The following is a 57,671-nucleotide window of genomic DNA, read 5'->3' as shown; positions in this document are numbered from 1 at the left end:
GATGATCACGGGCTACGACGCTTACAAGGATTCCGCGCCGGGCGCTGGCGGCCTTGCGGCCGACCGCCAGACCAAGAACTGGGTGATCCCGGTGCATCCGGGCGCCGTGAAGGCGCTCAAGGAAGCCGGGCATTGGTCCGCCGAGCAGGAGACCCATAATAATGCCCTGTTCAAGCGCCAGCAGGTATTGGCGACGGCATGGGCGGACTACGGCAAGTCCAGTCCGCCATCGGACGACAAGGCGTTTCTCGACGGCTGGATGAAGGCGCGCGCGGCGGCGCTGACCAAAGCCAGCATGCCGAACGGCTTTGAATAGACCGTTTTTGGAATCGCCAGGTTTCGGAATCGTCCAGGCTCAATTACTGCAGCTATTGGAATAGATGAATGTCGCGTACGCCGTCCGATAGCTCGCAGCCGTCAGATGCACCGCCGTTGCTCGGCGGTGATCCGAGAGAGCCCGTCAAGATCGAGATCGCCGATCCGCATCTCGCAGCCGCCGCCGACATGCAGGAAGCGGAGGTGTCGCGCGTCCGCACCCTGCAAGGCGGCTGGCGCTGGACGTTGATCGTCGCGGCCGCGGCGACGATCCTGTTGTGCGTCAACCAGCAGTTCTCGCTGCAGTTCTTTCTCGGCTTTACCCAGCTCAATACCGAATATTTCTATCTGCTGATCGCATTGATGCTGCCGTTCACCTTCCTGATCTTTCCCGGATCCGGCAGGGCGAGCATCGATCGCATTCCCTGGTACGACATTGCCTTGTTCCTGCTGACGCTCGGCTCGGCGATCTGGCTGATGATGAACGTCCGCAAAGCGGCGCAGTTGGGTTGGGAATTCGAGGGTGCCCCGAAGAACGTGATCGCGGCCGGCCTCGTCATGTGGGCCGTACTGATGGAAGCGCTGCGGCGCACCGGCGGCTGGAGCCTGTTGCTGAGCGTGCTCCCGTTCACGCTCTATCCGATGTTCGCCGACTCCAAATGGCTCGGGCCGTTCCGCGGCACGCAATCGACCCTCGAGCAGACCACCGCCTATCACATGCTGTCGGGCGAGAGCCTGCTCGGCATTCCGGTTCAGGCCTTCGCCGACACTGTGATCGGCTTTCTGGTGTTCGGCACCGCGCTGATGATGACGGGCGCCGGAAAATTCTTCATCAACATTGCTTTCGCGATGTGCGGGACATTCCGCGGCGGCGCCGCGAAGGTTTGCGTCTTCGCCAGCGGATTGCTCGGCACCGTCGGCGGCAGCATCGTCTCCAACGTGCTGACCGCGGGCACCATGACCATCCCCGCGATGAAGAAGACCGGCTTCACGCCGTCCTATTCCGCCGCGATCGAAGCCTGCGCATCCACCGGCGCCGTGTTGGCACCGCCGGTGCTGGGCGCCACCGCCTTCGTGATGGCGCAGTTCATGAACACCGGCTACGCCGATGTCGCGCTGGCCGCGACCATCCCGTCGATTCTGTATTATGTCGGTCTGTTCGCCCAGGTCGACAGCTACGCCGCCCGCCACAAGCTGCAGGGGCTGCCGCGCGAGGAGCTTCCGCGCTTCATGGATGCCTTCAAGGAGGGCTGGTACTACCTGTTCGTGATCGTGGTCCTCGTGGTCATGCTGCTCTACTTCAAGCGCGAGAGCCACGCGCCGTTTTATGCCTCGGCGCTGCTGGTAATCCTGCACCAATGGTCTGGACCGGCGCCGTGGAAACGCGGCAACACCGCGGTTCTGGTGCTTTCGATCGTCGCCACCGGCCTGATGCTCTGGTTCGGCGTGCTCAACGCGTTTCTGTGGGGCATGTGCCTGCTTGCTGCGCTCAACGAATTCTTTCCGGGCAAGAACTGGGGCGGCGCGCGCTGGCTGCAGTTCCTCGAACTGAACGGCAAGACCTTCGTCGAACTGATCGCCATTCTCGCCGGCTGCGGCCTCCTGATCGGCGCGTTCTCGCTGACCGGCGTGATTTCCAGCCTCGCCAACGATCTTCTCAGCATCGCCGGCGGCAACGCCTTCCTGCTGCTCATCATGTGCGCCATCACCAGCATGGTCCTGGGATTGGGGCTGACCACCACGTCCTGCTACATCTTCCTCGCCATCCTGGTCGCACCGGCGCTGGAAAAACTCGGCCTCAACAAGATGGCCGTGCACATGTTCATCTTCTATTGGGGAATGCTGTCGGCGATCACACCGCCGGTCGCCATCGCCTCCTTCGCGGCAGCAGGCATCGCAGGCGCGCCCGCCATGAAGACCGGATGGGAGAGCATGTGGGTCGGCAGCATCATCTATTTCATCCCATTCTTCTTCGTATTGAATCCCGCCCTGCTGCTGCAGGGGGATAATCCGTATCTCGAAGCGCTCGGGCTTACCGGGCTGGCCTGTTTCGGCATCATATTCATCTGCGGCGGCGTCCAGGGCTATCAGGCCTATGTCGGCGACCTCAGAGGCGCCGGCTTCATGGAATGGCCGCTAAGGGTGCTGCTGGTGATCGGCGGCTTCGTGATCGCCACGCCCGGCGGCGGCATCATGCCGCTCTCGCAATGGCAGATCACCTCGCTCGGATTGGCGATCCTGATCCCGACCGTCCTTATCGCGCTTGTGCTGATACGCCGCCAGACCCTGGTGCCGAACCAGTTGCGCGCACCCTGATTGCGTTGCACAAGAGGAGGCGATGAAACAATCGCCTCCTCCGCTTAACGCCGGCCCCGCTGCCTGGACCAGCTCGAAACCGCCCTTGCTGCGGTTCCTGAACGCGTGCCACGCCGAGTTCGCTGGCGAGACCAGCGGCGCGGTCGCCGATTACATCCCCGAACTCGGCAAGGCCGATCCTGCCCATTTCGGCATCAGCCTCGCCACCCTCGACGGCCACGTCTACGAGGTCGGCGACACGCAGATTCCCTTCACCATCCAGTCGATGTCGAAGCCGTTCGTGTTCGCGCTGGCGCTGGATACGCTGGGTGCGGCGCGGGTCGAAAGCGTCATCGGCGTCGAGCCGTCAGGCGATCCCTTCAACTCGATACGCCTCAACGCCGAAAACCATCCCTTCAACCCGATGGTCAATGCCGGCGCGATCGCCTGCTCCGGCCTGATCTATGAGGCCCAGGGCGACGCCGCGTTCGACTATATCCGTCAGGCGCTCGGGCGGTTTGCCGGGCGCGATCTCGACGTCGACGACGCCGTCTATGCCTCCGAAAGCACCACCGGAGACCGCAACCGCGCGATCGGCTATTTGCTGCGCACCAATGCCGTAATCCGCGACAACGTGGCTGCCGTGCTGGAGGTGTATTTCCGGCAATGCGCCATCCTGGTGACGGCGCGCGATATCGCTGTGATGGCGGCCACCCTCGCCAATCGCGGCATCAATCCGGTGACCGGCGAGCAGGTGCTGAGCGCTTACGCCATCTCGCGGACGCTCTCCGTCATGACGAGCTCCGGCATGTACGATTATGCCGGGGAATGGATCTACCGGATCGGCATCCCCGCCAAGAGCGGCGTCGGCGGCGGCATCCTTGCGGCGCTACCGGCTCGGCTCGGGCTCGGCAGCTATTCGCCGAAACTCGACAAGCACGGTAACAGCGTGCGCGGCATCAAGGTCTGCGAGGCGCTGTCATCGCATTACGATCTGCATATGCTCAACCGCAGCGACGATGCGCGCAACAGCATCATCGCCGACTACGACATCGGCAACAGCCCGTCGCGGCGCGTGCGGCGCGCGCAGGAGCAGAACATCCTGGCCGCGCACCACCAGGATGTCCGCGTCATCGAGCTGGTCGGGACGCTGTCGTTCTCCAATGTCGACTACGTCTCGCGCCAGCTTGCGGCGAGGCCGCGGCCGCAGCTCGTCATCTTCGATCTGCGCCGCGTCACGGCCATGACCCGCGCCGGTACCCGCCTGCTCGCCGAGGAGTTCCGCGAACTCGCAGGCTATAACGTCACCGTGGTCCTGTCCGGCATCAGGCGGTCGTCTCCGGAATGGAAGATGATCGGGGAATGGACGGAAGGCCTCACCAACATCCGCAACTACTATTTGCTCGACGCCGCCATCGAATGGGCGGAAGATCAGGTGGTCTATCGTTACGGCGGTGAGATCGACTTCTTCGAGGCGACGGAAATTTCCGAACAGTCGCTTCTGGCGGGGCTGACGGACGAGGAACTGACCGATCTCGCCTCGCTCGCGTCGATCCGGACCTATCAGGCGAGCGAAAAGATCATCGCCGCCGGCGATCCCGCGACCTCGGTGTTCTTTCTCAGGAGCGGCGTGGTGCATGTCACCCTGCCCGACGGCATCCGCCTGGCGACGCTGACGGCGGGAATGCCGTTCGGCGAGATGGCGCTATTGGAGCCGCGCCGCTCGGCAGACGTGTTCGCCGATATGGCCGCGACGGCTTACGAAATCCCGCTGCGCGATTTCGAACGTTTCCGAAAGCAGCATCCGCGCGCCGGCGAGCGGATCATGCGCAACCTCGCGCAATTGCTGGCCGATCGCCTGATCCTCGCCAACGCCAAGCTGAACGTGTTGACGTCGGGTTAGTCTCTCGTGTCCCGGACGCGGTGCAGTTCGATTCGTAGGGTGGGCAGAGCGCAGCGTGCCCACCATTTCACACCGCGCTCGGTGAGGGATGGTGGGCACGTCGCGTTGCTCCTTTGCCCACCCTACGAAAAGCCGCGCAGCGGCGTCTCGAAGGATGAGGTCCAGCGGCAAGGCGCTCTCCTATCCCGCCTTGCCCCGCCCGTTCTTCTCAGCGGCACGCCGCAGGGCATCGGCCAGTGCGCCGCCCTGCTCCTGCGCCTTGCGCGGTGCGGATGACGTCATCGACGCCTTGGAATATTCGCGCATCTTGCTGTCCGACAGCTTGGGGCCTTTCTCGCCGACTTCATCGTCAAGCCGCAGCGTCAGCGCGATGCGCTTGCGGGCAACCTCGACCTCCAGCACCTTGACCTTGACGATGTCGCCCGGCTTCACCACCTCGCGCGGGTCCTTGATGAAGGTTTTCGACATCGCCGAGATGTGTACCAGACCGTCCTGGTGCACGCCGATATCGACGAAGGCGCCGAAGGCCGCGACGTTCGTCACGGTGCCTTCCAGGATCATGCCGCGCTTGAGGTCCTTGATCTCTTCGACGCCCTCCTTGAACACCGCAGCCTTGAATGCCGGACGCGGGTCGCGGCCGGGCTTTTCCAGCTCACGCAGGATGTCGGTGACCGTGGGCAGGCCAAACGTGTCGTCGACGAAGGCCTGCGGCTTCAACTGGCGCACGATCTCGGCATTGCCGATCAGCGCCTTGATGTCGCTCTTGGCTGCGGTGAGTATCCGCCGCACCACAGGATAGGCTTCCGGATGCACACCGGACGAATCGAGCGGGTCTTCACCGCCGTTGATGCGCAGGAAGCCTGCACATTGCTCGAACGCTTTCGGTCCCAGCCGCGGCACTTCCTTCAGCGCCTTGCGCGATTTGAACGGCCCGTTGGCGTCGCGATGTTGCACGATGCTTTGCGCGAGCCCTGCGCCGATGCCCGACACCCGCGCCAGCAGCGGCGCGGAAGCCGTGTTGGCATCGACGCCTACGGCGTTGACGCAGTCTTCGACGACGGCATCGAGCGAGCGCGCCAGTTTGGTTTCACCGAGGTCATGCTGATACTGCCCGACGCCGATCGCCTTCGGATCGATCTTGACGAGTTCGGCCAGCGGATCCTGCAGGCGTCGCGCGATCGACACCGCGCCGCGCAAGGTGACGTCGAGCTCCGGCAATTCCTCGGATGCAAAGGCCGAGGCGGAATAGACCGACGCGCCGGCCTCCGACACCACGATCTTCGACATATTCAGGTCCGGCAGCAGCTTGACCAGCTCGGTCGCGAGCTTATCGGTCTCGCGCGAGGCGGTGCCGTTGCCGATCGCAATCAGATCGACGCGGTGCGCGACCGCGAGCTTGCCCAGCGTCGCCAGCGCCGCATCCCATTGCCGTTGCGGTTCGTGCGGATAGACCGCGGTGGTCGCCACTACCTTCCCCGTCGCATCGACGATTGCGACCTTGACGCCGGAGCGATAGCCGGGGTCGAGCCCCATGGTCACGCGCGCGCCGGCCGGCGCCGCCAGCAGCAGGTCGCGCAAATTCGAGGCGAACACCCGCACGCCCTCGGTCTCTGCCGCCGTCCACAGCCGCATCCGCAGGTCGATATTGAGGTGCACCTGGATCTTGGTGCGCCACGCCCAGCGCGCGGTCTCGATCAGCCAGCGGTCGCCCGGGCGGCCCTGATCGGTAATCGCAAAGCGCTGCATGATTTTCAGTTCATAGGTGCTGGGGACGCCGGCCACCGGAACATTCGCCTCGGGCATCATCTGCAGCTCGAGGATTTCTTCCTTCTCGCCTCGAAACAGCGCGAGAATGCGGTGCGACGGTAGCTTGTGGAGGGCTCCGTTGTAGTCGAAATAGTCCTTGAACTTCTCGCCTTCGGTCTTCTTGCCCTTGCGGACGGTGGATGTCATCACCCCGTTCGACCACATTTCTTCGCGCAAGCGCCCGATCAGATCGGCATCCTCGGCAAAGCGCTCCACCAGGATTGCACGCGCGCCTTCAAGCGCCGCGGCGACGTCCGCCACCTGCTTCTCGGCGTCGACGAAGGTCGCGGCCACGGCCTGCGGATCGTTCTGCGGCTGCGTCAGCAACAGTTCCGACAATGGTTCGAGCCCGGCCTCCTTGGCGATCTCGGCCTTGGTGCGGCGCTTCGGCTTGAACGGCAGATAGATGTCTTCCAGACGCCCCTTGCTGTCGGCCGCCATAATGGCGGCTTCCAGCGTGGCGTCGAGCTTGCCCTGCTCGCGGACCGAGTTGAGGATAGCGACCCGGCGATCCTCGAGTTCGCGCAAGTAAGTCAGCCGCTCTTCCAGCGTGCGCAATTGCGCGTCATCAAGCCCACCGGTGATTTCCTTGCGATAGCGCGCCACGAACGGCACGGTGGCGCCGCCATCGAGCAATTCGACTGTCGCCGAGATCTGCTGTTCGCGAACGCCGAGTTCTTCCGCGATCTGTCGATTGATATTTGCCACGCGACCTCTTTCCAAAGCCGATTGCGGCGGGAGGACCGGCCGCGAGGACGGAGCTTATGGACCATCTCGGATTGATTTGCCAACCCGCCGCACGAAACAAATTGATCTGTGGATGGCCCTATCCGGCAACATAATTCGTACCACAGACCGGCCCGATCAGACGACGAGATAAGGGTGGATCGATGGCCTCGCAGTGTGTAAACGGACGCTCCCTCCAGGAGCATCCATGTCCATCTGTGGCCTTGATTTCGGAACGTCGAACACGACGCTTGGCACCATCGAAGGCCGGGCGCCGGTTCTGGTGGCGCTGGAGGCGGCCCAGACCACTATACCCAGCGCGATGTTCTATGAGGTGGACGGGGGCGTTTTGATCGGCCGCAGGGCCGTGGAAGCCTATATTGAGGGCGCGCCCGGCCGGCTGATGCGCAGTCTCAAGTCGGTGCTCGGAACCTCGCTGATCGACGAAACCACCCGGCTCGGACGCGCACGGGTCAGCTTTCGCGACGTGATCGCCTATTACCTCGGTGCGGTCAAACGCCGCGCGGAACAGGCCACCGGCCATGAACTGCGTAATGTTGTCCACGGCCGGCCGGTTCACTTCGTCGACAATGCGCCGGATGCCGATCGCAAGGCGGAGGAAACGCTGCGGATAATTGCGCAGGGAATCGGTTTCGACGAGGTCACGTTTCAGTTCGAACCGATCGCCGCGGCTCTGGACTATGAGCGACAGATCACATCCGAGGAAGTCGCATTGATCGCCGATATCGGCGGCGGCACGTCCGACTTTTCGATCGTGCGTCTGGGGCCCGAGCGCCACGGCAAGGCCGATCGCGCGGCCGATATTCTCGCCAATGACGGCGTGCGCATCGGAGGCACCGATTTCGACCGCCAGCTCAGCCTCGGCGTGGTCATGCCGCTGTTCGGCTTCCGCAGCGCCATGAAGCGTCCCGGGCTTGACGTGCCGTCGAGCTACTTCCACGACCTCGCGACCTGGTCGAGCATCAACCGCATGTATGAGCCGCGCGTGATGGCCGATATCCGCCAGGTGCGGCAGGAGGCCAGCGAGCCGGAACTCCTCGACCGGCTGATCCGCGTGGTGCACGAACAGCGCGGCCATACGCTGGCGATGGAAGTCGAAGACGCCAAGATCGCCCTGTCCGAGAAGCGCCAGGCTGGCATCCCGCTGGAGTGGGTTACCCCCGGTCTTGGCGCTGATATCAGCCGCCCCGATCTTGTCAGCCATACAAAGCAGCTCGCCGATCGCATCGCGGCGCGAATCAACAACTGCCTTATTCAGGCGGGATTAGCTGCCGGTGATATCGACGCCGTGTTCCTGACCGGCGGCTCGGTGAAACTCGCTCACGTCCACAAGGCGATCACCAAGGCCCTGCCCTCGGCCCGGGTCGTCGAAGGCGACATCTTCGGCGCGGTCGGCAAGGGATTGACGCTGGAGGCGCTGCGACGATACGGGCCTTCGAGCTGAGAACGGCCGCAGATCAGCCCACGGCTTCTCAGCCCACGACTTCCGTTACCGGCTGCAGGTCGATGGCAAACGTCTCCAGGAACTTGGACGTCATGATGTAGAAGCCGACCGAAAGCTGCAGTTCGACCAATGCGGCCGGGGTCAATTTGGCGGCGATGGCGTTGAAGGTCGAGTCAGTCGGCTTGTGGAGCTTGACGATTTCGTCGGTGAAGGCGAGCGCGGCGCGCTGCACTTCGTTGAAGCATGTCGCCACCTGCCAGTGCTCCAATGCCTCGTTCTGCTCGTCGGTGACGCCAACGTTCTTGCCGATCCGCTTGTGGGCGACGATTTCGTAGGGCGCCTCGCACAGAATGCCGGTGCGGGTGATGGCGAGCTCGCGCACGATCGGGTCGAGCTCGCCCTTGTGCCTGATGGCACCGCCGAGTCGGCAGTATTGTTCGAGATAGCTCGGCGAATGCGCCATCATCCGGAAGATGTTCGCATTGCGGTTTTTGCCCAGCAATTCGCGGGTACGATCGTTGTGTTTGGCGGGATCGCTGTATTCGACGCGGGCCATGCATCACCTTGGGGTTTGGGGATTTTCTGATTTGTTGACAGCGAGATCATGCACCGCAGCAGAAAGCTGATCAACTGTCGAAACGTCGCTACCTCAGGTTCGGGCCTGCACCCAAGTCGTTAGACTCGCGCCAAAAAACGTCCTCTCTCGTGCACAAACCGGCTGCGAGCGAGCCAAATTGCCGCCTCAATGCTGGTCGATTCTCAGGACTGTCGATATTCGCTGAGTGGGGACTCAAAAGAGCGAATACTCGTCGCGGGGTGTTCCGAGTAAAACCAAACTGAGCTCATCAGGCCTTCACGGGCAAGGATGACTCATGCCCAAGTCTAGGGAGTTAGGCATGAAGGAAGCCACCAGGAAGGCGGCCTCGGAAGCACTTGCGCAGATGCTGGCGGTAACAGCGATGCTCGTCATCGCCAGCGTTGTGTTCTACTGGCACTGAATGTTGACGCGTCGAAGCACTCAGATTTTTCACCGTTCCGCGTAATCTGGGTTGCTTCGCTGCGTGAGCATTTGATGCCAAAGCTCACTTTATCCTCTCAAAATATGGGACCAGTCTTCCCGCAAACGGCCGAGAGCTTGCGGTGACCTTGTCACCGATCGCAAGATCGTTGTCGCCATGGGCCATCATGCGAAAGCCCTCCGCTGCATCGACCAGCACGATATTGTAGGGAACGTGCGCACGCGTCTCCGGCGTCGCGGCGCGGCACACCAGCGACGTCGCGTAGACCGTCGCGGTTCCACTGGCCCGCTTCTGTGCCGGATCAGGCGCACCACAGGCGGCGCAGAAGCTGCGGTGGAAATACTGCACAGCTCCACATGCATCGCAGAACTGATAGACGATGGCCTCGGCGCCCTTGGTCCAGTCGGCGAGTTTGTCGGTCATCGCACCCGCTCCAGAAACATGCTGACATGCGACGACAGCACGCCACCGTCGCCGTGCAGCAGCGCGACCGAGGCGTCGCGAACCTGGCGGGGTCCGGCGCGCTCCGTCATCTGCAAATGCGTCTCCACCAGATGCGCCATCGCGCCGCCGACGCCGCAATGGCCGTAGCTCAGGAGGCCGCCATGGGTGTTGAGCGGCATGGCGCCCTCGCGGCCGAAATGCCCTGCCCGCACCCGCGCCGCCGCCTCGCCGCGCCCGGCAAGGCCGAGGTCTTCCAGCAGCATCGCGAGCGTAATGGTGAAGCTGTCGTAGACAGCGGCGTAACGCACATCCGATATCGCGACACCCGATGCAGCCTTTGCCTTGGCGATCGCGATCTCGGCGCCGAGTTCGCTCAAAGCCGGCGCGGCCGTGACGTGCTGATGGGTATGCGCCTGCGCAGCGCCGCGCACGCGAATGCCGGTCGCGGAAGTCGGCTCGCGGCTGACCACGAACGCCGCGCCACCGTCGGACACCGGGCAGCAATCCAGCAGCTTGAGCGGCATCGCCACCGGTTTTGAGGCCATCACGTCGGCGACGGTGATCGGTTCGTGAAACTGCGCGCCAGGATGGGTCAAGGCGTGGGCGCGCATCAGCACCGCGAATTCGGCGAGGTCTTCCTGAGTGACGCCATATTCATGCATGTAGCGCGACGCGACAAGGCCGTAATAGGCGGGGATCGTCGGTCCCAGCGTCACCTCGTAATCGGGGTGACCGACCTGCGCGAGCGCCTGGATCGAGGCGTCGCGGCTCTGCCCGGTGAGACGGTTTTCGCCGCCGACCACCAGCACGTGCTTCGCTACACCGGCATCGACCAGATGATGCGCCAGCATGGCCATCGCAAGCCCGGTGGCGCCGCCAACCTGGACGGCGTGCGCGTAGGATGGCTGAATGCCAAAATGTTCAGCGAACACGGTCGCCAGCATGATGTGTGGCGAGACCGTACTGTAGCCGCAGAGAATGCCGTCGATTTCGGATCGCTTCAGCCCGGCATCCGCAATGGCAAGCTCGGCCGCCTTGCTCATGAGATCGAGCGAGGAAGATCCTTCGTGCTTGCCATAGGACGTCAGCCCGACGCCGGTGATGAAACTCATAGTCGTCTCTCCCCGGAATGACGGCGCAAATTACCGAGACGCCTTCTCATCCTCAATACGACTTCGGCAGACCGAGCACCTTCTCGGCGATAAAGCTGAGAATAAGCTGCGGGCTGATCGGCGCGATACGCGGGATCAGGGATTCCCGCAAATAGCGCTCGACGTGATATTCCTTGGCGTAACCGAAGCCGCCATGAGTCATTACCGCCTGCTCGCAGGCGTGGAAGCCGGCTTCGGCCGCAAGATATTTCGCGGCATTGGCGGCCGGGCCGCATTGCATGCCCTGATCGTATTGCCAGCCGGCCGAGAGCACCATCAGCCACGCGGCTTCCAGCTCCATCCAGTTCTTCGCCAGCGGATGCTGGATGCCTTGATTCATGCCGATCGGGCGGTTGAAGACGATGCGGTTCTTGGCGTAGGCCGAGGCGCGCGACAGTGCGATCTGGCCGAGACCCACTGCTTCGGCCGCGATCAGGATGCGCTCGGGATTCATGCCGTGCAGGATGTATTCGAAGCCGCGGCCTTCCTCGCCTAAGCGATCCTCGACCGGGATCTCAAAATTCTCGAAGAACAATTCGTTGGAATCGACGGGCTTGCGCCCCATCTTCTCGATCTCGTGCACGGTGACGCGCTGCTTGTCGAAATCCGTGTAGAACAGGCTCAGACCGTGGGTCGGGTTCTTCACTTCCTCCAGCGGCGTGGTGCGTGCCAGTAGCAGAATCTTGTTGGCGACCTGGGCGGTGGAAATCCAGACCTTCTGGCCGTTGACGACATATTTGTCGCCCTTACGCACCGCGCGGGTTTTCAACTGGGTGGTGTTAAGGCCGGTATTGGGTTCGGTGACCGCGAAACATGACTTGTCGCGACCGTCGATGATCGGCGGCAACATGCGCGTGCATTGCTCCTTGGTGCCGAACACGACCACGGGATTGAGCCCGAACACGTTCATGTGCACGGCGGAGGCACCGGACATGCCGGCGCCCGATTCCGAAATCGTCCGCATCATGATCGCGGCGTCGGTGATGCCGAGCCCCGACCCGCCATATTCCTCGGGAATGCAGATGCCGAGCCAACCGGCATCCGCCAGCGCGCGGTGGAAGTCGGCGGGGTAGCCACCCTCCTTGTCCTTCTTCAGCCAATAGGCATCGTCGAAACGCGAACAGATTTTTCCGACCGCGTCACGGATCGATTCCTGGTTGGCTGAGAGTGCGAAATCCATCTATCCCGTCCTTACGTGTTTGACGCGGCCTTGGTGACGCCATCGCGCACCAGCGCTGCAATCTCATCCGGCGAAAAACCGGCTTCCTTCAGGATCTCCTCGCCGTGCTCGCTCAGGCGCGGCGCCAGCCGCTTGGTCTCAACCGGCGTTTCCGAAAATCGCGCCGATGGCCTCATGTTGCGGATGCGGCCCTCGGTCGGATGCTCGACTACGGGGAAGAAATCGGTGGCGACGATGTGGGGATCGCCGAGCAGGCTTTCGAGGTCGTGCATCGGCATGACCGGCACGTCCGCCTTCTCCAGGATAGCGGTCCACTCGGCGGTGGTCTTGGTTTCGAGGATGCGCGCCAGTTCGGCATAAACCACGTCGATATTGACGGCGCGGCCGGCGAAGGTCGCAAATTTCGAGTGGACGCGAAGGTCGTCGCGCCCGGTTGCATCGAAGAAATTCTGCCACTGCTTGTCGTTATAAACGATCACGCAGATATAGCCGTCCGAGGTCTTGTACGGCCGGCGGTCCGGCGACAGATGACGGGCATAGCCGCCTTTGTCGAGCGGCGGCTCGTAGGTGAGACCGCCCATGTGATCGCCCATCACGAAACCGGCCATGGTTTCGAACATCGGGATATCGACGCGCTGGCCGCGGCCGGTACGGTTGCGATCGACCAGGCTGGCGCAGATGGCGCCCACCGCCGTGAGGCCGACGATGCGATCAACGAGCGCGTTGGGGACATAGCGCGGCACGCCGTCGGCGGTCTGCGCCATCAGCGCCGGCAAGGCCGTCGCGCCCTGGATCAGATCGTCATAGGCGGGCTTTGCCGCATAGGGCCCGTCCTGGCCGAAGCCGAACACGCCGGCATAGATCAAACGCGGGTTGATTTTCGACACCACGTCGTAACCGAGATTCAGCCGCGCCATCGCCTGCGGGCGCACGTTGTATACCAGCACGTCGGCGGATTTGATCAGCCGCAGCACGGCCTCACGCCCGGCCGGCTTCTTCAGATCGAGGCAGATCGAGCGCTTGCTGCGGTTGGTGTTGAGGAACACCGGCCCCATGCCGGGATGACGGGTCGGCCCGATCTGCCGCGTCACATCGCCATCGAGCGATTCCACCTTGATGACATCGGCGCCGTAATCGCCGAGCATCTGGGTGGCATAGGGCCCCATCAGCACGGTCGTCATGTCGATGACCTTGATGCCTTCCAATGGTCCCATGGATCAGCCTGCTCCCGGATTGTCGTTCCGGCCAAGTAACGGCAGCGGATTGGGAAGATCAAGCGCGCGGTGCGTATGGCCGCATGCGTTGGAGACCAATAGTCGGTGTCGTCCCTGCGAAAGCAGGGACCCATAGCCACAGGGCGTGGATTGAGGCACGCTCCCAAGGCGACCAAAATTTCCCGCAATCACCACCTACCCGGCGTATGGGTCCCTGCTTTCGCAGGGACGACGATAGAGCGGTGTTGGCAGCTATTTCTTCGACGGATCTTTCGTGGCTCTGGCGTCGCGTTCCCGGGTCAGGCGCTCCAGCTCTTCATTCTGCTGGCTGAGGCGGTCGGCGATGCGCGCTTCATTCCGTTCGCCGGAGGCGGCGGCAGCCTGTTCGATCAACTGCCGGATATTGTCTTCCAGAATCCTGATCCGGCTGTTCAGTTCTGCCGATGACAACGAACTCTCGTTGCTCATGATGCACGCTCCGGAAAATTGAAGGGTGGGCAAAGCCACCGGGTCGCGCCAATGCGCGCCCGATGACAGGCTCCCGATGCCCACCACCTCATCGCGCGGCACTCATGGTGGGCACGGCTCAAGGGCGCCTTTGCCCTACCCTATGGTAGCACGTTTTGCGGCTACTTCGCAGGCTCCAGCACAGAGACGTAGTTCGCCACCGCCGCCCCGCCCATGTTGAAGATGCCGGCGAGCTTGGGGTTCTTGAGCTGCATGCCCTCGGGCGCCTGGCCGACGAGCTGCATCGCGCTCATCACGTGCATGGAGACGCCGGTGGCGCCGATCGGGTGCCCCTTGGCCTTCAACCCGCCGGACGGATTGACCGGCAGCTTGCCGTCCTTCTGGGTCCAGCCTTCCTTGATGGCGCGGGCGCCCTGCCCGCGTGGCGTCAGGCCCATCGCTTCATATTCGATCAGTTCGGCAACCGTGAAGCAGTCATGGGTCTCGACAAAGGACAGATCGGTGAGCTGCACGCCGGCCTGCGCCAGCGCGCGCTGCCAGGCGACGGTGCAGCCTTCGAACTGCAGGATGTCGCGCTTGGACATCGGCAGGAAATCCTGCGCGTGGGCGGTGGCGCGGAAGTTCACCGCCTTGCCCATGGTCTTCGCGGTTTCCATATCCGTCAGCACCAGCGCCGCCGCACCGTCCGACACCAGCGAACAGTCGGTGCGCTTCAGGGGGCCTGCGACAAACGGGTTCTTCTCGCTCTCGGCGCGGCAGAACTCGTAGCCAAAGTCCTTGCGCATCTGCGCATAGGGATTAGCGACGCCGTTCTTGTGGTTCTTGGCCGCGATCATCGCCAGCGCGTCCGACTGGTCGCCATATTTCTGGAAATAGCTTTGCGCAATCTTGCCGAACACGCCGGCAAAGCCGCCGACCGTCTCGCCGTCCTCGGGCAGATAGGACGCCTTCAGGAGGTAGCGTCCGATATCGGCCGAGGGCGTCCGCGTCATCTGCTCGACGCCGACCACCAGCACGATCTTGGCCGCGCCCGCAGCAATTGCCCGGATGCCCTGATGCACCGCCGCCGAACCGGTGGCGCAGGCATTTTCGACGCGCGTGGTCGGCTTGAAGCGCAACTTCGGGTCGGCCTGCAGCACCAGGGAGGCCGTGAAATCCTGCGGCGAGAAGCCGGCGTTGAAATGCCCGAGCACAATCTCGTCGACGTCTTCGGCTGATATGCCGGCGTCGGCCAGCGCATCGGTCGCCACCTTGACCACGAGGCTCTCGACGGTTTCCGCGTCGAACTTGCCGAACGGCGTGTGCGCCCATCCGACGATGCTGGCTGTCATGGTCGTTCTCCCTGTTCCGGTTCTGAGGGCGTTGTAACCTATCGGGAAAAAGACTTCACGCCGGTTTCAGCGATTTCATCGCCCGCGCGCACATGGCGGTTATGCCGGCCCAGTTACCGGACCGGATATCGGCCGCCGGGCAGAGCCAGGAACCACCCACCGCCACCACATTCGGCTCGGCCAGCCAGGACGCCGCATTGGCCTCGCCTATGCCACCGGTCGGGCATATCAGAATATTCGGAAAAGGCCCCGCCAGCGCCCGCAGTGCCTTGATACCGCCGGACTGCTCGGCCGGGAAGAATTTCACGAGATCGAAGCCGGCCGCCAGCGCCTGCATCAGCTCGGAAGCCGTCGCGATCCCCGGCGCAAAAGGCAGGTCGCTCGCGGCGGCGGCCTTCAACAGCTCGGGCGTTGCGCCGGGGCTGATGCCGAATTTGGCCCCGAGCGCCCTTGCTTTCGCCAGATCGTCGCCGTTCAGGATCGTGCCAATGCCGACAATGGCTTCCGGCACCTCCGCGATCATCGCCTTGGCGGCCTCGACGGCGACCGGCGTCCGCAAGGTAACCTCCAGCACGCGCACGCCGCCGGCCACCAGTGCGCGGGCCAGCGGCACCGCATCCTCCACCCGCTCGATGGTGAGCACGGGGATGACGGTGGCCGATTTGAAGATGGCGGCGAGTTGTTCCTGCCTTGTGGCTGCGGTCATGGCGATGCCTTGCGAGAATTAGCGTGGTTCGGGACGAGTCCGGACGGCATCGCCGCGCGCGGGATAATCGCCCCGGGATGACATACCACAACGCCAGCCAGACGATGCCCCGCCCGCGCAGCTTCCAGCGGATCCGCGCTCACAAGGCGCGCGGCCACGTAGGCGGCCGCGAAACTATCGCCGGCCGCCGTCGTATCAACGACGGGCTCCTCCACCGGCTTCGCCTTGATCGGATAAGGAACGCCTTCCAGGCGCACGATGCTCGCCGGCTCCGAAAGCTTCAACACTACCTCGGCCCCAGGAATCCGCGCCAGCAACGCTTCGTTGGTTACGCCGGGATAGAGCGGCAGCAAGTCCTCAGTGGAAGCCAGCACGATATCGGCTGCGGCAAAGGCCTCCTGAAAAACGGCGCGTGCGACGTCGAGATCGGGCCAGCCGCGCGCCCGGAAATTGGTATCGAAGGCAAACCGCGCCCCGGCTTCACGCGCGCCTTTGAGCGCCGCAAACAGCCGCGCCCGGCCCTCGCCGCCATAAAGCGACAGCGTGATCGCCGAGAGATAGATCACGTCATAGCCGGCCAGCGAGTTCAGGATCTCCGGGGTCTGCGGCAGATCCATCAGGCTGCGCGCGGCGGCGCTGTCGCGCCAGTGAAAAAACCGGCGCTCGCCTTTGTCGTCGGTCTGGATCATGTAGAGGCCCGGCAGCTTGCCCGGCAACCGCGCCACCAGCTTGGTCCCGATCCCCTCCGCCGCCCAGCCGGAGATCATTTCATCGCTGAGGCTGTCGTCGCCAAGCGCGGTGACATAGTCGGCGCCGACGCCAAGGCGGGCGAGATAAACCGCGGTGTTCAGCGTATCGCCGCCATAGCCACGCGAAAACAGGCCACCATCGGCCTGCTTCAGCTCGACCATGCATTCGCCGATGCAGGCTACCTTGCTCATGACCGCATCCGCATGAAGAAGCGTGACGTCACGTTAGGCGGCGAACTTGCCGCCGAGCTCATCCTCGATGTGGATCCGGATGATGTCGTCAAACGTCTTCTCGGCGGTAGTGAAGCCGAGCTTGAGCGCGCGGTCGGCGACGAAATCGCGCGGCCAGCCAGAGACGATGCCGATGATGGTCGGATCGGGCACGCGCTTGATGCGCGCGGTGACGTTCTTGCCGGCGACGCGATCGAGCGCTGCGATCTGTTCGCCGACGGTCACCGACATGCCGGGCATGCTTAAGTTGCGCCGCGCCCCCATCGCGTTGAGGTCCATGGTGCCGGCGTGGATCAGAAAGCCCACCGCCGATTTCGGCGAGGCGTGCCAGTGCCGCACGTCCTCGGAGACCGGCAGCACCACTTCTTCGCCGGCGAGCGGCTCGCGGATGATGTTGGAGAAGAAGCCGGAAGCGGCCTTGTTCGGCTTGCCCGGCCGCACGCAGATCGTCGGCAGGCGGATCGAGATGCCGTCGAGCAGGCCCTTGCGCGTATAATCGTTGATCAGCAGTTCGCAGATCGACTTCTGCGTGCCGTAGCTCGTCAGCGGCGTATGGAAGAATTCGTCACCGATCTTTTCCGGGAACGGCGCGCCGAATACCGCGATCGAGGAGGTAAACACCAGCCGCGGCTTGTAGCCGCCGCCGGCGTGGCGGATGGCGTCAATCAGATAGCGCGTGCCGTCGAGATTGATCCGGTAGCCCTTGTCGAACTCGGCCTCGGCCTCGCCGGAGACGATCGCAGCGAGATGAAAGATCACGTCCGGCCGATCGGCAATCAGCGGCGCCGCCGCGCCGGCATCGGCAAAATCAGAAGCCACGACGTTGATCGGGATCGACACATTGGCAGGCTTGGTGGGAGCCACCACGTCCTGCAGCGTCATGCGGGTGATCTCTTGCTTGCCGAGGCGGCCGTCGCGCAGCAGCCGCTCGGTCAGCTTGCGGCCCACCATACCAGCGGCACCGAGAATAAGAATGTGCAAGACCCGTCTCCTTTTTTGAACGCTGTTGTTAGATGCGGGCCCTAGGCGCTCACTCTTTCACAGCTCCCGTCATGGCCGACACATAATGCTCGACGAAGAAGGCGTAAAGGATGACCAGCGGCAGCGAGCCGGCGAGCGCACCCGCCATCAGCGAACCCCAGCGATAGATATCGCCATCGACGAATTCGTTGACGATCGCGACCGGCACCGTCTTGTTGGATGTCGATTGCAGGAACGTCAGCGCGTAGATGAACTCGTTCCAGCACAGCGTGAAGCAGAAGATGAACGCCGAAATCAGGCCCGGGATCGCCAGCGGCAGCACGATCTTGATCAGGATCTGCCAGCGGCTGGCGCCGTCGATCAGCGCGCATTCCTCCAGTTCGTAGGGGATGGTCTTGAAGTATCCCATCAGCAGCCAGGTCGAGAACGGGATCAGGATGGTCGGATAGGTCAGGATCAACGCCATCGGCGAGTCGAACAGGCCGTACTGGAATACGACGGTGGCAAGCGGAATGAACAGGATCGACGGCGGCACCAGATAGGCCAGAAAGATCAGGCCGCCGACCATATTGGCGCCCTTGTAGCGGAGGCGAACAATGGCATAGGCGGCGAGCACACTCGCGATGATCGACAGGATGGTGGCGCAGACCGCCACATACATCGTGTTCCAGAGCCACATCGGATAGTGGCTTTCGAACAGGAGCTTGTAAAAGTGCTTGAAGGTCGGATTCCAGGTCCAGAACGGGTTGAACCTGTCGAGGTCGAGCAGCTGCTCGTCCGGTTTGATCGCCGTCAGTCCCATCCAGTAGAACGGGAACAGCAGGACGACGACGATGATCGACAGCGGCAGATAGAGCGTCACCAGCCGGCGCGGCACCGACTGCAAATAGCTCATGCCCTCGCTGTGGTCGTCCTTCGCAACTGTCGGCGCCGAGCTATGCAGTACGGCCTTGAGATCGATCCGCGAGGTGGGAAGATCAGTCATTGTTTTCACCCTGCTGCCACTTGCGGCGTTGCAGCCCGAACCAGGACACCATGATCGCAGCGAGCAGGAACGGAATCATCGCGCTTGCGATCGCCGCGCCCTCGCCCAATTGCCCAGCGATAATCGCACGCTGGTACGACAAGGTCGCCATCAGATGGGTGGCGTTAACCGGACCACCTCGCGTCATCGCCCAGATCAACTGGAAGTCGGTGAAGGTGAACAACACCGAGAAGGTCATCACGACAGCGATGATCGGGGTCAGCAGCGGATAGGTGATGAACCGGAATCGTTGCCAGCTGGTCGCGCCATCGAGGATCGCCGCCTCGTAAAGCGATGGCGACACCGTCTGCAGGCCCGCCAGCAGCGTGATCGCGACAAAGGGAACGCCGCGCCAGATATTGGCGAAGATCACGCAGATACGGGCCCACGTGGTATCGCCGAGAAAATTGATGTTCTCGGTGATCAGGCCCATCTGCTTCAAGGACCACGAGATGATCGAGAACTGGGAATCGAATATCCACCAGAACGCCAGCGCCGACAGCACCGTGGGCACGATGAAGGGGATCAGCACCAGCGCGCGCAGCATCGCCTTGAACGGCATGTTCTCGTTCAGCAACAGCGCGAGATAGAGCCCGATGCCGAATTTGATCGCGCTCGCGACGAACGTGTACAAAAGCGTGTTGAACACCGAGAGCCAGAAGATCGCGTCGTCCCACAGCCACTCGTAGTTTTCGGTCCCGACAAATGCCCCGACCCGACCGATGCGGGTGTCGGTGAACGAAAGCCAGATACCGAGGCCAAGCGGATAGGCCAGGAAGAAAATCAGGAAAGCCAGCGCCGGCACCATGAACCAGAAGCCCACCCAGTTACGGTTGTGCTTGAGTTGGTCCCATGCGGTGGCCTCGCGAATCTCCGTCTTGGCGCGTCGTGGCGCGATTGCGATGTCAGCCATGGGCGATGTCCCGATTGAAAATGGATGGAGCGGACGGCGGTCACCCGCCATCCGCTCCGGCTCTCGTTAGCGATAGATGCGCTTCAACTGACGCTCGGTTTCCGCGATCGCGGTCTTGGCATCCTTGGCGCCGGTGCAGTAGTTGGCGAACATGTCGACCACCAGGAAGTCGGCGATCGCGGTTGCCGCCTTCTCGCCCGGCGTGCCGATGCCGGACGCGGGAAGTGCGCGCTTGCTCGCCTGGCTGAACACCTGGTTCTTCGGATCCGCGGTCCACACTGGTGCGGCGTCGTAGGCGTTGAGGGTGTGGGTCAGGTATCCCCGTGCACCCGACAACCACTTCTCGTAGTTTTCCTTCTCCAGCATAAAGGCGATGAAGGCCTTCGCGGCGTTCGGATATTTGGTGAACTTGAACGCCAGGATTGGCACGCAGAGCTGCAGTTCGGTCGGCTTCCCGATGGGACCGACCGGCCACAGCGCATGATACGTGTCTTCGGTGAGTTCCTTCTTGGTCGGATCGTCCTTGGCCGCGACATAGATCGAGATGCCGTTGGCGGTGCAATGCAGTTCGCCCGACAGATAGGCCTTGTTGTTCGACGAATCGTTCCATGACGCGACGCCGGGAATAAAGGTGTCGGACAGGGCCTTGCAGTACTCGAGCGCCTTCACGGTCTCGGCCGAGTTGATGATGACCTTGTTGTCCTTGTCGACGGTGTAGGCGCCGTGACCCCAGAGGATCCAGTGCAACCAGGCATTGGCGTCGCCTGAGGCGTGGCCCAGCGGGAAGCCGGCCGGCGTGTTGTTCTTCTTCAGCGCCTTGCACATTTCGAGGAAGCCCGGGAAGTCCTTCGGGAAATCCTTGAAACCGGCCTTTTCAACCGACGACTTGCGGTAGGTCATGTAGCCGCCGACCGTCGCGACCGGGATGCCGAGCCAGTTGTCGCCCTGCTTGCAGGTCACCGCAGCCGCTTCGGTCCAGCCACCGTATTTCTTGCCCAGATAGTCGGCAACGTCGTTCATCTGCAGCACCTGTGCCGGGAACAATTGCGGCAGCGTGTGCAGGCCCCACGCGAGGTCGAGGCCCGAACCGGTGTTGGCGGCAACGGATGCCTTCGGCTGCACGTCCTCGAAGGATTCGGAGAACACGTTCATTTCGGTGCCGGTCGCGGTCTTGAACGCGGCGACCATGGCGTTGAACGCGTCGTCTTCCGCTGGCACGAACCGCTTCCAGCGCATCACTGTCAGTTTGGCGCCGGACTCCGCCTTCCAGGGCGAGGCCTGCGCCCAGGCCTTGGCGAAATCGAGCAGTGCCGGTCCGGTCAGCGCGCCAGCCGCCGCCAGCGCAGTGCCACCCTGAAGCAGAGAGCGGCGGGTAAAGTCTTGCATGGTCCATCCTCCCGTTGATTTATAATTTTGACTTATTTTTTTAGGCGTTCAGTCGTTTCCCGGTCTGCTCGTCGAACAGATGCACGAGTGCCGGGTCTGGCTTCAGCCGGACCTTGTCGCCCGGGTTGAATTGATGACGTTCGCGGAATACGGCGACGACCTGCTCGCCGCCAAGCTTGGCGAACACTTGCGTTTCCGAGCCGGTCGGCTCGACCACGACGATCTCGGCTTCGGCGCCGTCATCGGCGATGGTGAAATGTTCGGGACGGACGCCATAAACCGCAGGCCGCCCTTCCGAATTGGCCGGTGCCGACGCCAGCGGCAGCTTGACGCCATTCGGCCCCTCAAAGCCCGCGCTGCCGTTCGACTTCACCTGGCCCTTGAGGAAGTTCATTGCCGGCGAACCGATGAAGCCAGCCACGAACTGGTTGGCCGGGGTGTCGTAGAGCTCGAGCGGAGTACCCATCTGCTCGACGATGCCATCGTGCATTACGACGATCTTGTCGGCCATGGTCATGGCCTCGATCTGGTCGTGGGTGACGTAGACGGTCGTGGTCTTAAGCCGCTGATGCAGTTCCTTGATTTCGGTGCGCATCGCGACGCGCAGCTTGGCGTCGAGGTTGGAAAGCGGCTCGTCGAACAAAAACACCTGCGGATCGCGCACGATGGCGCGGCCCATCGCGACGCGCTGGCGCTGGCCGCCCGACAATTGCCGGGGATAGCGCTCGAGCAGCGGCGTCAAGGCCAGGATTTCCGCGGCGCGCTTGACGCCGTTCGAGATTTCATCGGCACTCGCGCCGCGCAGCTTGAGCGAGAAGCCCATGTTGTCAGCAACGGTCATGTGCGGATAGAGCGCGTAGTTCTGGAACACCATCGCAATGTCGCGCTCTTTCGGCTGGACATTGTTGACGACGCGATCGCCGATCGAAATGGTTCCCGAGGTGATGTTTTCGAGCCCGGCAAGCATCCGCAACAAGGTCGACTTGCCACAGCCGGAGGGGCCGACCAGCACGACGAACTCGCCATCCTCGATCGGAATCGACACGCCGTGCAAAACTTCAAAATTGCCGAATGACTTCCGCACGTCGCGAATCTGGACCGACGACATCGAACTCTCTCCCCTCATTGTCTGTTTTTTGGCGCCACGGGTGGGCGGCGGCGCCCTGCTGTCTTTTTCGACTTAAATGCCGGAAGCCGAATTCAACCGTCATCATCATCCGCAGTTTTGGTTTTTAGCAATCCGATGGTAGCGCTGTCAATAATTGTTCAAACGTCTAATCTGTTGTGATATGAGCGCAAGATGGGACGAAAACAGACAAAGTCTGGCAAAATCCGCCTCACCGAAGTCGCCAAGCTCGCTGGCGTCAGCCCAATCACGGCATCGCGTTTTTTCAGGAACCCCGAAGCGCTGTCGTTGAGCAAGCGGGAACGCGTCGATAGCGCCGTGAAGGAACTGGGTTACGTCCCCAATCTCGCCGCGCGCGCGCTGGCCTCGCACCGCACCGAAGTCATCGGCGTCGTGATTCCTTCCCTCACCAACAACGTATTCGCCGATGTGTTGCGTGGCGTCTACGATTCTTCGGAAGGCAGCCGCTACAGCATCCAGCTCGCCAATACGCGCTACAGTATCTTGCAGGAAGAGAAACTGCTGCGTCTGTTCCGGGCACAGAAGCCGGCGGGATTGATCGTGACCGGCATCAACCAGACTACGGAATCGCGCGCGATTCTGGAATCCATGAATTGTCCGGTCACGCAGATCATGGAGATCGGCGAAAGTCCGGTCGACATGATGGTCGGTTTCTCGCACTATGACGCAGGTTTTGCGGCCATTTCTCACATTCTCGAGCAGGGGTGCCGGCGTATCGGATTTCTCGGTGCACGAATGGATCCCCGCGTCCAGCGGCGGTTCGAAGGGTATCGTGATGCCATGAAAGCGGCCTCGCTGTTCGATCCGAACCTCATTGTCACCACATCCGTACCAACCACCGTCACGCTGGGCGGGACACTGTTCGCCGATCTTCTCGCCCAAGCTCCCGACATCGACGCGGTCTTCTGCGTCAACGACGACCTTGCTCTCGGTGTGCTGTTCGAATGCCAGCGCCGCCAGATGTCGGTTCCCGGTGACCTGGCCATCGTCGGCTTCAACGACCTGGAATTCATGGCTTCTGCGGTCCCCTCACTCACCAGTGTGCGCACCAATCGCTACGAAATGGGCCGGCACGCCGTGACGATGTTGATCGACGCGATCGAGGGCCGTCGCCCGCGGGAGCCGGTTCTCAATCTTGGTTTCCAGTTGATGGTCCGCGAGAGCTCGACGCCGCAAAGCACTTGATCGCCGTCTGCATCATGGATCGCGTGTGGACAGAAAATGGTAGCGCTATCTTTTGGGTCGAACTAGGGTAGCGCTATCTTTTGGGTCGAACTAGGATCGGATCGCTTGGACGGGAGAAGGCAAGCGCGTTGCAGCGGATGAAATTTTCAGCATGGTGCATCGCTGCCGTGATTTAAGCCGCCCACGAGTTTGCAGTGCGGGAGGAACCAATGAAAAAGAACGACAACAAAACTGCCACCAATGGCAAGGGCCGGAGGCTACGTTCCCTCGAGTGGTTCGACAACCCGCATAATCCGGGAATGACCGCGCTCTATCTCGAGCGCTATCTCAATTACGGCCTGACCCGAGAGGAATTGCAGTCCGGCAAGCCGATCATCGGCATCGCCCAGACCGGCAACGACCTCTCCCCATGCAATCGGCATCATCTCGAACTGGCGCACCGGGTGCGCGAAGGCATCCGCGCCGCCGGCGGCATCGCGATGGAATTTCCGACGCATCCGATTCAGGAAACCGGCAAACGGCCGACCGCGGCGCTCGACCGCAACCTCGCCTATCTTGGCCTGGTCGAAATCCTGTTCGGCTATCCGCTCGATGGCGTGGTGCTGACCACCGGCTGCGACAAGACCACGCCGGCCTGCATGATGGCGGCGGCGACTGTCAATCTGCCTGCGATCGTGCTTTCCGGTGGTCCGATGCTCAATGGCTGGTTCAACGGTGAGCGTACCGGATCCGGCACCATCGTCTGGAAGCAACGCGAACGGCTCGCCGCCGGCGAGATCGACTACAACGAGTTCATCGAAATCGTGGCCTCCTCGGCCCCCTCGGTCGGCCACTGCAACACGATGGGCACCGCCTCGACCATGAACTCGCTTGCGGAAGCGCTCGGCATGTCGCTGCCTGGGTGCGCGGCGATCCCCGCGCCCTACCGCGAACGCGGCCAGATCGCCTATGAAACGGGGAAGCGCATCGTCGAGATGGTCTGGGAGGATCTCAAGCCATCCGACATCCTGACCCGCAAGGCGTTCGAGAACTGCATCGCAGTGAATTCGGCGATCGGCGGCTCGACCAACGCGCCGATCCATATCAACGCGCTGGCGCGGCATATCGGCGTCGAGCTGTCGATCGACGACTGGCAGAAACATGGCCACGACATCCCGCTCTTGGTGAACATGCAGCCGGCCGGCTTCTACCTCGGCGAGGAATATCATCGCGCCGGCGGCGTGCCGGCGGTGGTGCGCGAATTGATGGCGCACAAGCGCATCCATGAAGACGCCATCACGGTGAACGGCCGCACCATGGGCGAGAACTGCGGCGAGGCAGCCAAGCCTGACGGCGACGTGATCTGGAGCTACGACAAGCCGCTGGTGAAGGACGCCGGCTTCCTGGTGCTGCGCGGCAACCTGTTCGATTCCGCGATCATGAAGACCAGCGTGATCTCCAAGGAATTCCGCGACCGCTACCTGATCAATCCCAAAGATCCGAATGCGTTCGAGGGCCGCGCCATCGTGTTCGAGGGGCCTGAGGATTATCACGACCGGATCGACGATCCCTCGCTCAACATCGACGAGCACTGCGTGCTGTTCATCCGCGGCGCCGGGCCGATCGGCTATCCCGGCGGCGCCGAGGTCGTGAACATGCAGCCCCCGGCGGCGCTGATCAAACGCGGCATCCTCTCGCTGCCCTGCATCGGCGACGGAAGGCAATCCGGGACTTCGGGTTCGCCGTCGATCCTCAACGCCTCGCCGGAGGCTGCCGCGGACGGCGGGCTTGCGATCTTGCGGACCGGCGACAAGGTTCGCATCGACCTCAACAAGGGCGACGCCAACATCCTGATCACGAGCGATGAGTTGAAGAAGCGTCGCGCCGAGCTGAAGGACAAGGGCGGCTTCCCCTACCCGGCCAACCAGACGCCCTGGCAGGAGGTCTATCGCTCGACCGTCGGCCAGCAGGCCACCGGCGCCTGCATGGAACTCGCAACGCGCTATCAGAATATTGCGGGCACGGTCGGCGTAGCGCGGGATAATCATTAGGCACCGTTCATCAGGCAACCACCGTCATTGCGAGCGTAGCGAAGCAATCCATACCTCCGCATAGGAACAATGGATTGCTTCGTCGCTATCGCTCCTCGCAATGACGAAGAAAAAAGGAAAAGAAAAAATGTCAGATCGACTGAAGGGAAAGCGTGCTGTTGTCACCGCCGCGGCGGCGGGCATCGGGCGTGCATGCGCAATAGCATTCGCGCGCGAAGGCGCCACGGTGATCGCCACCGACATCAATGAAAGCGGCATCGCCCCCCTGGGCAAGGAAGGCGTCGCCGAGACCGCACGGCTCGACGTTCGCAGCACCGCCGAAGTCAACGCCTTCGCCAAGCGTATTGGAAAGATCGACATCCTGCTCAACGCGGCGGGTTTCGTGCACCACGGAACCATCCTGGACTGTTCGGAAGAGGACTGGGACTTCTCGTTCGACCTCAACGTCAAATCCATGCACCGGACCATCAAGGCGTTTCTGCCGGCGATGCTGGCGGGCGGAGGCGGTAGCATCGTCAACATCTCGTCTTGCGCGGCGTTGAGACCACCGGCCAACCGTTATGCCTACAGTGCGTCCAAGGCTGCGGTTTCGCTGCTCACGCGCGCGGTTGCGCTCGACTTCATCACCCAGGGCATCCGCTGCAACAGTATCTGCCCCGGCACCGTGGAGACACCCTCGATGCTCGACCGCGCCGCGGCCGTCGGCCCGCAGGGCAAAGAGATGTTCATCGCCCGCCAGAAGATGGGCCGGCTGGGCACCGCAGAGGAAATCGCGGCCATGGCGGTCTATCTTGCGAGCGACGAAGCCGCGTTCACCACTGGCGTCGACCTCGTCGTCGATGGCGGCTACATGCTCTGACGTCCACGCAATCAAAGGCTTCCAGCATGAACAAGATTGATCTGAACGGCCGTTGCGCCGTGGTCACCGGCGGGGCGCAGGGTTTTGGGCGCGCCATCGCCGAGCGCTTCGTCGCATCAGGTGCGAAGGTGGCGATCTGGGATCACGACCTGCCCTTTGCGGAAAAGACCGCCAAGGAAATCGGCGCTGATGTCTCGGCTTTCAAGGTCGACGTTTCCGATCTCGCCGCGGTAGAGAAGACACGTGACGAGACGCTGAAGGCGTTCGGCAAGATCGACATCCTCGTCAACAATGCCGGCATCGCCGGCATCAACAAGACGGTGTGGGAAACCGACCTCGACGAATGGCGCAAGGTGCTGCGCATCAATCTCGACGGCCCCTTCATCTGCTGCAAGGCGGTGGTGCCTGCGATGATCGCGCAAAAATACGGCCGCATCGTCAACATCGCTTCCATCGCCGGCAAGGAAGGCAACCCCAACGCCGCGCATTATTCGGCCTCGAAGGCCGGCCTGATCGCGCTGACCAAGTCGCTCGGCAAGGAACTCGCCCAGCACGACATTCTCGTCAATGCGGTGACACCAGCGGCGGCGAAAACCGCGATCTTCGACCAGCTGACGCAGCAGCACATCGATTTCATGCTGTCGAAAATTCCGAAGGGACGTTTTGTTCTAGTGGAAGAACTCGCGGCGATGGTGGCGTGGCTGGCGTCGGAAGACTGCGCGTTCTCGACCGGTGCGGTGTTCGACATTTCCGGCGGCCGGGCAACCTATTGAGGTAAGCATGATCCGGGAAGGCGGATGTTTCTGTGGCGTGGTCCGGTTCAAGACCGAGGGTGAGCCGCTCAATGTCCGCATCTGCCATTGCCGCAACTGCCAGAAGGCAATGGGCTCGCCGTTCTTTGCCCGCGCGCTGTTCGACCAACGGGCGCTTTCGGTCGAGGGCGACACCGCGCGCTATCCGTCCTCAGAAGCGCTCGACCGGGTGTTCTGCAAGGTTTGCGGAACGCGGCTGTTTTCCCGGCGGACCAACGGCACCGTGGTCGGCGTAGCACTGGCCGCCTTCGACGACCGCAACGCCTTTGCGCCGACCGAGCACATCTGGGTCTCGGAAAAGATAGCCTGGGTGCGGATCGATGACGGTTTACCGCAATATCAGGAGACAGTTCCGTAGCCCGGATGGAGCGCCAGCGTAATCCGGGATTGTTTTATCCGCGGATGGATCGATCCCGGATTGCGCTTCGCTCCATCCGGGCTACGCCGGCGCAGGCCGCCGGCCTGCGGTGGTCGCGATCCAGATGCCGGCGAAGACCGTCACGATACCGCCAACGAGATTCCAGCGGAGCGGTTCGTCCAGCAGTGCCGCGCCAACGAGCGACGCGGTAATCGGATTGACGGTGACCGAGATCGCGACGCGGGTCGGCGTTGTGCGCTCCAGCGCGAATGCCCACAGATAAAACGTCAGCGCGCTGCCGAAGGCACCGAGATAGAGGGCCGCCAGCCAATGCGGGACCTCGAAAGCCGCAACGGGCGTAAAGCTGCCGCGCCAGTGCGAAATCAGGACGAGGCATAAAGCCCCGACTCCCATGGACACTGTCGTGAAAAGAATTGGCCCGGAGCGGGCAATGAATGGCTTGGACCAGATGCTGTAGAGCGCCATGCACAGGGCTGCCGCGATCATCAGGAGGTCACCGCGCCAGGCTCCTGGCGGCGCGGAAGCAAGGCCCGACAGTAGAGCCAGAGCAACTCCCAGCGTTGCGGTCACGACACCGATCGATTTGCGCGCCGTAAGGGCCTCGCTGCCGAGCAGCGCCCCCACGACCATCGTCAGCAGCGGAAGCGTCGACAACGCGAGCGCCCCCCGCGCCGCCGTCGTGAAAATCAGAGACGCATTGAACAGGATCGGGAACAGGGCGAAGTACAGTACGCCCAGTCCGGCGACGCCCGACCAGTCGCGGCGCGGCGGCCACCGGCCGCCTTGCAGAAGCGCCGCCGGCAACAGCAGCAGAAACCCGATGCCGAACCGAAACGAACCGATCGCCAACGGATCAATCGCATTCACCAGATAGCGGGTTGCCGCAACCGACGTTCCACCCAGACCGCTCGACAGGACCGCCGCAAGCACGCCCCACGCCTCGTTCATGCATTTTCCCCTTCCGACTTGCAGACAAGGTAGGGAAGGACTACTAATCAAGAAATAGAATTTTCATGATAGGCAAAATAACGTTTGGTTATGAGCGCACCCCTCCTCGATCCGGAGCTGTTGAAAGCTTTCGTGGCGGTGGCCGACAGCCGCTCCTTTACCCGCGCCGCTAGCCAGCTTAACCGGACCCAGTCGGCCGTAAGCATGCAGATCAAGCGCCTCGAGGAACGCCTTGGCGTGGAGCTGTTCAACCGCACCAAAGCCAATGTCGACCTGAGTTCCGCGGGCGAAGGGCTGCTCGGATACGCGCGGCGCATCCTGACGCTGAACGACGAGGCCGTCGGCAAGCTGCGGGAGCGCAAGATTGAAGGTGTTGTGCGTCTGGGCGTGATGGACGACTACGGCACCTTGATCGTTCCGCCCTTGCTGGCAAGCTTCGTCGCCTGTTATCCGCTGGTCCACATCGAGATGGAGACAGGACTCACCTCTTCCATGCCCTCGCGCCTCGGCAATGCCTATGACCTCGTCATTGCGATGCACCCGGAGGGAAGTGGCGAAGGTGAATTCCTGCGGCGCGAACAGGCTGCGTGGGCAACCGGCGCATTTCACCCTGTCGAGCAGCAGAGCCCGCTGCCGCTTGCGCTTTATCCGCAGGGCTGCCTGTTCCGAAAATGGGCGATCGAGGCGCTCGATGCCGTCAAGCGACCGTGGCGGTTGGCTTTCGTCAGCCAAAGCCTTGCCGCCGTCGAGTCGGTTGCGGCGCAGGGGCTTGCGGTGACTGTCGTAAAGGCAGGAACATTTCCACCGAAGCTGCGCCCGCTGTCGGAGCGCGACGGCATGCCGCGACTACCGGCTGCGGACATTTGCCTGCATCGCACCGCGAATCTGTCACAGGCGGGCGCGCTACTCGCAAATCACTTGCGCGCCACCATCTCCAACCATCTAGATGAAATCTCGGTGAGGCGCGCAACCCGCGACGCCATCCCGATCGCCTTCAACTGAGCGGGATCACGTGAATATCTCATTGTATGCTATCTCGGTCTGGGTGCTCCCACTCCTCATCGCCATCACGTTTCACGAGGCCGCGCACGCCTTTGTGGCATACAAGCTCGGTGATAATACCGCTTGGCAACTCGGCCGGGTCAGCTTCAACCCTTTCAAGCATATCGATCCCTTCGGGACCGTGATTCTGCCGGGCGTGCTGCTGCTGGCGCACTCTCCGTTCCTGTTCGGCTACGCCAAGCCGGTCCCAGTGAATTTCCGGAACCTTAACCATCCGCGGCTCGACATGGTCTGGGTGGCGCTGGCCGGCCCCGCCACCAACATCATCCTGGCGACGATCGTGGCGTTTGCCTTCCACGCTCTGCCTTTGGTGCCGGCAGACGCCGCCAAATGGACGGCGGACAACCTCAAAAATGCTTTCCTGATCAATATCGTGCTGGCGATCTTCAACATGATGCCGATCCCGCCGCTGGACGGTGGCCGGGTGGCCGTCGGGCTGCTGCCGCGGGTGCTGGCTTACCCGCTGTCGCGGCTGGAACCCTACGGGATGCTGATCCTGCTCGGCCTTTTGATCCTGCTTCCCGTCGTCGGCACGCAGCTCGGCCTAAATCTTGATGTTATTTCGTCGATACTTCGGACACTGACCGGATATGTGATCAGCGCGCTTCTCTTCATCACCGGCAACGCTTAAACTTCAGATAGAAACAGGACGCAGGGAAGAACCGACTCCGGGCCATGGCGACAAAAGCTGCCGATATGTTGATTGCACGCCGCGCCGATACGCGCGCGAGAGCAGATTTTGCAACCTGGAAAATGCTGGCCAAGCTCAACGGGTTTTCCGCCCTGCCCGCCGAGGCACAGAGCTTTCTTGAAGGCTACCGGCAGTTATTGGCAAGGATGACCGAGGCGGACGCCTCCGAGGCCACCATCCAGCTCATGTACAAGAGCTATTATGCCGAGATGGGCGGGTCTGGAACGCCACCCGAAATTCCCTCGCGCGCGAGCGAGCCGGCCGCCGATACCGGCAACGTCACCGCGTTCCGACGGCCGCCCCCGCGGCCGAAGCCAGCCGCATCCGGCCCGGCGACAAAACCACGGCTTCCGGTGGCGCTGATCTTTGCGTGCCTCGCCGTGGTCTACGTCAGCATTCGCTACTTCTGGCGCTGACGCGGACTTCTTCCCGCACCGGCTGAATCTACAAACCGTCGCGTCATGGCCACGCCGCGTAGGAAGGGCCGCTGCGCGCATGCTCCAGACGAATCTGGCGGCGATAGTTTCCCGGTGACGCGCCGCGGTACTTGCGGAAGAAGCGATTGAAATAGGCCGGATCGCGGAAACCCAGACCGTATCCGATCTGCTCGACAGGAAGGTCGAGTTGCTGCAGCCGCATACAGGCTTCGCGAACCAGCCGCTCGTGGATAATCGCGCGCGGGCCGCAGCTCTTCTCGCGCTGGCAATGGGCGTGCAGCTTGTCGGAGGTGACGCCAAGCGCGTCCGCATAGCGCGCCACCGGCCAGCCGTCGCGATAATGCAGCTCGACCATTTGCAGGAAATTGCCGACCAGTGCCGGACCGCCGCCACGCGCCGCCACCTCGTGACGCTCATCATGCGAGGCGCTGAGCCGCCAGAGCTGCAAACACAGCAGCAGCAAATGCGAGGATATCAGCGTCGCGCCGCCAAAGCCCGGCGTGCGCAGCTCCGCCACGATGGCGCGGCATGATTCAGCGATCGTGTCGAGAGTTGGCGGAAGCGCCTCGCCGGCGATCAATGCAACACGCTCGGTGGTCCTGCGCAGATGCAGCGCCTCGGCATTGCCGGCGACGATCTTGATCAGGAAATCATCGTCTACCGACAACAGGAGCCCGTGCGCGCCGGGCCCCACGTTCACCGTTGCATCAATGCTGCCCGGCAGCCAAAGCAGCGCCGGCGCTTCAAGCGCCACGCCGGTCCCGTGCCATGACGCATGACCACGATCCGATTGCAGCAGCAACAGATGCGCCCGGCGCCCGGATTTCTGACGGATCACCCACGACCGCGCCGCCAGCGATGCCGAAAACGCCTCCGCACGCACCGCCAGCGCGATGCCGACCGGCAGTCCGTTCAGCCCTGGTGATACCGACATGCGCCCGTCTCCTGAGACAATCCGCCGCCAGTAAACCGACGGATTTGCCAGAAAAGTACAATCTTTCCCCGGTTTCGTCCAATTCCAAGCGCCCCGCGACCTCCCCTAACGTCAGGACGATCATGAGCGCCAGTTCAATGGCGCCGCGAGATGCACCCCGGGGAGGACAAACATGACGACATTCCTGACGCGACGTACGGCACTGCTCGTGGCCGCCGCCTGCGCCGCCACGCTCGGCCTGGCCGCCGTCGCGCAAGCCCAAACCTCGATCAAGATCGGCTACGCCATTTCGCGCACCGGCCCGAACACCGGCGGCGCGGCTGTCACCACGATCCCCAACTACGAATTGTGGGTGAAGGAAGTGAATGCCGCCGGTGGCATCAAGCTCGGCGACAAGCGCGTCCCGATCGAGGTCGTGCAGTACGACGACCGCTCCAACGCCGAAGAGGCCGTGCGCGCACTGGAGCGGCTGATCAATCAGGACAAGGTCGATTTCATCCTGCCGCCATGGGGCACCGGCCTCAATCTGGCGGTTGGCCCGACGCTCAATCGCGAAGGCTATCCGCACCTCGCCGCAACGGCCGTGACCGACCGCGCGCCGGAACTCGCAAAACGCTGGCCCAACAGCTTCTGGATGCTCGGCACCAGCGCGGATGCCGCCAAGACGCTGGTCGAATTGCTGTCCAAGCTGCGCGACGAAAAGAAGATCGGCGACACGGTAGCGATGGTCAGCATTGCTGATGGCTTCGGCATCGATCTGTCGAGCGCGGCACGGCCGGCGCTTACCAATGCGAAGTTCAAGCTGGCCTACGACAAGAGCTATCCGATCGGCACGCAGGATCTCGCCCCGATCGTCAACGAGATAAAGGCGCTCAATCCGGATGTCTTCATCGCCTTCAGCTATCCGCCGGATACGCTGGCGCTGACCGAGCAATCGCGTATCACCGGCTTCAATCCGAAAATATTCTATACCGGCGTCGGCACCGCCTTCCCGCTCTATCGCCAGAAATTCGGCAAGAACACCGAGGGCGTGATGGGCATCGGCGGCTGGAGCGGCGACAGCCCGGCGATCAAGGACTATCTCGCCCGCCACAAGGCCTCCGCCGCCAACGGCGCCGAGCCGGATCGCTGGGCCAGCGCGGTCACCTATGCCAGCCTGCAGATGCTGCAGCAGGCGATCGAACGCGTCGGCAAGATCGACCGTGCCGCTGTTATCAAGGACCTGCAGACCGGCTCGTTCGATACCGTGATCGGCAAGGTCAAGCTCGAGAACAACATGCCGACCCGCTACTGGTGGGTTGGCCAGTGGCAGGATGGCGAGTTCTACGGCATCGCGCCGGCGGGGAACGAGGGTGCGCGCACCGCGATCGTACCGAAGCCGGCGTGGGTGGCACCGTAAACTTCACACCAACGCGGCCGGTCTCGACATGACGAACGCTATCCTGACCGGCCTGATGCTGGGCGGCATGTATGCGCTCATCGCCATGGGGCTCACGCTCCAGTACGGCGTTGCGCGCATCATGAACCTCTCCTACGGCGAGTTTCTGATCGCGGCTGCCTTTGCATCGCACTGGCTGTTCACGGGCTGGGCGATCAGTCCCTTTGTCGGACTGGCGCTGGTCGTCCCCCTCGCCTTCGTGTTGAACTTTGCGATCTACAAATTGCTGCTGACGCCGCTGGTGCGCCGCGCGCCTAACCGCGACGCGCTCGAGGTCGACAGCATTCTCGCGACCTTCGGGCTCACCTTCGTCATTCAGGGCTCGATGCTCGCGCTGTTCGGTGGGGCCTATTACAGCTATTCCTTCCTCGCCTTCCCGGTGCAGTTTGTCGGCGAGACCGTGGCGGCCAACCGCCTCGCCGCGCTCGGCATCACCATCCTGCTTGGCCTCGCGCTCTATCTGGCGCTGACACGAACCCGCGCCGGCACGGCGGTGCGCGCCGTCGCCGTCGATCCCTTTGCCGCCCAGCTTGTCGCGATCAACGTGCCGCAAGCTTCCGCACTCACGTTTGCATTGGGTGGCGCGTTGGTGGCCGCGGCCGGCGTGCTGGTCAGCACGTTCCTCACCTTCAGCGCGTCATCGGGTGTGGTCTTCACCATGAAGGCGTTGATCGTCGTCGTGATGGGCGGCGTCGGCAACATGCTGGGCTGCCTGGTTGCGGGCCTGGCACTTGGTCTCAGCGAGGCGCTGGTTGCCTCCTATGTCGATCCCGGCCTCACGCTCGCCGTCAACTTCGCCCTGTTCCTCGCCGTGCTGCTGGTGAAGCCCGCTGGCCTGTTTGGCAGGGCGACACGATGACCGCGCGAACCGCAGGCCTTGGCGCCCTCGCCCTGGCGGCCTTTGTGTTGCTGGCCTTCGTGCCGCGTCTTGGCAACGCCTATTACCTCGCGCTCGCCATCAGCCTCTTGCAGTACACCGTGCTGGCGACGGCCTGGGGCATGTTCTCAGGGCCAACGCGCTACGTCTCGCTGGCAACGACCGCCTTCTTCGGTGTCGGCGCCTATACCGTCGCCGTGCTCGGCGAGATCTTGCCCTGGCCGCTGGTGCTGCTGATCGCAGCGGCCCTCGGCGCCATCCTGGCTGCCATTGTCGGGCTCTCGACGCTACGGCTGAGCGGCGTCTACTTCGTCATCTTCACGTTCGGGCTAACCGAACTAATCCGCCAGCTCGTGGTCTGGTTCGAGGTCAACAAATCGCGCGTGCTCGGGCGCTATGTCTTCGTCGACATCACGCAGGCCGATATTTACTGGCAGCTGCTGGCGCTGACCGCCGCCGTGTTCCTGCTGGGCTGGCTGATCGCGCGCTCGCGCTTAGGCTTTGCGCTGCGCGTGATCGGCGAAGATGAGACCGTCGCAAAACATTGCGGGATCAATACCACCTTCGCCAAGGTCGCGCTGTTCACGATCAGCGCCACGGTCATGACGCTGGTCGGCGCGATCATGGCGCCGCGATGGACCTATATCGAACCATCGATCGCCTTCAATTCGATGATCTCGTTTCAGGTGCTGATCATGGCGCTGCTCGGCGGCGCGCACCGGCTGTGGGGACCAGTGCTCGGCGCCGTGCCGCTGACGCTGCTGTTCGAACTTCTGAGCGCGCGCTTTCCGAACACGTTCACGATCATCCTCGGCTGCATCTTCCTGTTGATCGTCTACATGCTGCCGCGGGGCGTCGCGGGATTGTTCGAGAAGCTGGCAGCGGCGCCGGGCGGAAAAACCACGCAACGGGTGGCCGCATGAGCCGCGAAAGCGGAACACCGGTGCTCGAAGTCGGCGGCCTGCGGCGCGCGTTCGGCGGGCTGGTCGCGGTCAACGACCTCGGCTTTGCGGTCGGGCAAGGTGATATCATGGGCCTGCTCGGCCCCAACGGGTCCGGCAAGACGACGGCGCTCAATTTGATGTCGGGCGTGCTGCGTCCCGATGCCGGCACCATCCGCCTGATGGGCCGGGACATCGCGGGCCTTGCCTCGTACCGGATCGCGCGGCTTGGCCTGGCGCGGACATTTCAGCTCGTCCGCGTGCTCGACGGTATGGATTGCCGGGAGAACATCAGGGCGGGTCTGGCGTTCCAGAAGCCGCATCTGCCAGCCGCTGAGGCCGAAAGGCGGATCGACACGCTCCTTGATCGCGTCGGGCTTGCCGGGCACGACCGGCGGCCGGCGGCTGACCTCACCTATATCGACCGCAAGCGCCTGGAGCTTGCACGCGCCCTCGCCGCCAAGCCGCGGCTGCTGCTGCTCGACGAATGGCTCGCGGGCTTAAATCCGTCCGAACTCATGATCGGCATCGACTTGATCCGGTCGTTGAAGGCTGATGGCATCACCATCGTGCTGGTCGAGCATGTGATGAATGCGGTGCGCGCGCTGTGCGATCGCTGTGTGGTGATGAGCAGCGGCCGCAAGATCGCCGAAGGCGCAACCGCTGATGTTCTGAGCGATGCGGCCGTCGTGAAGGCCTATCTCGGCGGGGTGGCTGCCGATGCTTGAGGTCAGAAATCTCAGCCTGGCCTATGGCCAGCATCGCGCGCTCGACGGCGTCGCACTTAACGTCGGGCGCGGCGAGATCGTGACGATCCTCGGCGCCAACGGCGCGGGCAAGACCTCGCTGCTGAAAGCCATCGCGGGCGTCGTGCGAACGCTTCCTGGCAAGCAAGTGAGCCTCGGCGGCCGCGATATCTCGGCACTCCCGGCACATGAGATTGTCGAAAGCGGACTTGCGCTGGTGCCCGAAGGGCGCGGCATCTTCGGTGACCTGACGGTGAAGGAAAATCTCCTGCTCGGCGCCAACCCGAAGCGCGCCCGTGACGGCGAAGCCGCCCGGCGCGAACAGGTGCTCGGGCTGTTTCCGCGCCTGCGCGAACGCGCCGCCCAGATCGCGCGCACCATGAGCGGCGGCGAACAGCAGATGCTCGCGATCGGCCGTGCGCTGATGTCCAATCCGGATATCCTTTTGCTCGACGAGCCGTCGCTCGGGCTTTCGCCCGCGATGGTGCAGGAGTTGTTCGCAACCCTGCGAAGGGTGCGCGAGGCCGGCGTGGGACTTCTGCTCGTGGAACAGAACGCGCAAGAGAGCCTGCGGATCGCCGACCGCGGCTATGTGCTCGAAAACGGCATCATCGTCGGGCACGGCACCGCCGATCATCTGAAATCCGATCCCGCCGTCCAGCGCGCCTATCTCGGCGGCCCAGCGCCCGCCGCCGCACCATCATCGTAGCGCCACGCCAAAGGAGAAAGCCATGTACGAAATCACACTGCTGCTCGAGAGCAAGGATGTCCCGGCGTCGAACGGCGCGACGTTCGATCGGCTCAACCCGGTCACGGGCGACATCGCAAGCCGCGCCGCTGCGGCCCAGATCGCGGATGCGAAGCGCGCGGCCGATACCGCCGCAGCCGCCTTCCCGGCATGGTCCGCCACCGGCCCGAATGCCCGGCGCGCGATCCTGCTGAAGGCCGCCGATCTTCTGGCGTCGAAGGCCCCGCAATTCATCGAACTGATGGCAGCCGAAACCGGGGCGACCGCCGGCTGGGCCGGCTTCAACGTTCACCTCGCCGCCGGCATGCTGCGCGAGGCCGCCGCCATGACCACGCAGATTTCGGGCGAGGTCATCCCCTCGGACAAGCCGGGCTGCATCGCGATGGCGGTGCGCCAGCCCGCGGGCGTGGTGCTGAGCATGGCGCCCTGGAACGCACCGGTCATTCTCGGCGTCCGCGCCATCGCGCTGCCGCTCGCCTGCGGCAACACCGTGGTGCTGAAGGCCTCCGAAATCTGCCCGGGCACGCACCGGCTGATCGCCGAATGCCTGCGCGACGCCGGCCTGCCGCCGGGCGTCCTCAATGTCATCACCAATGCGCCGGAAGACGCCCCTGCCCTGATCGAAATGCTGATCGGCCATCCCGCCGTCCGCCGGGTCAATTTCACCGGCTCGACGCGAGTCGGCCGCATCATCGCGCAGGTCGCAGCGAAATATCTCAAGCCGGCGCTGCTCGAACTCGGCGGCAAGGCACCGATGATCGTGCTCGACGATGCCGACATCGATGCAGCGGTGGCCGCGGCTGCGTTCGGCGCCTTCATGAACCAGGGCCAGATCTGCATGTCGACCGAGCGCCTTGTCGTCGACGAGAAGACTGCCGACGCCTTCGTGACAAAACTTGCGGCGAAGGCCGGATCGCTGGTCGCCGGCGATCCGCGCAAGGGCAATGCGCCGCTGGGATCCTTGATCGGCACCGATGCCGCGGCCCGCATCCAGGCCCTGATCAACGACGCCGTCAGCAAGGGCGCCAAGGTGGTCGCGGGCGGACGCAGCGAGGGCACGCTGATGTCGGCAACTGTCATCGACGGCGTCAACTCGTCGATGCGCATCTACGGCGAGGAGTCGTTCGGGCCGGTGGTCTGCGTCGTGCGCGTCAACGGTGTGGACGAAGCCGTGCGTGTCGCCAATGACACCGAATACGGGCTATCAGCCGCCGTATTCGGACGCGACATCGCCCGCGCTTTCGAGGTCGCCAAGCGGATCGATTCCGGCATCTGCCATGTCAACGGCCCCACCGTTCACGACGAGGCGCAAATGCCGTTCGGCGGCGTCAAGGCGTCGGGCTATGGCCGCTTCGGCGGCAAGGCCGGCATTGCCGAATTCACGGAGCTGCGCTGGATCACGATCGAGACCGGACCACAGCATTATCCAATCTAGACCAAACCTGTAGCCCGGGCGAGCGAAGCGACCCCGGGAACAGCGGTGACAAACAAACGGCTATTTTATCTGGCTAGCACCGCCCCCGGATGTCGCTGCGCTCATCCGGGCTACGGCTCCAGGACAAGGCGCGGGCGTCAGCTCTTGGTCTTGACGCGGAAGATCACCGGCAGGGTGAAGGTCAGGCCTTCGTCGGCGATGACAGGCGGCGGCATCGGCACCGGATCGGAGCGCCGCACCATCGCCAGCGCCGCTTCGTCGAAGGCCGGATCGCCCGAGCCCTTTTCGATATCGGTCGAGAGCACGTGGCCCATCCGATTGAGCGTGAAGCGAATCTGGATCTCGGCGGATTTTTGCTGCCGTTCCTTAGGATAGCGCTTGTGCTTGTCGAGATGCGCGACCAGCTCCTTCTGCCAGGTCGCGCGCGCACGTCGGGCGCTCTCGCCGGTGCCAATCACCGGCGCAACGGAACGCTGTCCTTCCGGCATTTCCTCGGAACTCGGCGTCGCGGTGGCTTCGGCCGCAATCGACTCGGTGGATGCCTGCGTCTGCACCGCCGCGATCTTCGGATCGTCCTCTTTGGGCTTTTTCGACTCGTTCTCCGTCACCACCCGGTCGGCCTCTTCGGGCTCCGTCGGCTTGTCCTGCGGCAGGTCGGTTTCCTTCACCTCTGCCTGTTGCTCGGCGAGTTGGGGCGACGCTGCCGAAGCATCGGTGTCCGGACCCGGCGGCAGGTCGGTCACCTCACGGCGCACGGCGGCCATTTCGAGTCCGATCTCGATCGCCGTTGCGCCGAGCGCGTCATCGGCTTCCTCGGTCTGCAAATGCGCAATCGCCAGCGCCGCGCCGCCGACGTGAAGCGCGAGCGCGATCACTGCGGCAGAAATCCAGAGCCGCCGGGATGGCTTTTGCTCGTCGAGACCGGTCAAGGTTTTGCCGGCGCCGCTGCTTGCGACGCCGCTCCATCTGGAACGCCTTCGAGCGCCACCAGCTTGAGCTTGGAATAGCCGCCGGCGCGCAGGATTTCGAGAACGTCCATCAATTCGCCATAGGGCACCGCGCGATCGGCGCGCAGGAAGATGTGGCGCTCCTTGCTTGCGTCTGGCATCGCATCGAGCGAGCGCACCAGGTCGACGCGCTTGACCATATTTTCCCCGATCGCAACCGAGAGATCCGGCTTGATGCTGACATAGGTCGGCTTGTCCGGCTTCTTCTGCGGGGTCGCGGTCGAGGTCGGCAAATCGATCGGCAAGTCGACGGTCGATAGCGGCGCCGCGACCATGAAGATGATCAGCAGAACGAGAATGACATCGATGAATGGCGTGACGTTGATCTCGTGCGATTCCGCAAAATCGCTGTCGTCATCGACGTCGGTGTCTGCGAGCGACGCGCCCATCGCCTACTCCGCTGCTCCGCGGGAGCGCTGCCCGCCGCTGACATGGGTACGGTCGAGATCGCGCGACAATAGCCGCCCCGCGGCGCCTGACGCGCGGTTGACCAGTTCAAGGTAGCCTTTGGTAACGCGCGAGAAGTGATTGTAGATGATGACGGCGGGGATTGCCGCGACCAGGCCGATGGCGGTGGCCAGCAACGCTTCGGCGATGCCGGGCGCCACCACGGCGAGGTTCGTGGTCTGCGATTTAGAAATGCCGATGAAGCTGTTCATGATGCCCCAGACGGTGCCGAACAGTCCGACGAAGGGCGACGTCGCGCCGATGGTTGCCAACAGGCCCATGCCGAGCCGGACCCGACGCGCCTCGGCGCGCACGATTTCGGCGAAACTGGAAGCGGCGCGCTCCTTGATGCCGGCGTCGCTCGATATGCCCGCCGACAGCCGCGCCTCGCGCATCGCCGCCGCAAGGAAGGACGCCAGCACACTGCCCTTGGCGCCCAGCGCGAATTGCGCTTCCGCCAGCGACCGCGCGTCGGCGATCTTGGCCAACGCCGAGCGTACCTTGCGCTGAACGACCGCCAGCTCGAGCATCTTGGCGATGAAGATGGTCCAGGTCACCAGCGACGCAAAGGCAAGGCCGATCATGACCGCCTTGACCACCACGTCGGCCGACTTGAACATCGTCCAGGGCGACAATTCCTTGAGTTCGGCGGTGGCGGCCTTCAGCAATTTGGCCTCGCGCTCCGCCGGCGTGGCGACGGCATCCGAAGGCGCAGCCGCTGCTGGGGGCAGCGCAGCTGGAGGCTGCGACACAGCGGGCGCCTGCTGGGCCACAGGCGCGGACGGCGATGCAGGAGTGGCATTCTGCTGGGCCGACGACGGCGCCGCCAGCGACAGCATCGCCAGCGCGGAGATCACCGCAAATGTCATCACGCGAGATCGAGATAGAAACATGTTCTTCATACTTCGGCCCAGTAGCGGATCAGGTTGTGATAGATACCGGTCAATTTGACCGTTTCAGGGTCGTCTCGCCCCAGCCGCTCTACAAGGGCCTGGATCGCAGTATCGAGATCGAAGATCAGGCTGCGGGCGTGAGCATCCCGTACCATGCTCTGCAGCCAGAAAAAAGATGCCACACGCATACCTCGTGTGACCGGCGTGACCAGATGCAAACTAGAAGCAGGATAAAGCACGAGGTCCCCGGCCGCGAGTTTGATTTCCTGGGAACCATAGAGATCTTCAACCACCAGCTCGCCCCCATCATACTCGTCCGGCTCCGACAGAAACAGCGTCACCGACAGGTCGGTCCGGATCCGCTGGCCGGTGAGACGATCTCCCCTCACCGCGTTGTCGACATGGAGGCCGAAATGGTGCCCGCCGGAGGCCACGTAGCGATTAAATAGCGGCGGAAAGATCTGCAGCGGGATCGCCGCCGATATGAATCTCGGACTGGCGGTGAGCGCCGAAAGCACGCGATTGCCGAGCGTGCGCGCGACATCGCTGTCCGGCGGAAGCTGCTCGTTCCTCTTCACCAGCGCGGATTGGGCGCCGGCGGTAGAGCGGCCGTCCTCCCAGCTGGAAGTGTCCATGATGCGGCGGAAATCCGCCACATCATCCTTGCACAGCACATTGGGGATGCAGATCAGCATTCCACCTGCATCCTTAGAATTTGTCTAGAACCGTGCCGAGAGCACCATGCTCACGCTCCGGCCCGGCGCGACGAACACGAACGGGGTCGCGCTCTGATAGAGCGCGTCGTAGTAGAGCTTGTTGGTGAGATTGGCGACGAACAGTTTCGCCTTCCAGTTCTGATTGATCTTCGCCTCGACGAAGGTGTCAAACCGCCAGTAGCTCGGCAGCTCAGTGCCCTGGTTCGCGGCGAGCAACGTTCCGCCGTACATCTTCGAGCGATACACTGCCTGCCCACCGATCTCCCAGACGTCGGTGAGCTGGTACTTCGTGAGCATGCTGAACGACTGGTGCGCGACGTTGGCAAGCTTGAGACCAACGTTGGTCGGGAAAAGCAGCGGCTGCGGCGACGGAGCAAGCGACTTCGTCACTTCGGACTGCATCAGCACCATGCCGCCGAACACGCTCCATTTGTCGGTGATCTTGCCGCCGACGCCGAGATCGATGCCCCGGATCCGATAGGCCGCGCCTGCGGTGATACAGGACACGTTGCCTGACCCCGCCGGCAGGTTATACGAGCAGCCCGGAACCGCGTTCGCGGCCGCAACGCTGTTGACGTTGCGCGATTCGCGCGCGTTTTCCTTTTCGGTCTGGAACAATGCCGCCGTCACCAGCAAATGGCGGTCAAACAGCTCCCATTTGGTACCGACTTCGATGGCCTTGTTCTTTTCCGGCCCAAAAATCTGATTGGGATTGCCATTGAGCGCGGGTGCGAGGCCGCCATACGCGGCGCTGGTACCATCGAATTCGGCGCCCACCGGATTAGATGAAGTCGCATAGGCAGCGTAGACGCTGCCGATCGGCATCGGCTTGAGGGTGAGGCCAAGGTTGAAATTCGGCAATCCGTATTGCTGTTCCTGCGCCGAGAAAGTGTTAGCAATGTTGTTTTGCGTACCGAAGCCGCTGACCTTGATGTTGTAATCGTCGTAGCGGATGCCACCGTTGAGGATGACGAAATCGTTGTAGTTGGCAGTGTCGATCAAATAAACGCTCTTGGTATCGACGGCGATCTTTGTCGGCAGGCCGGCCCACGTCGGATTAGGGCTGATGTTCGCAAATGTGAACTGCGGATTAAAGACATTCACGCCGGTCACGCTTCCGCTCGGTGCTCCGAAGCCCGGCAGTGCTTCCGAGGTGAGACCCGCATATTTGTCGATGCTCGCAATCTCGCGCGAGACTTCGACGCCGCCCAATACCGTATTCTTCCAGCCGCCAACGTTGAACTTGTAGGTCGCTTCGGTCTGATTGGCGATGTTTTCGGTCACCTGATAGCGGCTCTGCGGATTGGCGCTGAGCGTCCAAAGCGCGGAATTTGCATTCGTCGTAATCGGCGCCTTGGGGAGCGTTCCGATGTAATCGAGCACCGAGCGCTGCATTCTGGTCTTGTTGCTCAACGTCAGGTCCGGCGTAATTGAAACCTCGCCGCCTACCGTACCGATGTCCTGCTTGATGCTGTAATAGTCGCGATTGACGAAACCGTAGAAATTGTTGCGGCTGGCGCCGAAATCCGGGAATGGCCCACCGGCAGTGCTGGTAAATTGCTGGCTGCCGGACCCGATCGATCCGGGCCGATAATACGGCACGCCGAAATCCGGCAAACCATGCAGATTGGTGTGGATGTAGTTCGCGTAAAGCTTCACGGTGTCGAGCGGGGTCCACTTCGCCGCCACGAAGCCGCCGTCGCGATCGTCCTTGATATAGTCGCGACCGGCGACGCCGGCGTCCTGGAACAACCCGCCCGCGCGAATTGCCAGCGTCGGGCTGATCACCTGGTTGACGTCGAGCACGACCCGCTTGGTGTGGTCGGTACCGAACGTGGTGTCCATGTTGTAGAAGCTCTTCTCGGTCGTCGCCTGCTTCGTGACGATGTTGATCGCGCCGCCGGTGGTGCCACGGCCCGCAAATGACGAGCCCGGACCGCGCAGAATCTCGACCTGCTCGGTGAAGAAGTTCTCGCGGACGCTGACGCCGGCATCGCGGACGCCATCGAGGAAGATGTCGTTGCGTGCGTCGAAGCCGCGGATGAAGAAGCGGTCGCCGAAGGCATTGCCGCCCTCGCCGGTGCCGAGCGTGACGCCGGCCGTGTTCAGCACGGCCGACTTCAGGGTGGTCGAGTTCTGGTCAGCCAGAACATCCTTTGTCAGCACCGTGATCGATTTTGGCGTGTTGAGGATCGGCTCGGGAAATTTGCCGGACGCCTGCACCCGGGTGGCCATGTAGGGCGCTGCCGGGTTTGCGTAGGGATCGCGGTCGGCGTTGAGCCCGCCAGCGTTGGGGAACGGCACGGCGGCGACCTGCGCCGGCTGCGTGCGACGGGCGGCGCGGCGCAGCGCACTGCGGGCGCGGAGCTGGTCCGGCGAAGGCTTTGAAGCGGCAGGACGCGGGCGAGCGACCGGGGCATCGACCGTCACCGGCGGGAGGTTTGATTGCTGCGCTTCGGCGCCGGAAAACGACGCAACCGCAATGAGGCCCGCAACCGCGGAAACCTTTTTGCCGGAATTGCTTTCAGTCGTCTGACCGACCGAGTTGATCGCCACCTCAAACCGCAACGATCTCGGTGCTTTTGCTTGATTCATCTAGCGCCCCCTGATGGAATTCTCAGAACATGCGCTATTTTGTTGCGCGACGAACTGTCCCAAAGAGCCTATCGAGCGGGGAAACTCGGGTCAATACGGTTGCAGCAACACCCCGTTTGAATCCCGCCCAGTTAAAAGCAATTCTAATATCCAGCTTAGAACCATTCAAAAAAAATATCGCAAAATCAGGCGGCGTTACTTGCGTCATCAGCCTTGCGACGATCAATCCGTGCTCGGCGGCTTCATCAGCGAGAACAATTCGTCGACCGTCGATTGCGCGACCTGACGGACGCGATCGGTGTTGTCCATGCCGGCGATGTTGACGCCCTTCACGACAGCTTTGATCTCGTCGCGAAAGTCGGTGAGGAATCGCAAAGGGTCCGGCGAATCGTTCGCGACGCGCGCGATCAGTCCCGTGATCAGAATCTGACACGCCATCATGCGTCCGTTCAGTTCATCCATCCTGCATCCCCGATTGCTTGCCGATTGATGCGCGCGATATGGACGACATCGATCCCGCATTCAATCCTGCGCGAAAGTCACGCCGGAGATCGCAAGCCATTTGGCGCTAGCGCCGAACCTCGCCCAGCCGCGGCTTCAAACCTTTCCAATTGTTTAGGATTCTCAAGCCTTAGTGTTTGTACAGCGTGATCGCACGGACATTATATCGGCAGGATTGGGGACTTCCTTAAATCCGTGAGCAAACATGTCGGGGCCGCGCACCATCCGTTGGGCTTTACTGATCGTGGCGATCGCTGCGCTGGGCTATTTCGGCTGGCAGCGATTCCAGGGCGAGGATCATCAGGCGCAACCTGAAACCCAGAAACGCGCCCCTGCCCGGGCTGCTGTTCCTGTCCGGACCGCCATGGTCGAAAAGGCCGATTTCCCGGTCTATTTGACCGGTCTCGGCACCGTGCAAGGCTTCAACACCGTTGTCGTCCGCACCCGCGTCGATGGTCAGATCAACCGGATTGCGTTCCAGGAAGGCCAGTTCGTCAAGGAAGGCGACACGCTGGTCGAAATCGATCCGCGGCCGTTCCAGGCCGCCCTCGATCAGGCCAAGGCCAAGAAGGCCCAGGACGAAGCCAATCTGGCCAACGCCAGCCTCGATCTGCAGCGCTTTACCAAGCTCGGCGAATTCGCGACCCGGCAACAGACCGACACGCAACGCTCCACCGTCGCACAGTTGACGGCGCAGATTCAGGCCGACATGGCGATAATCGAGAACGCGCAGACCCAGCTCGATTACGCCACCGTCAAGGCGCCGATCTCCGGTATCGTCGGGCTCCGCCAGGTCGATGTCGGCAATATCGTCAACGCCGCGACGCAGACCGGTATCGTGACCATCGCCCAGATCGAGCCGATTGCGGTGATCTTCACCGCGCCGGAAGACCAGTTGCCCGATATCAAGGCCGCGCTCGCCGCCGGCTCTCCCAAAACCATCGCGCTTTCCACCGACGGCAAGCGGGTGCTTTCGACCGGCACGCTTTCGTTGATCAACAACCAGGTCGACACGTCGAGCGGCACCGTCAGGCTCAAGGCCGTGTTCGATAACAAGGATCATGCGCTGTGGCCGGGCCAGTCGGTTTCGACCCGGCTGCTGATTACGACGCTGAAGGACGCCACCGTCGTTCCTGACGATGCCGTTCAGCATGGCCCCAACGGCCTTTACGCCTACACGGTCAGCAAGGAGAACAAGGCTGAATTTCGCAAGATCAGGGCGACGCGCTCGATCGACGGCCGCTCCGTGGTCGACGAGGGCCTGGCGCCCGGCGAGCAGGTGATCACGGCGGGCCAGTTCAAGGTTCAGCCGGGCACGCTGGTGACGACCGCGGTCGCCAGCTCGGATCAGGCTCAGGCCAAGGTGACCGGCGAATGAGCGAGGGAATTTCCGCGCCCTTCATCCGCTATCCGATCGGCACTTCGCTGATGATGGCCGGCATCCTGTTCGTCGGCCTCGTCGCCTATCCGCTGCTGCCGGTCGCGCCCCTGCCGCAGGTCGACTTTCCGACCATTCAGGTCTCCGCGTCGCTACCCGGCGGCAGTCCGGAAACCATGGCCTCATCGGTGGCGCAGCCGCTGGAGCGTCAGCTCGCGCAGATTCCCGGCGTCGCGCAGATGACCTCGACCAGCTACCTCGGCACGGCGGCGATCACGATCCAGTTCGATCTCAACCGCCCGATTGATGCTGCGGCCAACGACGTGCAGGCCGCGATCAATGCCGCCAGCGGCCAGTTGCCGAAGAGCCTCCCCTCGCCGCCCACCTATCGCAAGGTCAACCCGGCGGACTCGCCGATCCTCCTTTTGTCGGCGACATCGGACACGCTGCCGCTGACCACGGTGAGCGACGCCGTCGACGCCCAGCTCGCGCAGCAGATCAGCCAGATTTCCGGCGTCGCCCAGGTCATCATCGGCGGCCAGCAGAAGCCGGCTATCCGCATCCAGATCGACCCGGCGAAACTCGTGGCCAAGGGCCTGTCGCTGGAGGACGTGCGCAGCCAGATCGCGATCACGACGGTCGACAGCCCGAAGGGCAATATCGACGGCGAGCGCCGCGCCTATACCATTTACGCCAACGACCAGTTGCCTGATTCCAAGGACTGGAACGACGTCATCATTGCCTTCCGCAATGGCGGCCCGTTGCGGATCCGCGATATCGGCCAGGCCGTCACCGGGCCCGAAGATGCCAAACAGGCGGCCTGGGCCAACGGCAAGCGCGGCGTATTCCTCGTAATATTCAAGCAGCCCGGCGCCAACGTCATCGAGACCGTCGACAAGATCAAGGCGACGCTGCCGCGGCTGGTGGCGGCGATTCCGCCGGCGATCAAGATCGAGGTGATCAGCGACCGCACCCAGACCATCCGCGCGGCGGTGGAGGACGTGCAATTCACCCTGCTCCTGACCATCGCGCTGGTCGTCATGGTGATCTTCGTCTTCCTGCGCAGCTTCTGGGCCACCGTGATCCCGACCATCACGGTGCCGCTGGCGCTGCTCGGCGCCTGCGCACTGATGTGGGTGTTCGGCTACACGCTCGATAATCTCTCGCTGATGGCGCTCACCATTGCGGTTGGTTTTGTGGTCGACGATGCCATCGTGATGCTGGAAAACATCACGCGATACATCGAGGAAGGCGAAAAGCCGCTCGCCGCGGCCTTCAAGGGCGCCCGCGAGATCGGCTTCACCATCGTGTCGATCAGCATCTCGCTGGTCGCCGTGCTGATCCCGCTGCTGCTGATGGGCGGCATCATCGGGCGGCTGTTCCGCGAATTCGCGGTGACGCTCGCGATGACCATTTTCGTTTCGATGATCGTATCGCTGACGCTGACGCCGATGATGGCCTCGCGCTTCCTGCGCGCGCATGGCGAAACCAGACATGGCCGGTTCTACCAGTGGAGCGAACGCGGTTTCGATGCGATGCTGCACGCCTATGAAAGAGGTCTCGACCTCGCGTTGCGCTGGAAGCTCACGACACTGATGATCTTCTTCGCCACCTTGGGATTGTCGGTCTATCTGTTCGTCATCATCCCAAAAGGCTTCTTTCCGCAGCAGGACAACGGCCTGATCACGGCCACCTCGGAGGCCAGCCAGGACATTTCCTTCGCTGATATGAAGCGGCATCAGGAGGAACTCGGCAAGATCGTGCAGGCCGACCCGGATGTGGCCTCGGTTGCGATGGCGATCGGCGGCAGCGGACGCGCCGGCAACAACGGCAGCCTCTTCATCACGCTGAAGCCGCGCGACGAGCGCAAGGCGACAGCACAGCAGATCATCGCCCGCCTCCGTCCGCAATTGGAGAAGGTCGAAGGCGCCCGCCTCTATATGCAGGCGGCGCAGGACGTGCGGCTCGGCGGCCGGCCGACGCGAACCCAGTTCGAGTTCACGCTGCAGGACGCCGACCTTGCCGAGCTGAACGAATGGGCGCCAAAAATCCTGACGAAGATGCAGACGCTGCCCGAACTGCGCGATGTCGCCACCGACCAGCAGACCAACGGCACCACGCTGGAGCTGAAGATCAACCGCGATACCGCCGCGCGCTACGGCATCCAGCCGCAACTGATCGACGATACGCTCTATGACGCGTTCGGCCAGCGCCAGGTGACGCAGTATTTTACCCAGCTCAACACCTACAAGGTGGTGCTCGAGGTGCTGCCGGAACTGCAGGGCAGCCTCGATACGCTGAACAAGATTTACGTGAAATCGCCCACCACCGGCGACCAGGTGCCGCTGTCGACCTTTGCCAGCTGGACCAGCGTGCCGGTGCGGCCGCTGTCGATCAGCCATCAGGGCCAGTTTCCGGCGATCACGATCAGCTTCAACCTCGGCCAAGGCGTGGCGCTGGGCCAGGCCACAGATTCCATACAGAAGGCGATGGTCGAACTCGGCGCGCCGGCAACGCTCAATTCGAGCTTTCAGGGTACCGCGCAGGCGTTCCAGCAGTCGCTCGGCACCGTGCCGCTGTTGATCCTTGCAGCGCTCGTGGTGGTGTATCTGATCCTCGGCATTCTCTACGAAAGCTACATCCACCCGATCACGATCCTGTCTACGCTGCCGTCGGCGGGCGTCGGCGCGCTCGCCATCCTGATGCTGTTCGGGTTCGACTTCAGCCTGATCGCGCTGATTGGCATCGTGCTTCTGATTGGCATCGTGAAGAAGAACGGCATCATGATGGTCGACTTCGCGATCACGGCCGAGCGCGACGAGCGGCTCGAGCCGGAGGCTGCGATCCGCAAGGCGGCGCTATTGCGCTTCCGCCCGATCATGATGACGACGATGGCGGCGCTGCTCGGCGGCGTGCCGCTGATGCTGGGTACCGGCACCGGATCGGAAATCCGCCAGCCGCTCGGCTATGCCATGGTCGGTGGACTGATCGTCAGCCAGGCGCTGACGCTGTTCACGACGCCGGTGGTCTATCTCTATCTCGACCGGCTCTCGAACACGTTCGCGCGCTGGGGCCGGTCGGCCGATCCCGATCATGGAGCACATCCGGGCCCGCAAGCCTCGGTCAAGCAGGCGGCCGAATGACTTGACTTTGCGCTGCAACCGACACTACCGAAGGTAGTTCATTTCGGAGCCGGTTCAGTGAAGATTTTAATAAAGCTTGCGGTCGCTGCCGCGGCAATATCAGGCCTGTGCGGCCATAGCCACGCCCAGGCGCCCAAGGCCAAAAGCAACGCCGCGCCCGTGGCGCAGGCAGCGCCGGCTCCCACCGCTGCTGCGGCCACAGCCGAGGGAGCGAATACGCCCGCCCCTCCCGGCTGGGTTGCGCGGTGCAGCAGCGCCAGCCGCGGCGCACCGCTCGAATGCGCGATCGAGCAGAGCGCGGTTCTGACCAAGACCGGCCAGTTGATCGTGCTGATCAATATCCGCGTATCAGCCGAAACCCGCGCGCCGATCGCGCTGGTGCAATTGCCGCTCGGGCTCAACCTGCCGGCCGGCGCCAAAATCCAGGTCGACGACGGCAAGACGTCCGAGCTGCAGATCCAGACCTGTGAAGCGCGCGGCTGCTACGCCAACCTCCAGATTTCGCCTGACCTGCTGGCCGCGTTGAAATCCGGCAAGCAGTTGAAGGTTTCGTTCCAAAATCTGGCCAAGGAGACGATTACGATCCCGATGCCGCTGGCCGATTTCGGCGCGGCGTATGAGAAGATCAAGTAAGGCGGGGTTTCGTCGGTTTTGCGACGAGCAGCGTGACGGCGCCGCCCCACACACAAAGTCGTCATTCCCTGCGCAGGCTGGGAATCCAGTACGCCGCAGCCTATCGTTTAAACCATCCGCGTCTCTGGAATACTGGATCGCCCGCCCCAGTGCGCAATTGCGCACAAGGCGGGCGACGACAGCTGAGGTTTGATCGGCTACTGCCTTGCCATCTCCGCAGCTGCCACCCCCTCGCCATCCAGCCTCTGGTCGTCATGCATGTCGACCGTCACCCGCAGCAACTGCCCGGTGAATTCGAACGGCGCCTCGTAGTGCGAGACCGGGCAGGAACGGTCGCGGCCGATGTCGAGGCCGGACCACGAGATGAAATTGTTGAAGGCAAGCTGGGTCTGGGTCGAGCCTGCCGCCTCGCCGTCGATCAAGAGTGTATAGGCCGTCACGCCGGTGCGGGAGCCCTTGGCCGGCGGCTCCTTGCGCAACAGACGCTCGACATGGACGCCGAGCCGGTGCGCGCCTGATGGCACCTTGCGGTTCGAAGTCACGATCTCATGGCCGCCGCCGATATTGAGATCATGCACCAGCAAGCCGTCCTTGATGTACAGGCTATAGCCTGACGTCGCATCGCCATGGGCGATCAGCACGCCCTCGGCGCCCTCATCGCCAATCTCCACATGGGCTTCGATGGTGTAGCTGCGGCTGCGCACATCGGGCGCGACGTCGGTCGGCACGTGTCCCATGCCGGCGTGAAAGGTGAACTTGTTGCGTGCGCCATGGAAGCGCGCGGCGTTTTCCGCAAAGCGCGGGCCGAAGCGGTCGTCGAGCGGCAGCACATTGTGTTTCTCGGCCTCGCTCCACCACAGCTTTATCATTTCGGCCAATCGCTCAGGGTGCTGTTCAGCAAGATCTTCCGTTTCCGAAAAATCCTCCGCCAGGTGAAACAGCTCCCATTTGTCGTTCTCGAACGGCGTGCCCGAGGGATGGAAGGACACCGCCTTCCAGCCGTCCTGCCAGAGGCCACGATGCCCGAACATCTCGAAATATTGCGGCGACGATTTTGACGGCGCGGATGGGTCGCTGATCGAGCGCGCAAAGCTGTCGCCTTCGATCGGCATCTGCGCGACGCCGCCAATTTCGGCCGGCGGCACGATGCCGATCAGGTCGAGCAAAGTCGGCGTCAGGTCACAGGCATGAACGAATTGATCGCGCACCTCGCTTTTGGCGGCGATTTTCTTCGGCCAGCTCATGATGAAGGGATCGCGGATGCCGCCGCCATGGGTGTTCTGCTTGTAGCGGCGCAGCGGCGTGTTCGACGCCATCGCCCAACCGTGCGGAAAATTGCTGTGCGAATCCGGCCCGCCGATGTCGTCGATCCGGCGCAGCTTTTCCGCGATCGGTTCGGGACGGAAATTATACGGCCCCATCGCGTTGACGAAGCCAAGCGGCCCGCCCTCCTGGCTCGCGCCATTATCAGACAAAACCAGGATCAGCGTGTTGTCGCGGATGCCGGCGGTATCGAGAAAACCAATCAGCCGCGCCAGATGCTGGTCCGCGTGATCGAGCATACCGGCGAAGGCCGCCTGCAGCCGCGTGAAGACGCGCTTTTCGTCGGAACTGTGCTCTTCCCAAGCCTTCACGCCGTCATTGCGTGCGGGCAAGCGTGTTTCCTGCGGCACGATCCCCATCGCCTTCTGCCGCGCCATCCGCTGCTCGCGCTCGACGTCCCAGCCATGGGCGAACTTGGAGTCGTAGCTCTTGATGATGTCCATCGGCGCCTGATGCGGCGCGTGACAGGCGCCGAGCGCCACCCAGGTCAGCCACGGGATATCGGGCCGGTCGGCGGTGTGATCGGCGATGAAGCGGATCGACTGGTCAATCAAATCAGATGTGAGGTGATAGCCGTTCGCGTAGGTGCCGGGTGCATCGACATGCGTGTTGTCCGAAACGAGTTCCGGCGCGAACTGATCGGTCTCGGCATCGAGGAAGCCATAGAAACGATCAAAACCGCGACCGAGCGGCCAGCCATCGAACGGCCCGGTGGCGCCGCTTTCGGTCAGCGGTGTGACGTGCCATTTCCCGACCATGTAGTTGCGATAGCCGTGCGGCCGCAGCATTTCCGCCAGCGTCCCCGCCTCGCGCGCGATCTTGCCGCGATATCCGGGATAGCCGCTATCGAAATTAGCGAGACAGCCGACGCCGACCGAATGATGGTTGCGCCCGGTCAATAGCGCCGCACGCGTCGTCGAACACATCGCCGTGGTGTGGAAGCCCGAATAGCGCAGGCCTTCGGCGGCAAGCTTGTCGATGGTCGGCGTCCTGATCGCCGAGCCATAGCAGCCGAAATCGGAAAAGCCGACATCATCGAACAGCACGACCAGGATGTTCGGCGCACCTTCAGGCGGCTTCGGTGCCTGCGGCCACCACGGCGTCGATCCGGCCACCGTCTTGCCGATCGTGCCGCCGAACGGTTTTGCACTGCCTGCCGCCATGCTTTCCTCCCGCTTTTTGGGGCGACCGCGGTTGACCCACAAGGTTCGCCTGGGGCTCACGACAACGCGCAGGTCGCGCATTGCCAAAAACCATAATCCGAATTACGATTATGATTATTTCGAACGGAGACGCAAGTTCCCGATGCAGCGACCCGCCGAACTCGACCTTCCCGGCGTGACCCCGTCGCGGCAGAAGCGCAGCCGCGAGACCACGGCCGCCCTGCTACAGGTCGGCGCAGAGATGTTGCGCACGCACAGTCTTGCGGAATTGTCGATCGACGCCCTGTGCCGGCAGGTCGGCGCCACCGTCGGCGCCTTCTACAGCCGGTTCGAAAGCAAGGACGCCTATTTCAATGCGTTGATCGAACTCGCCGCGCGCGACGGCGGAAGCCGGCTGTCCCGGATGAGGGAAGACAGGCGATTGACTGAGGCCGATCTCGCCGAACTCAGCCGCCTCCTCGTCCGTGGGACCATCGGCTGGATCCGAAACCACGAAGGCGTGCTGCGCGCCGCCCTTCAGCACGACGACACAAGGCCGGACCGGTGGTCCACCTTCAAGGGGCTGGCGCGTGCCAACGTGGCGGACGCCACGCCCATCCTGCTTAGCGCCATGGGCCGGGGCAACAAGGCGGCCAAAACGCGCGCCATCTCCTTCGGCTTTCAGGTCGTGCTGGGAACGCTGGTCAACGCCATCCTCAACGATCCCGGGCCGCTCTCCATTCACGACCGGGAGATCGAGGCGCGGCTGGCGAACTGCCTGCTGCTGTTACTGCAGGCGGAGATGGCGGCGCCGGCAGCCCGCAGTTCGCGCGGGCGCAAAAAACAGCTTCGTCGTTCGCAGGGTTGACCCCGGGACCGCGGCAAATGCCGCCCGCAGCAACCCCTGCAATTCGGCCCCGAAAATGCCCCTCCTTCCGCGCTTGCCAAGGCCCGGACCGAGCGAGTAGAACGACGCACCAGCGAAAGCGGTGATTTGCAAAATCCCGCTCCAGCCGATTGCCGGGACATCCACCTAACCTATTGATGTCACTGAGCAATTATTGGGGAATGGTGTAACGGTAGCACAACAGACTCTGACTCTGTTTGTCTAGGTTCGAATCCTAGTTCCCCAGCCAACCAGAATGATCGGCGAAGCTTCCCCGATTTGATGAACCGCCGCCGGAAGTAAACCTCGCCATTTGAGCAATAAATCCAAATGGTTCGCGCAACTTAGCATTCAGCTCTCCATTCGCCCATGTGGAGTTCGAAACAACGAAATTGAGGAGCCGCCGCTTCTGCATCGGCTCCTCGCTGTCGAACAGGCGTTGGGCGTTCCTCGCCATCTCAAGGATAGTGACGCCTTCCTCAAGGTAGTGCTGATCAGCTGACTGGCGCTGCTCGATCTCGCGCAAGCACCGGTCCTGCTGCTTGCGCCAGTCGGCAGACAGGTGCTCGAACATGCCGGGGTCCACCTTTGCGTCCAGCTTATCGACGTACATCGCCTGGATGCGCGACTGGATGCGGTCGTATTCTGCCTGCAGCCGCTTGATTGCTTGCGCGTGCTCCTTGGCTTGATCCACGTGGCTGGACTTAAGGCCTTCCGAGACAAGCTGAAGAGCGGCCTCGCCAATGTCGAGTTGGCGCAGCAATTCCGAGAACTTCCTAGACAGAACGGCTTCCGGGACATAGGGCTCCGGGCAGCGGCCTTTGTAGCCCGTGCAGCGATAGTAGATGTAGCGACCTTTCTTGATGTCTCCGGTCAGGGCACAGCCACAATGGCCGCAGCGCACGAGCGTCGAGAACGCAAAGTCATTCTTTGCACGGCGGAGCTTCTTCCTCTGGCGGCTGTTAAGCGCGTCCTGAACCCGCTCGAACAGGTCCACAGAGATCAACGGCGTGTGGCGTCCCTTATAGATGCGGCCTTTCCAGACAAACTCACCAGTATAGATGCGGTTGTGCAGAATGGTATGCACAGCGCTCACAGGAACGGTGGCACCCGTCCGCCGATACAAAAGTCCGGCCGCTTGCGCCTTGTCAGCAATTTCCTCAAGCGAGAGGACGCCCGGCGCGTACCATTCGAATATCTTGGCGATGATGGATGCGACGGCGGGATCGGGCGCGATAATGCGCTTGCCGTCCGCGCCCTGTACGTTGAGATAGCCGAGCGGGGCCTTGGTTGGCCAGATGCCCTGCTCGGCTTTCTCCTGCTGGCCCTTGCGAGCTTCTTCCGAAAGATTGTCGATGTAGTTCTTTGCCATCAGCACCTTGATGCCGTGGAAAAATTTTTCGGATGATTTTGACTCTTGCGAGAGAACAACACCTTCCTTCACGAGGTGGATTTCGATGTTAAGCTCGTCGAGGAGCACCCAATCCTTGAGGTTGCGATAAAGACGGTCGGTCTTCTCAACCAGCAAAGTACGGATGCCGGGATGCTTCTTGAGGTAATTCACCATCTCGTTGAAATTCAAGCGGCCGCTTGCCTTCGCCGTCTCCACGTCGATAAATTCTTTCTCAATGATGAGGCCGTTCCCGCTGGCATAGGCTTGCAGGAGCTTCTGTTGCGCGGCGATGGAAAATCCCTCCATATCCTGCTCCTTGGAGGAGACGCGCGCATAAGCCAGCACCTTGTTTGACTTTGGAGCGCCGTTATTTGCGGTGTTGATTTTGCTCATGGCGACCTCGCGCAGCGATGGCGCATCGAATCAGCACGCGTGCGAGAGAGCAAGTCAATTCGGCATCAAGACTGCATTTTATCGTTTGCTGTGGCGCGGCTGCGCGGTCTTCGACGCTTGCGGGGCGCGGGTGTCGAACCTGTCTCCACGACTCCGCGTGTTGCACGCTCGCGCTCTCTGCGTGTCCACTCGCGCAGCACGGTGAAAAAGCCAATGAGGTTGCGGGCCATTTCGCGGGCATCTTCACGGGTTAGCTCGCGCTCAGCATAGGGTTGCCAAAACGCACGGGTCGTTTCGAGGTAGTCGCGAGTGGACCGATCCTCGGCGGTTTGCTTGTCCTCTGCGGTGGCTTGCATCCGTGCGGGCATGGGATGGCGCTCTCCCCTTCGCTCGTAAGCGGATTCCGATTTCGCGACAATTAGGGTATTGTCACGCAGCGATTCCGCGCCATGAACGAACGCCGGAAAGATGTCTCTGACTTTGCAATCTTCTTTCGGAATTGAGCATGGAATCCGCAAGATTCGAGGATCGAGAGACACGCCGTTAGGCGATCCGTTGTCGTTGGCGGGACGAGGTCCCTGCCGTTTCTCTTCTTCTGCTGCCATGCCGACGCTCTCTCGTCAGGATCCATCGGATGGAAACAGCGCGGAGACCCACAGCGAAAGTCAGAAATTCGCATCATCGACTTGCGGCGTAGAAATGCTTGCAGGCGGCGGATTACTTCTTCTCTGGAGTTGGCAGTGATACGCCGCGAAGCGCGTGACCCCTGACCTTACCAGCATGGCGAGCCGTTGCCGGGCCGGCGACATCCGGTCAAGGCCGTGAGCCGGCGGAGCCGGGCGCGCGTATAGCGCGAGCCTTGAGGGGATGGCGCCGGTCTGGCCCTATGTCTGCAAGCTGGCAACGACATTGGTGACACTCATATCCCCAGCCCCCGTTTCCTACCGAAATTCCATTCGATGCCACCAGCATCGCGCACTGTGCCGGAGATATGCTGGCCGATGCGCTTGTCTAGCACCGGTTGCCACGGCACCAGCTGGAAACCGATGCCGTCATCGATCATGGCGAAGCGACCGCTCGCGAGTTGGGCGGAGCCAACAAGTGTGCCACTGACATATGCGCCGGTCCTGGCCGGGGTGAACGTTAGCCCGCGTTCGGCAGCCATGGCCCTGCCGACACGAGTCACCTCCGCGCGCTCCAAGTTGGAAATGAAATCCTTGGAGACACGAATACGGCCGTCCTCCAGCCGGACGGCGTGGCCCATGTTCACGAGGCTCTGCCTGCGCCGTTCCATTGCCTCAGTGACCTCCCGCCCAAACCCGGTATTGGCAAGTGTGGCACGGCTGTGCGAGGCCAACTCCCGGTCGAGCCAGGTTGCGCCATCATGGCCGATCTGCTGGTCAAGGCCGGTAGGAGACAGGACGCTGATGCGGATGTTGGCGCGGTCCCGCGCCAGATCGTAGGCTTGGCCGCGCTCGACAACGTCGGCCGGGACGCGCCAGCGATCGGCGTCGATCCGTTCGGCATGGCCGGCCCGGCGCAACGCCTCCAGCCGGCGGACATGGGAGCGGACGAAGGCCTCGGGATCGCCGCCGATGCGGTCGATGGCAGTTCGCGCCCGCTCCAGATGCTCGGACGGACGATAGATGCCACCCTCACCTGCAACATCTCCGATGTTGCGGTCCGCAGCGCGCGGCCCGGGAGGGACGGAGCCGGCCGCGACAATCATGCCTCGGCCGACCTCCTCGGCGCGGGCGGCATCCATCTCGATATGATGCACGCGCCCGTCGACCCCGTCGATCACCAGCCGCACCCGCTCGCCCATCTCGTCGCCGCCAAGCCCCTTGTCAAGCACCCGGCCGACGATGCGCTCGGTTACATGCGCGCGGTGGAGGACGTAGTTGCCAGGATGGCGGTCCTCCGCGAGACCTTCGCGGTCCAGCGCCCGGTGCATGGTCTTGATGATATCACCGCGCTCGCCAAGCTCCCGCAGCGCGGGCTCAGCCTTGGGCGAGAGAATCCATCGCCCGGTCTCGACCTCGGTCGCCAGCCCCATGCGCTCCAGCTTGCGCGCCCGCTCGATCAGCAGCGCCCGGTTCTGGCGGAACGTGTCGCGCATATCCTGGTCGGGGCGCAGGTCCGCAAACTCCTTCCCCTGCTGCTCGGCAATCAGCATGCGGTCGAGCCGGGTAAAGCGATCGGCGTCCACCTCCCGCTCGAGCTGCTTTGTCACCTCAAGCTCGGTCTGCCGGCCCAGTTCCCGGGTGACAACCTCGCTAGCCCGTTCGCGGATCCCGTAGGCGATATAGTCCCCGGCGATGTTGAGGGTCTTGCCGTCGTCGGTGATGCCCCGAACGAGGATGTGGGTGTGCGGATGGCCCGTGTTGTGATGGTCGACCGCGATCCAGTCGAGTTTTGTCCCGAGGTCGACTTCCATCTGCTTCATCAAATCGCGGGTAGTCTGGCGCGGGTCGGCCAACTCCGTGCCCTCCTCGGCCGAGACGATGAAACGAAACTGATGACGGTCATCACGGCCGCGGTCGAGAAAGGCACGGCCATCCTCCGCGTCGTGCTCGGCCGAATAGACCTGGCCCTTCTCGCCGTCCTTCGTCACACCGTCCCGTTCGAGGTAACGCAGATGCGCGTCCACCGCCTTGGCGCTGACGAACTGCCGTCCACGCGCGGCTCCGCGCTGCGGATTGAGCTTCACGACGCGGGCCTTCACCGCCACGCGTCGCGACCGTGTACTCAGTCCGCTCCCGTCCCGTTTCCACGCGCTCCGATCCTTCAGCTCCTCCGCTGTCGCGGCGCCCCGGCCCCGCGCATTGAACCGGCCGCTCGCCTTTCCGGTCCCGCCCAGCCGATCGGGGTTGCCGCCCGCCCGGCGGATGGCCTGATGGACCTCGCCGAGGAAGCCGGCCGGGCGTCGGCGCATCCCGCCGATCCGGCGCGCACTCGTCCGTGCTTCACTGCGACCACGGACCTTGCCAGGACGGATGCGAAAGTCGTCTTCGTCGCGTGCCATGAGGCGACGATTGGAAGTCGAAACGCGTTCGGCAAGAGACAAATACGCTCGTCGCGGAAAAGCGCGGAAATACTTGCATCAGCGTAGGCGGTGCGGCCTCTCATTCCCCACACATCGCGAGCGATGGCCTTCGGACCCTTGAAAGCAAAGAAGAAAGTATCAGAAACGCCCCCGCCCCACCTCGCCGGCTCAAACCGAGCCGTGCAAAACCAATGTGCAG

Annotated in this window: 49 protein-coding genes and 1 tRNA gene (1 of these 50 only partly in view); 23 read left to right on the top strand and 27 right to left on the bottom strand. The window is 62.9% G+C overall.

Features of this window, described 5'->3' with window-relative positions:
- The 3 genes from KIP88_RS07575 to glsA all read left to right on the top strand — a co-directional run.
- On the top strand, positions 1–316 hold the 3' end of the coding sequence (locus KIP88_RS07575) for a TAXI family TRAP transporter solute-binding subunit (RefSeq protein ID WP_214487216.1). 845 nt of this gene lie to the left of the window's left edge; 316 of the gene's 1,161 nt are visible here — the last part of the coding sequence; its start codon lies beyond the left edge, outside the window; its stop codon occupies positions 314–316.
- 188 nt (positions 317–504) lie between these two features.
- Positions 505–2,631 (top strand): TRAP transporter permease, encoded by a 2,127-nt coding sequence (locus KIP88_RS07570; protein WP_249790618.1) that lies wholly within the window; start codon positions 505–507, stop codon positions 2,629–2,631.
- 22 nt (positions 2,632–2,653) lie between these two features.
- Positions 2,654–4,513 (top strand): glutaminase A, encoded by a 1,860-nt coding sequence (gene glsA, locus KIP88_RS07565; protein WP_214487214.1) that lies wholly within the window; start codon positions 2,654–2,656, stop codon positions 4,511–4,513.
- A 180-nt stretch (positions 4,514–4,693) separates the two neighbouring features.
- On the opposite strand, the gene KIP88_RS07560 is transcribed toward glsA, so the two are convergent.
- Complete coding sequence (locus KIP88_RS07560; protein ID WP_214487213.1) at positions 4,694–7,027, bottom strand: Tex family protein; 2,334 nt, start codon at positions 7,025–7,027, stop codon at positions 4,694–4,696.
- A 226-nt stretch (positions 7,028–7,253) separates the two neighbouring features.
- On the opposite strand from KIP88_RS07560, the gene KIP88_RS07555 reads away from it, so the two are divergent.
- On the top strand, positions 7,254–8,510 hold the full coding sequence (locus KIP88_RS07555) for an Hsp70 family protein (protein ID WP_214487212.1): 1,257 nt from the start codon (positions 7,254–7,256) through the stop codon (positions 8,508–8,510).
- Positions 8,511–8,538: 28 nt separating this feature from the next.
- On the opposite strand, the gene KIP88_RS07550 is transcribed toward KIP88_RS07555, so the two are convergent.
- The 14 genes from KIP88_RS07550 to KIP88_RS07485 all read right to left on the bottom strand — a co-directional run bounded on the left by KIP88_RS07550 (position 8,539) and on the right by KIP88_RS07485 (position 22,415).
- Positions 8,539–9,066 (bottom strand): carboxymuconolactone decarboxylase family protein, encoded by a 528-nt coding sequence (locus KIP88_RS07550; protein ID WP_214487211.1) that lies wholly within the window; start codon positions 9,064–9,066, stop codon positions 8,539–8,541.
- Positions 9,067–9,592: 526 nt separating this feature from the next.
- Positions 9,593–9,952 carry a Zn-ribbon domain-containing OB-fold protein gene (locus KIP88_RS07545; RefSeq protein WP_214487210.1) on the bottom strand — a complete coding sequence of 120 codons (360 nt, stop codon included), beginning with the start codon at positions 9,950–9,952 and terminating at the stop codon, positions 9,593–9,595.
- Positions 9,949–11,085 (bottom strand): thiolase family protein, encoded by a 1,137-nt coding sequence (locus KIP88_RS07540; protein WP_214487209.1) that lies wholly within the window; start codon positions 11,083–11,085, stop codon positions 9,949–9,951. The genes KIP88_RS07545 and KIP88_RS07540 overlap by 4 nt, the downstream gene beginning before the upstream one ends.
- 52 nt (positions 11,086–11,137) lie before the next feature.
- On the bottom strand, positions 11,138–12,304 hold the full coding sequence (locus tag KIP88_RS07535; protein WP_214487208.1) for an acyl-CoA dehydrogenase family protein: 1,167 nt from the start codon (positions 12,302–12,304) through the stop codon (positions 11,138–11,140).
- An 11-nt stretch (positions 12,305–12,315) separates the two neighbouring features.
- Complete coding sequence (locus KIP88_RS07530; RefSeq protein WP_214487207.1) at positions 12,316–13,518, bottom strand: CaiB/BaiF CoA-transferase family protein; 1,203 nt, start codon at positions 13,516–13,518, stop codon at positions 12,316–12,318.
- A 252-nt stretch (positions 13,519–13,770) separates the two neighbouring features.
- Positions 13,771–13,986 carry a hypothetical protein gene (locus tag KIP88_RS07525; RefSeq protein WP_214487320.1) on the bottom strand — a complete coding sequence of 72 codons (216 nt, stop codon included), beginning with the start codon at positions 13,984–13,986 and terminating at the stop codon, positions 13,771–13,773.
- Between the two features lie 161 nt (positions 13,987–14,147).
- Positions 14,148–15,317: an acetyl-CoA acetyltransferase gene (locus tag KIP88_RS07520; RefSeq protein ID WP_214487206.1), complete on the bottom strand. Its 1,170-nt coding sequence runs from the start codon at positions 15,315–15,317 to the stop codon at positions 14,148–14,150.
- A 55-nt stretch (positions 15,318–15,372) separates the two neighbouring features.
- Positions 15,373–16,023, bottom strand: a complete 651-nt coding sequence (gene eda / locus KIP88_RS07515; RefSeq protein ID WP_214487205.1) for a bifunctional 4-hydroxy-2-oxoglutarate aldolase/2-dehydro-3-deoxy-phosphogluconate aldolase — start codon at positions 16,021–16,023, stop codon at positions 15,373–15,375.
- Positions 16,020–16,964, bottom strand: a complete 945-nt coding sequence (locus tag KIP88_RS07510; protein WP_214487204.1) for a sugar kinase — start codon at positions 16,962–16,964, stop codon at positions 16,020–16,022. The genes eda and KIP88_RS07510 overlap by 4 nt, the downstream gene beginning before the upstream one ends.
- A gap of 33 nt (positions 16,965–16,997) precedes the next feature.
- Positions 16,998–17,984, bottom strand: a complete 987-nt coding sequence (denD, locus tag KIP88_RS07505) for a D-erythronate dehydrogenase (RefSeq protein WP_214487203.1) — start codon at positions 17,982–17,984, stop codon at positions 16,998–17,000.
- Positions 17,985–18,033: 49 nt separating this feature from the next.
- Positions 18,034–18,969 carry a carbohydrate ABC transporter permease gene (locus tag KIP88_RS07500; RefSeq protein WP_214487202.1) on the bottom strand — a complete coding sequence of 312 codons (936 nt, stop codon included), beginning with the start codon at positions 18,967–18,969 and terminating at the stop codon, positions 18,034–18,036.
- A complete protein-coding gene (locus tag KIP88_RS07495) occupies positions 18,962–19,921 on the bottom strand; it encodes a carbohydrate ABC transporter permease (protein ID WP_214487201.1) in 960 nt (319 codons plus the stop codon). The genes KIP88_RS07500 and KIP88_RS07495 overlap by 8 nt, the downstream gene beginning before the upstream one ends.
- 66 nt (positions 19,922–19,987) lie before the next feature.
- Entirely contained in the window at positions 19,988–21,307 is a 1,320-nt protein-coding gene (locus KIP88_RS07490) for an ABC transporter substrate-binding protein (RefSeq protein ID WP_214487200.1), read from the bottom strand.
- 40 nt (positions 21,308–21,347) lie between these two features.
- A complete protein-coding gene (locus tag KIP88_RS07485; RefSeq protein WP_214487199.1) occupies positions 21,348–22,415 on the bottom strand; it encodes an ABC transporter ATP-binding protein in 1,068 nt (355 codons plus the stop codon).
- 192 nt (positions 22,416–22,607) lie between these two features.
- On the opposite strand from KIP88_RS07485, the gene KIP88_RS07480 reads away from it, so the two are divergent.
- The 5 genes from KIP88_RS07480 to KIP88_RS07460 all read left to right on the top strand — a co-directional run bounded on the left by KIP88_RS07480 (position 22,608) and on the right by KIP88_RS07460 (position 27,698).
- Entirely contained in the window at positions 22,608–23,639 is a 1,032-nt protein-coding gene (locus KIP88_RS07480; protein WP_214487198.1) for a LacI family DNA-binding transcriptional regulator, read from the top strand.
- Between the two features lie 209 nt (positions 23,640–23,848).
- The gene (locus tag KIP88_RS07475; protein ID WP_214487197.1) at positions 23,849–25,669 is read left to right on the top strand and encodes an IlvD/Edd family dehydratase; all 1,821 of its coding nucleotides are present in this window, start codon (positions 23,849–23,851) and stop codon (positions 25,667–25,669) included.
- 127 nt (positions 25,670–25,796) lie between these two features.
- The gene (locus tag KIP88_RS07470; RefSeq protein ID WP_214487196.1) at positions 25,797–26,528 is read left to right on the top strand and encodes an SDR family oxidoreductase; all 732 of its coding nucleotides are present in this window, start codon (positions 25,797–25,799) and stop codon (positions 26,526–26,528) included.
- A gap of 26 nt (positions 26,529–26,554) precedes the next feature.
- Positions 26,555–27,301 (top strand): SDR family NAD(P)-dependent oxidoreductase, encoded by a 747-nt coding sequence (locus KIP88_RS07465; RefSeq protein WP_214487195.1) that lies wholly within the window; start codon positions 26,555–26,557, stop codon positions 27,299–27,301.
- A gap of 7 nt (positions 27,302–27,308) precedes the next feature.
- The gene (locus tag KIP88_RS07460) at positions 27,309–27,698 is read left to right on the top strand and encodes a GFA family protein (protein ID WP_214487194.1); all 390 of its coding nucleotides are present in this window, start codon (positions 27,309–27,311) and stop codon (positions 27,696–27,698) included.
- Between the two features lie 81 nt (positions 27,699–27,779).
- Here KIP88_RS07460 and KIP88_RS07455 read toward each other — a convergent pair whose 3' ends face one another.
- Positions 27,780–28,667, bottom strand: coding sequence for a DMT family transporter (locus tag KIP88_RS07455; protein ID WP_214487193.1), 888 nt, complete (start codon positions 28,665–28,667; stop codon positions 27,780–27,782).
- Positions 28,668–28,757: 90 nt separating this feature from the next.
- On the opposite strand from KIP88_RS07455, the gene KIP88_RS07450 reads away from it, so the two are divergent.
- Genes KIP88_RS07450 through KIP88_RS07440 form a run of 3 tightly spaced genes read left to right on the top strand, consistent with a single transcriptional unit; the run spans position 28,758 to position 30,836 of the window.
- Positions 28,758–29,669 carry a LysR family transcriptional regulator gene (locus KIP88_RS07450; RefSeq protein ID WP_214487192.1) on the top strand — a complete coding sequence of 304 codons (912 nt, stop codon included), beginning with the start codon at positions 28,758–28,760 and terminating at the stop codon, positions 29,667–29,669.
- Positions 29,670–29,679: 10 nt separating this feature from the next.
- Entirely contained in the window at positions 29,680–30,360 is a 681-nt protein-coding gene (locus KIP88_RS07445; RefSeq protein WP_214487191.1) for a site-2 protease family protein, read from the top strand.
- Positions 30,361–30,404: 44 nt separating this feature from the next.
- The gene (locus tag KIP88_RS07440) at positions 30,405–30,836 is read left to right on the top strand and encodes a hypothetical protein (RefSeq protein WP_249790572.1); all 432 of its coding nucleotides are present in this window, start codon (positions 30,405–30,407) and stop codon (positions 30,834–30,836) included.
- Between the two features lie 43 nt (positions 30,837–30,879).
- Here the strand turns inward: KIP88_RS07440 and KIP88_RS07435 are convergent, their stop codons facing one another.
- Positions 30,880–31,791: a helix-turn-helix domain-containing protein gene (locus KIP88_RS07435; RefSeq protein ID WP_214487190.1), complete on the bottom strand. Its 912-nt coding sequence runs from the start codon at positions 31,789–31,791 to the stop codon at positions 30,880–30,882.
- Between the two features lie 172 nt (positions 31,792–31,963).
- Here KIP88_RS07435 and KIP88_RS07430 point away from each other — a divergent pair, with 172 nt between their 5' ends.
- From KIP88_RS07430 to KIP88_RS07405, 6 genes are read left to right on the top strand one after another with little or no spacing between them, the layout of a single operon-like run.
- Positions 31,964–33,190, top strand: coding sequence for an amino acid ABC transporter substrate-binding protein (locus tag KIP88_RS07430; RefSeq protein WP_214487189.1), 1,227 nt, complete (start codon positions 31,964–31,966; stop codon positions 33,188–33,190).
- A 28-nt stretch (positions 33,191–33,218) separates the two neighbouring features.
- The gene (locus tag KIP88_RS07425; protein ID WP_249790571.1) at positions 33,219–34,088 is read left to right on the top strand and encodes a branched-chain amino acid ABC transporter permease; all 870 of its coding nucleotides are present in this window, start codon (positions 33,219–33,221) and stop codon (positions 34,086–34,088) included.
- Positions 34,085–35,029, top strand: a complete 945-nt coding sequence (locus tag KIP88_RS07420; RefSeq protein ID WP_214487188.1) for a branched-chain amino acid ABC transporter permease — start codon at positions 34,085–34,087, stop codon at positions 35,027–35,029. Before KIP88_RS07425 ends, KIP88_RS07420 begins: the two co-directional genes overlap by 4 nt.
- Positions 35,026–35,775 carry an ABC transporter ATP-binding protein gene (locus KIP88_RS07415; protein ID WP_214487187.1) on the top strand — a complete coding sequence of 250 codons (750 nt, stop codon included), beginning with the start codon at positions 35,026–35,028 and terminating at the stop codon, positions 35,773–35,775. Before KIP88_RS07420 ends, KIP88_RS07415 begins: the two co-directional genes overlap by 4 nt.
- Positions 35,768–36,502, top strand: coding sequence for an ABC transporter ATP-binding protein (locus KIP88_RS07410; RefSeq protein ID WP_214487186.1), 735 nt, complete (start codon positions 35,768–35,770; stop codon positions 36,500–36,502). Before KIP88_RS07415 ends, KIP88_RS07410 begins: the two co-directional genes overlap by 8 nt.
- Positions 36,503–36,524: 22 nt before the next feature.
- Positions 36,525–37,976, top strand: a complete 1,452-nt coding sequence (locus KIP88_RS07405; protein ID WP_214487185.1) for an aldehyde dehydrogenase — start codon at positions 36,525–36,527, stop codon at positions 37,974–37,976.
- A gap of 137 nt (positions 37,977–38,113) precedes the next feature.
- Here the strand turns inward: KIP88_RS07405 and KIP88_RS07400 are convergent, their stop codons facing one another.
- The 6 genes from KIP88_RS07400 to KIP88_RS07375 form a co-directional block, all read right to left on the bottom strand.
- Positions 38,114–38,905, bottom strand: a complete 792-nt coding sequence (locus tag KIP88_RS07400) for an energy transducer TonB (protein WP_214487184.1) — start codon at positions 38,903–38,905, stop codon at positions 38,114–38,116.
- Positions 38,902–39,372 (bottom strand): TonB system transport protein ExbD, encoded by a 471-nt coding sequence (exbD, locus tag KIP88_RS07395; RefSeq protein ID WP_214487183.1) that lies wholly within the window; start codon positions 39,370–39,372, stop codon positions 38,902–38,904. The genes KIP88_RS07400 and exbD overlap by 4 nt, the downstream gene beginning before the upstream one ends.
- Positions 39,373–39,375: 3 nt before the next feature.
- A complete protein-coding gene (gene exbB, locus KIP88_RS07390; RefSeq protein ID WP_249790570.1) occupies positions 39,376–40,299 on the bottom strand; it encodes a tonB-system energizer ExbB in 924 nt (307 codons plus the stop codon).
- Between the two features lie 29 nt (positions 40,300–40,328).
- Positions 40,329–41,018 carry a Fe2+-dependent dioxygenase gene (locus KIP88_RS07385; protein ID WP_214487182.1) on the bottom strand — a complete coding sequence of 230 codons (690 nt, stop codon included), beginning with the start codon at positions 41,016–41,018 and terminating at the stop codon, positions 40,329–40,331.
- Positions 41,019–41,042: 24 nt separating this feature from the next.
- Complete coding sequence (locus KIP88_RS07380; protein WP_214487181.1) at positions 41,043–43,634, bottom strand: TonB-dependent siderophore receptor; 2,592 nt, start codon at positions 43,632–43,634, stop codon at positions 41,043–41,045.
- A 222-nt stretch (positions 43,635–43,856) separates the two neighbouring features.
- Positions 43,857–44,096, bottom strand: a complete 240-nt coding sequence (locus KIP88_RS07375; RefSeq protein WP_214487180.1) for a hypothetical protein — start codon at positions 44,094–44,096, stop codon at positions 43,857–43,859.
- Between the two features lie 244 nt (positions 44,097–44,340).
- Between KIP88_RS07375 and KIP88_RS07370 the strand changes: the two genes are divergently transcribed.
- From KIP88_RS07370 to KIP88_RS07360, 3 genes are read left to right on the top strand one after another with little or no spacing between them, the layout of a single operon-like run.
- Positions 44,341–45,513, top strand: coding sequence for an efflux RND transporter periplasmic adaptor subunit (locus KIP88_RS07370; protein ID WP_214487179.1), 1,173 nt, complete (start codon positions 44,341–44,343; stop codon positions 45,511–45,513).
- Positions 45,510–48,656 (top strand): multidrug efflux RND transporter permease subunit, encoded by a 3,147-nt coding sequence (locus tag KIP88_RS07365; protein WP_214487178.1) that lies wholly within the window; start codon positions 45,510–45,512, stop codon positions 48,654–48,656. The genes KIP88_RS07370 and KIP88_RS07365 overlap by 4 nt, the downstream gene beginning before the upstream one ends.
- A gap of 57 nt (positions 48,657–48,713) precedes the next feature.
- Entirely contained in the window at positions 48,714–49,289 is a 576-nt protein-coding gene (locus tag KIP88_RS07360) for an invasion associated locus B family protein (RefSeq protein ID WP_374226430.1), read from the top strand.
- A 197-nt stretch (positions 49,290–49,486) separates the two neighbouring features.
- On the opposite strand, the gene KIP88_RS07355 is transcribed toward KIP88_RS07360, so the two are convergent.
- Positions 49,487–51,775, bottom strand: a complete 2,289-nt coding sequence (locus tag KIP88_RS07355; RefSeq protein ID WP_214487177.1) for an arylsulfatase — start codon at positions 51,773–51,775, stop codon at positions 49,487–49,489.
- 142 nt (positions 51,776–51,917) lie between these two features.
- Here KIP88_RS07355 and KIP88_RS07350 point away from each other — a divergent pair, with 142 nt between their 5' ends.
- A complete protein-coding gene (locus tag KIP88_RS07350; RefSeq protein WP_214487176.1) occupies positions 51,918–52,622 on the top strand; it encodes a TetR/AcrR family transcriptional regulator in 705 nt (234 codons plus the stop codon).
- Positions 52,623–52,816: 194 nt separating this feature from the next.
- Positions 52,817–52,890, top strand: a tRNA-Gln gene (locus KIP88_RS07345).
- Here the strand turns inward: KIP88_RS07345 and KIP88_RS07340 are convergent.
- The 3 genes from KIP88_RS07340 to KIP88_RS07330 all read right to left on the bottom strand — a co-directional run bounded on the left by KIP88_RS07340 (position 52,876) and on the right by KIP88_RS07330 (position 57,451).
- Positions 52,876–54,426, bottom strand: coding sequence for a recombinase family protein (locus KIP88_RS07340; RefSeq protein WP_214487175.1), 1,551 nt, complete (start codon positions 54,424–54,426; stop codon positions 52,876–52,878). The genes KIP88_RS07345 and KIP88_RS07340 overlap by 15 nt on opposite strands.
- Positions 54,427–54,491: 65 nt before the next feature.
- Positions 54,492–55,031, bottom strand: a complete 540-nt coding sequence (locus KIP88_RS07335) for a hypothetical protein (RefSeq protein WP_214487174.1) — start codon at positions 55,029–55,031, stop codon at positions 54,492–54,494.
- Positions 55,032–55,345: 314 nt separating this feature from the next.
- Positions 55,346–57,451: a DUF3363 domain-containing protein gene (locus KIP88_RS07330; RefSeq protein WP_214487173.1), complete on the bottom strand. Its 2,106-nt coding sequence runs from the start codon at positions 57,449–57,451 to the stop codon at positions 55,346–55,348.
- Positions 57,452–57,671 lie beyond the last annotated feature (220 nt).

Origin of the sequence: Bradyrhizobium sp. SRL28 (genome assembly GCF_018596315.1) — a bacterium.
In the GTDB taxonomy this organism is placed as follows: Bacteria; Pseudomonadota; Alphaproteobacteria; order Rhizobiales; family Xanthobacteraceae; genus Bradyrhizobium.
This window is presented reverse-complemented; position numbering and strand designations above follow the sequence as displayed.

Coding starts and splice junctions, on each gene's coding strand:
- KIP88_RS07570 (WP_249790618.1), top strand. CDS start 505: ATGCAGGAAGCGGAGGTGTCGCGCGTCCGCACCCTGCAAGGCGGCTGG.
- glsA (WP_214487214.1), top strand. CDS start 2,654: ATGAAACAATCGCCTCCTCCGCTTAACGCCGGCCCCGCTGCCTGGACC.
- KIP88_RS07555 (WP_214487212.1), top strand. CDS start 7,254: ATGTCCATCTGTGGCCTTGATTTCGGAACGTCGAACACGACGCTTGGC.
- KIP88_RS07550 (WP_214487211.1), bottom strand. CDS start 9,066: ATGGCCCGCGTCGAATACAGCGATCCCGCCAAACACAACGATCGTACC.
- KIP88_RS07545 (WP_214487210.1), bottom strand. CDS start 9,952: ATGACCGACAAACTCGCCGACTGGACCAAGGGCGCCGAGGCCATCGTC.
- KIP88_RS07540 (WP_214487209.1), bottom strand. CDS start 11,085: ATGAGTTTCATCACCGGCGTCGGGCTGACGTCCTATGGCAAGCACGAA.
- KIP88_RS07535 (WP_214487208.1), bottom strand. CDS start 12,304: ATGGATTTCGCACTCTCAGCCAACCAGGAATCGATCCGTGACGCGGTC.
- KIP88_RS07530 (WP_214487207.1), bottom strand. CDS start 13,518: ATGGGACCATTGGAAGGCATCAAGGTCATCGACATGACGACCGTGCTG.
- KIP88_RS07525 (WP_214487320.1), bottom strand. CDS start 13,986: ATGAGCAACGAGAGTTCGTTGTCATCGGCAGAACTGAACAGCCGGATC.
- KIP88_RS07520 (WP_214487206.1), bottom strand. CDS start 15,317: ATGACAGCCAGCATCGTCGGATGGGCGCACACGCCGTTCGGCAAGTTC.
- eda (WP_214487205.1), bottom strand. CDS start 16,023: ATGACCGCAGCCACAAGGCAGGAACAACTCGCCGCCATCTTCAAATCG.
- KIP88_RS07510 (WP_214487204.1), bottom strand. CDS start 16,964: ATGAGCAAGGTAGCCTGCATCGGCGAATGCATGGTCGAGCTGAAGCAG.
- KIP88_RS07500 (WP_214487202.1), bottom strand. CDS start 18,969: ATGACTGATCTTCCCACCTCGCGGATCGATCTCAAGGCCGTACTGCAT.
- KIP88_RS07495 (WP_214487201.1), bottom strand. CDS start 19,921: ATGGCTGACATCGCAATCGCGCCACGACGCGCCAAGACGGAGATTCGC.
- KIP88_RS07490 (WP_214487200.1), bottom strand. CDS start 21,307: ATGCAAGACTTTACCCGCCGCTCTCTGCTTCAGGGTGGCACTGCGCTG.
- KIP88_RS07485 (WP_214487199.1), bottom strand. CDS start 22,415: ATGTCGTCGGTCCAGATTCGCGACGTGCGGAAGTCATTCGGCAATTTT.
- KIP88_RS07480 (WP_214487198.1), top strand. CDS start 22,608: ATGGGACGAAAACAGACAAAGTCTGGCAAAATCCGCCTCACCGAAGTC.
- KIP88_RS07475 (WP_214487197.1), top strand. CDS start 23,849: ATGAAAAAGAACGACAACAAAACTGCCACCAATGGCAAGGGCCGGAGG.
- KIP88_RS07470 (WP_214487196.1), top strand. CDS start 25,797: ATGTCAGATCGACTGAAGGGAAAGCGTGCTGTTGTCACCGCCGCGGCG.
- KIP88_RS07465 (WP_214487195.1), top strand. CDS start 26,555: ATGAACAAGATTGATCTGAACGGCCGTTGCGCCGTGGTCACCGGCGGG.
- KIP88_RS07460 (WP_214487194.1), top strand. CDS start 27,309: ATGATCCGGGAAGGCGGATGTTTCTGTGGCGTGGTCCGGTTCAAGACC.
- KIP88_RS07455 (WP_214487193.1), bottom strand. CDS start 28,667: ATGAACGAGGCGTGGGGCGTGCTTGCGGCGGTCCTGTCGAGCGGTCTG.
- KIP88_RS07450 (WP_214487192.1), top strand. CDS start 28,758: ATGAGCGCACCCCTCCTCGATCCGGAGCTGTTGAAAGCTTTCGTGGCG.
- KIP88_RS07440 (WP_249790572.1), top strand. CDS start 30,405: ATGGCGACAAAAGCTGCCGATATGTTGATTGCACGCCGCGCCGATACG.
- KIP88_RS07435 (WP_214487190.1), bottom strand. CDS start 31,791: ATGTCGGTATCACCAGGGCTGAACGGACTGCCGGTCGGCATCGCGCTG.
- KIP88_RS07430 (WP_214487189.1), top strand. CDS start 31,964: ATGACGACATTCCTGACGCGACGTACGGCACTGCTCGTGGCCGCCGCC.
- KIP88_RS07425 (WP_249790571.1), top strand. CDS start 33,219: ATGACGAACGCTATCCTGACCGGCCTGATGCTGGGCGGCATGTATGCG.
- KIP88_RS07420 (WP_214487188.1), top strand. CDS start 34,085: ATGACCGCGCGAACCGCAGGCCTTGGCGCCCTCGCCCTGGCGGCCTTT.
- KIP88_RS07415 (WP_214487187.1), top strand. CDS start 35,026: ATGAGCCGCGAAAGCGGAACACCGGTGCTCGAAGTCGGCGGCCTGCGG.
- KIP88_RS07410 (WP_214487186.1), top strand. CDS start 35,768: ATGCTTGAGGTCAGAAATCTCAGCCTGGCCTATGGCCAGCATCGCGCG.
- KIP88_RS07405 (WP_214487185.1), top strand. CDS start 36,525: ATGTACGAAATCACACTGCTGCTCGAGAGCAAGGATGTCCCGGCGTCG.
- exbD (WP_214487183.1), bottom strand. CDS start 39,372: ATGGGCGCGTCGCTCGCAGACACCGACGTCGATGACGACAGCGATTTT.
- exbB (WP_249790570.1), bottom strand. CDS start 40,299: ATGACATTTGCGGTGATCTCCGCGCTGGCGATGCTGTCGCTGGCGGCG.
- KIP88_RS07385 (WP_214487182.1), bottom strand. CDS start 41,018: ATGCTGATCTGCATCCCCAATGTGCTGTGCAAGGATGATGTGGCGGAT.
- KIP88_RS07380 (WP_214487181.1), bottom strand. CDS start 43,634: ATGAATCAAGCAAAAGCACCGAGATCGTTGCGGTTTGAGGTGGCGATC.
- KIP88_RS07375 (WP_214487180.1), bottom strand. CDS start 44,096: ATGGATGAACTGAACGGACGCATGATGGCGTGTCAGATTCTGATCACG.
- KIP88_RS07370 (WP_214487179.1), top strand. CDS start 44,341: ATGTCGGGGCCGCGCACCATCCGTTGGGCTTTACTGATCGTGGCGATC.
- KIP88_RS07365 (WP_214487178.1), top strand. CDS start 45,510: ATGAGCGAGGGAATTTCCGCGCCCTTCATCCGCTATCCGATCGGCACT.
- KIP88_RS07355 (WP_214487177.1), bottom strand. CDS start 51,775: ATGGCGGCAGGCAGTGCAAAACCGTTCGGCGGCACGATCGGCAAGACG.
- KIP88_RS07350 (WP_214487176.1), top strand. CDS start 51,918: ATGCAGCGACCCGCCGAACTCGACCTTCCCGGCGTGACCCCGTCGCGG.
- KIP88_RS07340 (WP_214487175.1), bottom strand. CDS start 54,426: ATGAGCAAAATCAACACCGCAAATAACGGCGCTCCAAAGTCAAACAAG.
- KIP88_RS07335 (WP_214487174.1), bottom strand. CDS start 55,031: ATGGCAGCAGAAGAAGAGAAACGGCAGGGACCTCGTCCCGCCAACGAC.
- KIP88_RS07330 (WP_214487173.1), bottom strand. CDS start 57,451: ATGGCACGCGACGAAGACGACTTTCGCATCCGTCCTGGCAAGGTCCGT.